Raw genomic sequence first — 57671 nt, forward strand, 5'->3', positions numbered from 1 at the left:
TCGGCGTTGCCGCCGACCGCGACCGCGCCCTCGGCGTCGGGGGTGTGGGTGTCGTCGCCCTCGATGAATTCGCCGTAGAGGTTGGCGACCCCGAGACCGCGGCACTCCTGGTCGGCGCCGACGGCCTGGGCGGCCGGCGCGATGAGGCCGGCCAGTGCGAGGGAGCCACCGACGGCGAGCGCGGCGGCGGAAGTGGATATGCGCATGTGCAGGTCTCCGCTTACGTGCGGGAGGAGGTGGGAGAGAGGTCCGAAAAAAGGTATGGACCAGAGGCGCACTCTCTCCACCCGAACCACAATTGGTCAAGACCAATGCGCATCTTGAGGGATTCACCCCCTTTGTCCGCGTGTCCCGTCCCGGCGTGTCGCCGGCCCCGGACTCCGCCGCCCACGGCCGCGCGCAGCCGTGCCCCGCCCCAAGATCGCCTGTAAGGCCGCCTACGATTGACCCCGTGCCTAACCCCTTCTCCCTGCTCGCCGAGCGCTGGCAGCCATCCGCCGAGATGGTCCGCCGCGCCACGTTCGCCGCGCTGGTGATGAGCGTGGTGATCGTCGTCACCGGCGGCGCCGTCCGGCTCACCGCCTCCGGCCTCGGCTGTACGACCTGGCCCCGATGCACCGACGAGAGCCTGACGCCCACCGCCGAGATGGGCTTCCACGGCGTCGTCGAGTTCACCAACCGGATGCTCACCTACGTGCTGAGCGCCGCCGTCGGCTGGGCCATCCTGGCCGCCCGCTGCCACCGGCCCTGGCGGCACAGCATGACCCGGCTCGGCTGGGCGCAGTTCTGGCTGGTGATGAGCAACGCCGTGCTCGGCGGCATCACCGTGCTGACCGGCCTCAACCCGTACACCGTGGCGCTGCACATGATCGCCGCGATGGCCCTGGTCTGGGTCGCGCTGCTGATGTGGGAGCGGTCCAAGGAGGGCGACGGCCCGCCCCGCCTCTCGGTGGCCCGGCCGATCCACCAGCTCTCGTACGTCCTGGTCACCGTGATCGGCCTGCTCGTCGCGGCCGGCACCCTGGTGACCGGCGCCGGCCACCACCCCGGCACGCCCAAGGACAACAAGATCGTCCCGCGCATCCCGATCGACTACGACCGCCTCGCCCAGTTCCACGCCGACTTCGCGTTCGTCTCGGTCGGCCTGGCCATCGCGGTGATCTTCGTCTTCGCCGCCGTCAAGGCCCCGCAGCCCGCCCGCGCCCGGGCCAAGGAACTGCTCGCCGTCCTGCTGCTGCAGGGCGTGCTCGGCTTCGTCCAGTACTTCACCGACGCGCCCGAGCTCATGGTCGGCCTGCACATGCTGCTCGCCGCCCTCACCTGGATCGCCGCGCTGCGCGTCCCGCTCGCCCTGCGCACCCGCGCGGACGCGGCGGCCGCCGATCAGCTGCCCGCCCGGGCCCCGCAGACCGCCTCGGTCTGACCCCCGGCAGCACCGACGGCCCGGCTCCTCCGCACGGAGGAGCCGGGCCGTCGCCGTGTCCGGGCCGGGTTCAGCCGCCGAGCTGGATGCCGGCCATCCGCTTCCACTCGTACGCGCCGGTCTTCACCTTGAGGCCCAGCTCGCCCTCGAAGTCCTCGTGCAGGGTCAGCCCGGCCAGCTCCGCGGCCCGGCGGCCGACGGCGTAGCTGGGGGCCACCTGGTCGCCCCAGGCGCCGTCCGCGCCCACCACGACGATCCGGGTGGCCACGGAGCCGACGTACTCGACGACCGCGTCGGCGCTGCCGCCGTGCTGCCGGGCGAAGCTGGTCAGGTGCTTGGCGATGCGCTTGGCACGGCGCTCGGTACGGGCGTCCGGCGCGGTGGCGGTCTCAACGCTGCTCATGCCCGCATGCTACCCACCGGTAGCGCCGCTGGCGACGGGAGCACCCTGTGCACCGGGCCACATACTGGAGGAGTGACCTTCTCCGGCTGGCCGGCCGAGGCGCTCGACTTCTACGAGCACCTGGAAGCCGACAACTCCAAGACCTTCTGGCAGGCCCACAAGGACGTCTACGACGGCGTCGTCCGGGCCCCGATGGAGCTGCTGCTCGCCGAACTGGAGCCGGAGTTCGGGCCGGGGAAGATCTTCCGGCCCAACCGCGACGTCCGGTTCAGCGCCGACAAGTCCCCGTACAAGACCCACATCGGCGCCCATCTGGAGAGCGGCGGCTACATCCAGCTCTCCGCCGACGGGCTGGCCTGCGGCAACGGCTTCTACCAGCTCGCCCCGGACCAGCTGGAGCGCTACCGCGCCGCCGTCGCGGAGGACGTCACCGGCGCGGAGCTGGAGCGGGTGATCGCCCGGGTGGAGCAGCAGGGCCCGCTGGTGGTGGGCCGGGACTCCCTCAAGTCGGCCCCGCGCGGCTACCCCAAGGACCACCCCAGGATCGGGCTGCTGCGCCACAAGGGCCTGGTGGCCTGGCAGGAGTGGGAGCCCGCGAAGTGGCTGGGCACCCGCGCCGCCCACACCCGGATCACCGGCTTCCTGCACGCCTCCCAGCCGCTGCGGGACTGGCTGGACGACCACGTCGGCCCGTCCGGACTCCCCGGACGCTGACACCCCCGGAACGCGGGAGAGCCCCGGTCCACCGGACCGGGGCTCTCCCGACGAATCCCTGCTTCGCGAACGGATCCCTACTTGACGAACGGGTCGATCGCGCAGACCACCATCAGCAGCGACAGGTAGGTGATCGACCAGTGGAACAGCCGCATCTCCTTGAGCTTGGCGCCCACGATGCCGGCCTTGGCCCGCCCGTACAGCGCGTGCGCCTCGCGCAGCCAGGCCGCGCCCAGCAGCACCGCGGCGACCGGGTACAGCCAGCTCATGTGTCCCAGCGGCCAGAGCGCCAGCGAGACCGCCACCATCACCCAGGAGTAGATGACGACCTGCTTGCCGACCGCCACGTTGCCCTTGATCACCGGCAGCATCGGCACGCCGGCCCGCGCGTAGTCGTCGCGGACCTTCATCGACAGCACCCAGGTGTGCGGCGGCGTCCAGAAGAACACCACCAGGAACAGCATCACCGCGGCCCAGGACATCGAGTTGGTCACCGAGGACCAGCCGACCAGCACCGGCATGCAGCCTGCGATGCCGCCCCAGACGATGTTCTGCGAGGTGCGCCGCTTGAGACCCAGCGTGTAGACGAACACGTAGAACAGCAGCGCGCCCAGCGCCAGCCCGGCCGACAGCCAGTTGACCCCGAAGCCCAGCAGCAGGGTCGAGACGACCGCGAGCACGACGCCGAACACCAGCGCCTCGCGCGGCGACACCATCCCGGTGACGATCGGCCGCCGCTCGGTGCGCGACATGATCGCGTCGATGTCCCGGTCGATGTACATGTTGAGGGCGTTGGCGCCGCCGGCCGAGAGGTAGCCGCCGATGACGACCTTCAGCACCAGCAGCATGTTCGGCACGCCCTGTTGAGCCAGGAACATCACCGGCACGGTGCTCATCAGCAGCAGCTCGATGATCCGCGGCTTGGTCAGTGCGACGAACGCGCCGACACGGGCCCCGAACGGCCGGTGCGCAGGAGTCGCCCCGGTGACCCCGGCGGGACGGGTTTCGACGGCGGTCACTAACACCCCAACTGAAGATGAATCCTCGCAGGCGTCCACAGGAACGAAGGGTCCCGAATCGTCCGCTCTGCGCGTACCACGACACCATAGACGTTCCATATATCGCATCCGGCTCCGGGGTCCCCCGGCGAGGCGGAACGCACACCCCCGGGTGAACCGCCCGGGCGACGCCCCCGGAGGCCTCCGGGGAGGTCCGCTAGCCCGTCCTGACCACCGGAGCGGCGCGGAGCCGCGATTCGGGAGAGTCTGGGACAAATCCCTCCCGGCCTTCCCGGTGGGAATCTGCAGGGGGAATTGCCGGTTGTCCCAGCACGGAGGGTGAGCCCCGACCCGGACGGTAGGCTCGCACGCAGAAGCGGGATCTACCCTCCGTGACCGGCACCACCCAGCGTCGGGACCACAGCGCCGTGGCCGACCCGGTCCCCATTCACGGGGTCACTCTTCACAATGGAAGGAGCCCTGAGACAGGGTGAGCACTGCGCCGACGAACGCATTCGAGTGGACCGATCTGGACGAGCGCACGGTTGACACCGCGCGGGTCCTGGCCATGGACGCTGTCCAGAAGGTCGGCAACGGACATCCCGGGACGGCCATGTCGCTGGCCCCGGCCGCGTACCTGATCTTCCAGCGATTCCTGCGCCACGACCCGACGGACCCGTCCTGGGTCGGGCGCGACCGCTTCGTCCTCTCCCCCGGGCACACCAGCCTGACGCTCTACACCCAGCTGTACCTCTCGGGCTACGGCCTGGAGCTGGACGACCTCAAGGCCTTCCGGGTGGCCGGCAGCCGCACCCCGGGCCACCCCGAGCACGGCCACACCGCCGGCGTGGAGACCACCACCGGCCCGCTCGGCCAGGGCATCGCCAACGCGGTCGGCATGGCGATGGCCGCCCGCTACGAGCGCGGCCTGTTCGACCCGGAGACGGCGGCCGGGGAGTCCCCCTTCGACCACACCGTCTGGGCCATCGTCTCCGACGGCGACCTGGAGGAGGGCATCTCCGCCGAGGCCTCCTCGCTGGCCGGCCACCAGAAGCTGGGCAACCTGGTCGCGCTGTACGACGACAACCACATCTCGATCGAGGGCGACACCGAGACGGCCTTCTCCGAGGACGTCCTCAAGCGCTACGAGGCGTACGGCTGGCACGTGCAGCGCGTCACCCCGAAGGCCAACGGCGACATCGACGTCGAGGCCCTCGCCGGTGCGCTGGCCGCCGCCAAGGCCGAGACCGCCCGCCCGTCGATGATCGCGATGCGCACGATCATCGCCTGGCCGGCCCCGGACGCCCAGAACACCGCCAAGGCGCACGGCTCCGCGCTCGGCGCCGCCGAGATCGCCGCCACCAAGAAGGTCCTGGGCTTCGACCCGGAGAAGACCTTCGAGGTCAGCGACCAGGTCATCGAGCACGCCCGGCTGGTCATCAAGCGCGGCAAGGCCGCCCGCGACCAGTGGCAGCAGGGCTTCGACGCCTGGCGCGCCGCCGACGCGAACCGGGCCGCCGAGTTCGACCGCATCCAGGCCGGCGAGCTGCCCGAGGGCTGGAAGAAGGCCGTCCCGTCCTTCCCGGCCGGCAAGGACGTCGCCACCCGCAAGGCCTCCGGCGAGACCCTCAAGGCGCTCGGCGCGGTGATCCCGGAGCTGTGGGGCGGCTCGGCCGACCTCGCGGAGTCCAACCTCACCACCATCGACGAGGACAGCTCCTTCCTCCCCGAGGGCAACCCGCTGAAGTCGGCGAGCCCGTACGGCCGGACGATCCACTTCGGCATCCGCGAGCACGCCATGGGCTCGACCATGAACGGCATCGCCCTGCACGGCAGGACCCGCGTGTACGGCGGCACCTTCCTGGTCTTCGCCGACTACATGCGCCCGGCCGTCCGCCTGGCCGCGCTGATGAAGCTGCCGGTCACCTACGTCTGGACGCACGACTCGATCGGCCTCGGCGAGGACGGCCCGACCCACCAGCCGGTCGAGCACATGGCCTCGCTGCGCGCCATCCCGGGCCTGGCCATGGTCCGCCCGGCCGACGCCAACGAGACGGCCGTCGCCTGGCGCACCGTCATCGAGCGCCAGACCAGCCACCCCGGCCCGGTCGGCCTCGCGCTGACCCGCCAGAACGTCCCGACCTTCGACCGCGAGGTCTTCGCCTCCGCCGAGGGCACCGCCAAGGGCGCCTACGTGCTGGCCGAGGCCTCCACCGGCGACCCGCAGGTGATCCTGCTGGGCACCGGCTCCGAGGTCCAGCTGGCCGTCCAGGCCCGCGAGGTGCTGGAGGCCGAGGGCATCGCCACTCGCGTGGTCTCGGTCCCGTCCTTCGAGTGGTTCCAGGAGCAGGACCAGGCCTACCGCGACAGCGTGCTGCCGCCGTCGGTCAAGGCCCGCGTCTCGGTCGAGGCCGGCATCGCCCAGGGCTGGCGCGAGCTGGTCGGCGACCACGGCCGGATCGTCTCGCTGGAGCACTTCGGCGCCTCCGCCGACTACAAGGTGCTCTTCGAGGAGTTCGGCATCACCGCCGAGCGCGTGGTGGCCGAGGCCCACAACGCCCTGCGCTCCCTCGAGGCCGTCAACCGCTAGCGGCACCCGGGCCGGGGCCGCCGACCGCACATCGGCGCCCCGGCCCTTCGACCACCCCACGAAGCAGAAGAACAAAGGGACTGAAGCACCATGACTGACGCACTGAAGCGCCTCAGCGACGAAGGCGTTGCGATCTGGCTGGACGACCTCAGCCGCAAGCGGCTGAACTCCGGCAACCTGGCCGAACTGGTGCAGAACAAGCACGTGGTGGGCGTGACCACCAACCCGACCATCTTCCAGAAGGCCATCGCCGGCTCCGGGGACGACTCCTACGACGGCCAGCTGCGCGACCTCGCCGTCCGCAAGGTCACCACCGACGAGGCGATCCGCATGATCACCACCTCGGACGTGCGCGACGCGGCCGACGTGCTGCGCCCCGTCTACGACGCCTCCAACGGCCGCGACGGCCGGGTCTCCATCGAGGTCGACCCGCGCCTGGCGCACGAGACCGCCACCACCGTGGCCGAGGCCAAGCAGCTGTGGTGGCTGGTCGACCGCCCGAACGTCTTCATCAAGATCCCCGCCACCAAGGCCGGCCTGCCCGCGATCGCCGAGGTCATCGGCAGGGGCATCAGCGTCAACGTCACGCTGATCTTCTCGCTGGAGCGCTACAAGGCCGTCATCGACGCCTACCTGACCGGCCTGGAGGCCGCCAAGGCCAAGGGCCTGGACCTCTCCCAGATCGAGTCGGTCGCCTCCTTCTTCGTCTCCCGCGTGGACACCGAGATCGACAAGCGCCTGGACAAGATCGGGGGCGAGGCCAGGAACCTGCGCTCCAAGGCCGCGCTGGCCAACGCCCGCCTCGCCTACCAGGCGTACGAGGAGGTCTTCGGCAGCGTCGACGGCAAGACCGCCGGCAGCGCCCGCTGGAGCGCCCTGGAGGCCGCCGGCGCCAAGCCGCAGCGCCCGCTGTGGGCCTCGACCGGCGTCAAGGACCCGGCCCTGCCGGACACCCTGTACGTCACCGAGCTGGTCGCCCCCGGCACCGTCAACACGATGCCCGAGGCCACCCTGGAGGCCACCGGCGACCACGGCGTGGTCACCGGCAACACCATCGTCCCCAACTACGCCGACGCCAAGGCCGTGCTGGACGCGATCGCCGCGGCCGGCGTGGACTACGACGACGTCGTCCAGCTGCTGGAGGACGAGGGCGTCGAGAAGTTCGAGCAGTCCTGGAACGAGCTGCTCGACACCGTCACCGCCTCGCTCGCTTCCTTCGCCGACGAGAAGTGACCCCTGCTCACAGCCAGCGCACGAAAGCGGAGCCCATCAAGTGAGCACTGATTTCCCCGAGTTGACACCGGAATCGGACGCGGACGATCTCCCGCCCACCCCCGTCAACCCGCTTCGTGACCCCTCCGACCGACGGCTCCCGCGCATCGCGGGGCCGTCCGGTCTGGTCATCTTCGGGGTCACCGGCGACCTGTCCCGCAAGAAGCTGATGCCGGCCATCTACGACCTGGCCAACCGCGGTCTGCTTCCGCCGGGCTTCTCCCTCGTCGGCTTCGCCCGCCGCGAGTGGGACGACGAGGACTTCGCCAAGGAGGTCCACGACGCCGTCCGGGACCACGCCCGCACCCCGTTCCGGGAGGAGGTCTGGCAGCAGCTCGCCAAGGGCATGCGCTTCGTCCACGGGACCTTCGACGACGACGACGCCTTCGACAAGCTGCGCGAGACCATCGAGGAGCTGGACAAGGCCCAGGGCACCGGCGGCAACTTCGCCTTCTACCTGTCCGTCCCGCCGAAGTTCTTCCCCACCGTCGTCCAGCAGCTCAAGAAGCACGGCCTGGCCGACCCGCCCTCCTCGCCCGCCAACGGGCAGGAGGGGACCGGCAGGACCTCCTGGCGCCGCGCGGTCATCGAGAAGCCCTTCGGCCACGACCTGGAGAGCGCGCAGGAGCTCAACAAGGTCGTCCACGAGGTCTTCCCCCGGGACGAGGTCTTCCGGATCGACCACTACCTGGGCAAGGAGACGGTCCAGAACATCCTGGCGCTGCGCTTCGCCAACCAGATGTTCGAGCCGATCTGGAACCGGTCGTACGTCGACCACGTGCAGATCACCATGGCCGAGGACATCGGCATCGGCGGCCGGGCCGGCTACTACGACGGCATCGGCTCCGCCCGTGACGTGATCCAGAACCACCTGCTCCAGCTGATGGCGCTCACCGCCATCGAGGAGCCGGCGTCCTTCCACCCCAAGGCGCTGGTGGCCGAGAAGCTCAAGGTGCTCAGCGCCGTGAAGCTCCCGGCCGACCTCGGCCGGCACACCGTGCGCGGCCAGTACGCGTCCGGCTGGCAGGGCGGCGAGGAGGTCGTCGGCTACCTGGACGAGGACGGGATCGACCCGGACTCCAAGACCGACACCTACGCGGCCATCAAGCTGGAGATCAACAACCGCCGCTGGGCGGGCGTCCCGTTCTACCTGCGGACCGGCAAGCGCCTGGGCCGCCGGGTCACCGAGATCGCGGTCGTCTTCCAGCGCGCCCCGTACCTGCCGTTCGACTCCTACGCGACCGAGGAGCTGGGGCAGAACGCCCTGGTCATCCGGGTCCAGCCGGACGAGGGCGTCACCGTGCGGTTCGGCTCCAAGGTGCCGGGCACCTCCTTCGAGGTCCGGGACGTGACGATGGACTTCGCCTACGGCGAGTCCTTCACCGAGTCCAGCCCGGAGGCGTACGAGCGGCTCATCCTCGACGTGCTGCTCGGCGACGCCAACCTGTTCCCGCGCCACCAGGAGGTCGAGCTCTCCTGGCAGATCCTCGACCCGATCGAGAAGTACTGGGACACCCACGGCAAGCCCGCCCAGTACGCGGCGGGGACCTGGGGCCCGGTCGAGGCGGACGAGATGCTCGCACGAGACGGCAGGAGCTGGCGCCGGCCATGAAGATCGACCTCACCAACACGACGTCCAGCAAGATCAACGCCGCGCTGATGGAGGCGCGCCGGGCCCGCGGTTCCGGCGCCGCCGGCATGGTGCTCACCCTGGTGATAGTGACCGACGAGGGCAGCGCCTACGACGCCCTCAAGGCCGCCAACGACGCCTCCCGCGAGCACCCGATGCGCACCCTCGCGGTGATCAAGCGCGCCGGGCGCTCGCCCCGGGCCCGCGCCGAGACCCGGCTGGACGCCGAGATCCTGGTCGGCTCGGACGCCGGCTCCGGCGAGACGGTCGTCCTGCGGATGCACGGCGAACTCGCCGCGCACGCCCAGTCGGTGGTCCTGCCGCTGCTGCTGCCGGACGCCCCGACCGTCGTCTGGTGGCCGGACAACGCGCCGCTGCACCCGGCGCAGGACCCGCTGGGCTCGATCGCCCAGCGCCGGATCACCGACGCCGTCACCGCCGAGTCCCCGGTCGGCCAGCTCGCCCAGCGCGCGCAGAGCTACACCCCGGGCGACACCGACCTGGCCTGGACCCGGGTCACCGGCTGGCGCTCGATGCTGGCCGCCGCGCTGGACCAGCGGCCGTCCACGATCGTCTCCGCGGTGGTCGAGGGCGAGTCCTACAACCCCAGCGTCGAGCTGCTCGGCCTCTGGCTGACCAACCGGCTGCACGTGCCGGTCGAGCGGGTCGTCACCAACGGCCCCGGCATCACCGCGGTGCACCTGCGCACCAAGGACGGGGACATCACCCTGGACCGCCCGGACGGCCTGCTGGGCACGCTCTCCATGCCCGGCTCGCCGGACCGCCAGGTGGCGCTCAAGCGGCGCGAGACCTCGGAGCTGATCGCCGAGGAGCTGCGCCGCCTGGATCCGGACGACATCTACGCGACGGCCGTGCGCACGCCCGTCGACCAGCTGCACGAGCCGGCCAACGCCGAGACCGCGGCGGCGGAACGGGTCGCCCGGGAGGTCGCCGAGGACGCCGTCGAGGAGGCCGCCGAGGCCGCCGTGGCCAACCCGGACCGGGTGACCGCCGGGACGGCGGACCGGAAGCCCGCCCGGAAGGCCGCCGGCAAGCGCGCCACCAAGGAAGGCGCATGACCAACGCGACCCCCCAGCTCGTCGTCCACCGGGACAAGGAGCTGATGGCCCAGGCGGCCGCGGCCCGGCTGATCACCCGGATCGTGGACGCCCAGGCCGCCCGCGGCAGCGCCTCGGTGGTGCTCACCGGCGGCCGCAACGGCAACGCCCTGCTGGCCGCGATCGCCGCCTCCCCGGCGCGCGACGCGGTCGACTGGGGCCGGCTGGACCTCTGGTGGGGCGACGAGCGCTTCCTGCCCGCCGCCGACCCGGAGCGCAACGCCGTCCAGGCGCGCGCCGAACTGCTGGACGCCGTCCCGCTCGACCCGGCGCGGGTGCACGAGATGCCCGCCTCGGACGGGGTGGACGGCTCGGACGTGGAGGCCGCCGCCGCCCGCTACGCCGAGGAGTTGGCGAAGGCGGCCGGCCCGGGCGACCGGCTCGGCGTCCCGGCCTTCGACGTGCTGCTGCTCGGCGTCGGCCCGGACACCCACGTCGCCTCGCTCTTCCCCGAGCACCCGGGCGTGCGGGAGACCGAGCTGACCGTGGTCGGCGTGCGCGGGGCCCCCAAGCCCCCGCCGACCCGGGTCTCGCTCACCCTCCCGGCGATCCGCACCGCCCGCGAGGTCTGGCTGCTGGCCGCCGGGGAGGACAAGGCGGGCGCGGTCGCGCTGGCGCTGTCCGGCCCGGGCGAGCTCCAGGCGCCCGCCTCCGGCGCGTACGGCCGCGGCCGCACCCTGTGGCTGCTGGACCGCGCCGCCGCGGAGCGGATCCCGCCGCAGCTCTACCCGCCGGCCTCCGCGTAGCCGGCCCGGCGACGCCGAAGGGCGCCACCGTCACTCGACGGTGGCGCCCTTCGTGCTGTTTGCCGTTGCGTTCGGACCGTTGCGCCGGACTCAGATCTCGCCGCGGAGCTTCGCCAGCGCCTCGGCCAGGATCGCCTCGCCGTCGGCGTCGGTGCGCCGCTCACGGACGTAGGCGAGGTGGGTCTTGTAGGGCTCGTTGCGCGAGGGCGCCGGCGGGTTGTGCTGGTCCTGCCCCGCGGGGAAGCCGCAGCGCGGGCAGTCCCAGGTGTCCGGGATCGCCGCTTCGGCGGCGAAGCTGGGGCGGGTCTCGTGCTTGTTCGCGCACCAGAAGGAGATCCGGTTGCGCGGGGCGGACTCGCCGCGTTCCGCCTCGCCCATCGGGCCGGCCCCGACCCTGCTGCCACGGATGGCATTGCCACTTGCCACGGTCTGACTCCCTGCGTACTGGTGCGCCGACCCGCCGCGGTGCGCGTCGGTGGCGAAAGTCGTCCTAGTGTAAGCAGGAGTTAAGCATCCGCCACCATCGCCTCCGCACCCGACCGTCCCAGGATAGGCGCTCGGGCGACGGGGCGTCAGGGATACGTCAGACCGAGGTCTTCATCAGCAGGCCGAGGACGATGATGGACGCGAACCATCCCACGCCGACCACGATGGTGATGCGGTCCAGGTTGCGCTCGGCCACCGCCGAACCGCCGCCGGTGGACATCGCGCCACCGCCGAACATGTCCGACAGGCCGCCGCCCTTCCCCTTGTGCAGCAGCACCAGCAGGATCATCAGAAGACTGAAGATGATCAGGGCAATCGAGAACCCGAGAACCACGACGGGACCAACTCTCTCGTATCTTCGGCGAAGGGGCCGGGCCGCGTACGGCGGTCCGGCCCCAAAGCCTACGTTGCTGCGGCGGCGTTAGCCTACTGCCTGCTCACGGTAGCGCACGATCTTGACGAACTCGTCGGCGTCCAGCGAGGCACCGCCGACCAGGCCGCCGTCGATGTCGGGCTTGGCCATCAGACCGGCCGCGCTCGACGACTTCACCGAACCGCCGTACAGCACCCGGACCTTGCCGGCCAGCTCGGCGTCGTACAGCTCGGCGATCCGCTTGCGGATGGCGGCGCAGACCTCCTGCGCGTCCTCCGGGGTGGCCACCTCGCCGGTGCCGATCGCCCAGACCGGCTCGTAGGCGACCACGATCGACTCGGCCTGGTGGGCCGGGACGTCGGCCAGGCCGCCGTCCAGCTGGGCCAGGGTGTACTCGACGTGGGTGCCGGCCTTGCGGATCTCCAGCGGCTCGCCGACGCACAGGATCGGGGTGACCCCGGCCCGGTAGGCGGCCTTCACCTTGGCGTTGACGATCTCCTCGTTCTCGCCGTGGTACTGGCGGCGCTCGGAGTGGCCGATCACCGCGTAGGTGCACTGGAGCTTGGCCAGCATCGGGCCGGAGACCTCGCCGGTGTAGGCCCCGCCGTCGTGCTGCGAGATGTCCTGCGAGCCGTACTTGATCTTCAGCTTGTCGCCGAAGACCAGGGTCTGCACCGAGCGCAGGTCGGTGAACGGCACCAGGACGGCGACCTCGACGGCCTCGTAGTCCTTGTCGGCCAGCGCGAAGGCCAGCTTCTGGGTGTGCTGGATGGCCTCAAGGTGGTTGAGGTTCATCTTCCAGTTGCCCGCCATCAGCGGGAGACGGTCGGTCATGTGTGTCAGTCCTCCAGTGCGGCGAGACCGGGGAGGGTCTTGCCCTCCAGGTACTCGAGGCTGGCGCCGCCGCCGGTCGAAATGTGTCCAAAGGCGTTCTCGTCGAAGCCCAGGATGCGGACGGCCGCGGCGGAGTCGCCGCCGCCGACCACGGTGAACGCGTCGCTGTCGAGCAGGGCCTGCGCGACGGCCTTGGTGCCGTTCGCGTAGTCCGGGTGCTCGAAGACGCCCATCGGGCCGTTCCAGAACACCGTGCCCGCGTCGGCCAGCTTGGCCGCGTACAGCTCGCGGGTCTTCGGGCCGATGTCCAGGCCCTCCTGGTCGGCCGGGATGGCGTCGGCGTCGACGGTCGTCGGGTTCGCCGGGGCCTTGGTCTTGAGGTCCGGGAACTCGGCGGAGACCAGGACGTCCGTCGGCAGCACGAACTCGACGCCCCGCTGCTCGGCCCGGGCCAGGTACTCCAGGCAGACCGGGATCTGGTCCGCCTGCAGCAGCGAGATGCCGACCTCGTGGCCCTTGGCCTTGAGGAAGGTGTACGCCATGCCGCCGCCGATCAGGATCCGGTCGGCCTTCTCCAGCAGGTTGTCGATCACGCCGAGCTTGTCGGAGACCTTGGCGCCCCCGAGCACGACGACGTACGGGCGGGCGACGTCCTCGGTGAGCTTCTTCAGCACGCCGACCTCGGTGGCGATCAGGTCGCCGGCGGCGTGCGGCAGCAGCGCCGGCAGGTCGAACACCGAGGCGTGCTTGCGGTGCACGGCGCCGAAGCCGTCGCCCACGTACAGGTCGGCCAGCGCGGCCAGCTGCTCGGCGAAGGCCTTGCGCTCGGCGTCGTCCTTGCTGGTCTCGCCCGCGTTGAAGCGCAGGTTCTCCAGCAGCGCGACCTCGCCGTTCGCCAGCGCGGCGGCGGTGGCGGTGGCGCTGTCGCCGACGGTGTCGGTGGCGAAGGCGACGTCCTTGCCGAGGATCTCGCCGAGGCGCTCGGCCACCGGGGCGAGCGAGAACCGCGACTCCGGCTCGCCCTTGGGGCGGCCGAGGTGCGAGGCGACGACGACCTTCGCACCGGCCGCGGCCAGCTTGGCGATGGTCGGCGCGACGGCGCGGATGCGGCCGTCGTCGGTGATCGTGGCGCCGTCCAGCGGCACGTTCAGGTCGGCGCGCACGAAGACGCGCTTGCCTTCGACACCGGCTTCGATGAGCTCTTCGATGGTCTTCACGGGGATTCGGTTTCTCCTGGGGAGATGGTTGATGCGCAGAGGCGGCACGGCGCAGGGGCCGCCTGAGAAGTCCTTGAGCGCGGAACGAGGGCCCGGTCGGCACCGTACGCCGTCCGGGCCCTCGCCCCTACATCACGTCAGCTCCCGCAACGTCAGAGCTGCCCGCCGACGAGGGCGACCAGGTCGACGACGCGGTTCGAGTAGCCCCACTCGTTGTCGTACCAGCCGAGCACCTTGACCTGGTTGCCCTGGACCATGGTGAGCTGGCTGTCGAAGATGCACGAGGCCGGGTCGTTCACGATGTCCGAGGAGACGATCGGGTCCTCGGTGTAGGCCAGGATGCCCTTGAGCGGGCCCTCCTGCGCGGCCTTCTGGAAGGCGGCGTTGACCTCGTCCTTGGTGACCTCGCGCTCCAGGGTGACGACCAGGTCGGTGATGGAGCCGGTCGGGACCGGGACGCGCAGCGAGGTGCCGTCCAGCTTGCCCTTCAGCTCCGGCAGGACCAGGGCGGTCGCCTTGGCGGCGCCGGTCGAGGTCGGGATGATGTTCTGCGAGGCCGCACGAGCACGGCGCAGGTCCTTGTGCGGGAAGTCCAGGGTCACCTGGTCGTTGGTGAACGCGTGGACGGTGGTCATCAGACCCTTGACGATGCCGAAGCTCTCGTTCAGCACCTTCGCCATCGGCGCCACACAGTTGGTGGTGCAGGAGGCGTTGGAGATGATGTGGTGGTTGGCGGCGTCGTACTTCTCGTCGTTGACACCCAGGACGATGGTGACGTCCTCGTCGGTGGCGGGCGCCGAGATGATGACCTTCTTCGCGCCGGCGGCGAGGTGCTTCTTCGCGGCCTCGGCCTTGGTGAAGATGCCGGTGGACTCGACGACGATGTCGGCGCCCAGGGCGGCCCACGGAAGGTTCGCGGGGTCACGCTCGGCGGTCACCTTGAAGGTGTGGCCGTCGACGGTGATGCTGTCCTCGGTGTGCGAGACCTCGGCCTGGAGGGTACCCAGGGTGGTGTCGTACTTGAGCAGGTGAGCCAGGGTCTTCGTGTCGGTGAGGTCGTTGACACCGACGATCTCGATGTCCGCGCCCTGGGCCTTGACCGCGCGGAAGAAGTTGCGGCCGATGCGGCCGAAGCCGTTGATGCCTACCCGGATCGTCACGAACCGATCTCCTCGTTAGGTACGCCGGGCGCGAGGCCCGGCGGGATGAGATTTGGGAAGTCCCCGACCGCCTATGACCCTACCCCTCCGGGGCCTGGGACGGCACATCGCGCCGCCTGGTGAGACCGGGCGTGGCGTGCCCCAAACCCCATTTCAGGCCGTCCGGCCCAGGCCTGCCGGGCAGTTGGCCCCAGGTCAGTGGTCTCTACCAATTCGGGAGTGTCGCGGCTGTCCGGAAACGACCGCGGCCGGCGCCCGGAAGTCCGGGCACCGGCCTGTCGTGATCACGGAGCGTGAGCGTGGGCGTCAGCTCATCGCCATCTCGGTCAGTTCATCGCCATCTCGTCGGTGAGGCTGGCCTCGGTGCTCGGCAGGCCGAGCTCGGAGGCCCGCTTGTCGGCCATCGCCAGCAGGCGGCGGATCCGCCCGGCCACCGCGTCCTTGGTCAGCGGCGGGTCGGCGAGCGCGCCCAGTTCCTCCAGCGAGGCCTGCTTGTGCTGCATCCGCAGCTGGCCGGCCGCGGCCAGGTGCTCGGGCACCTCGTCGCCGAGGATCTCCAGCGCGCGGGCCACCCGGGCGCCGGCCGCCACCGCGGCGCGGGCCGAGCGGCGCAGGTTGGCGTCGTCGAAGTTGGCCAGCCGGTTGGCGGTGGCGCGCACCTCGCGCCGCATCCGGCGCTCCTCCCAGGCGAGCACCGACTCGTGCGCGCCGAGCCGGGTCAGCAGGGCGCCGATCGCGTCGCCGTCGCGGATCACCACCCGGTCGACGCCGCGCACCTCGCGGGCCTTGGCCGGGATGCCGAGCCGGCGGGCGGCGCCGACCAGGGCGAGGGCGGCCTCCGAGCCGGGGCAGGTGATCTCCAGCGAGGAGGAGCGGCCCGGCTCGGTGAGCGAGCCGTGCGCCAGGAAGGCCCCGCGCCAGGCCGCCTCGGCATCGCAGGTGGCCCCGGAGACGACCGCCGGGGGCAGGCCCCGGATCGGACGGCCGCGGCCGTCCACGAGCCCGGTCTGGCGCGCCAGCAGCTCGCCGTCCTTGACCACCCGGACCACGAAGCGGCTGCCCCGGCGCAGTCCGCCGGGGGCCATCACCACCAGGTCCGAGGAGTGCCCGAAGATCTCCAGCAGGTCCTTGCGCAGCCGCCGTGCCGCCGCTCCGGTGTCCAGCTCCGCCTCGATCACGATGCGGCCGCTCACGATGTGCAGCCCGCCCGCGAACCGCAGGATCGCCGACACCTCCGCCTTGCGACAGCAGGCCCGGGTGACCGGGAGCCGGCTGATCTCGTCCTTCACCGCTGGAGTCATCGCCATGGCCCGATCCTTCCATGTGTCCGGAAAATCCGGTCGTACGCTGCCGCCAACAGCTCGGGGTCGTGTCGCGGCGTCCCGTCGGCGCGGGCCACCGAGCCGAGCACCAGAGCCGCTCCCATCCGTTCGGCGGCCTTCTCCAGTCCGTCCAGGTCGGCCTGGCCGAAGGCCCCGCCGGTGACGGCGCGCTCGTCCACCAGGATCGCATCCACGGCGAGGTCCGGAGCGTGGTCGGCGATGACCTCCAGGTGGCGCTGCGGCGTGAAGCCCTCGGTCTCCCCCGGCTGGGGGGCCAGGTTCAGGGTGAGCAGGCGGCGGGCGCGGGTCTCGGTGAGCGCCGCGGCCAGCTCGGGCACCAGCAGGTGCGGCAGCACGCTGGTGAACCAGGAGCCGGGGCCGAGCACCACCCAGTCCGCCTCCCGGACGGCGGTGACCGCCTCCGGGACGGCGGGCGGCTCGTCCGGCAGCAGCCGGATCGACTGCACGGTGCCCGGGGTCACCGCGACGTCGGCCTGGCCGCGCACGGCCGTGACCTCGCCGGGGCGCGCCGGGTCGTGGCCGCGGACGGTCGCCTCGATGTCCAGCGGCACCGCCGACATCGGCAGCACCCGGCCCTGCACGTTGAGCAGCCGGCCGACCCAGTCCAGGGCCGCCACCGGGTCGCCCAGCTTCTCCCAGAGCGCGACGATCAGCAGGTTGCCCACCGCGTGGCCGCCGAGCTCGCCGTTGCCGGTGAAGCGCTGCTGGATCACCTCGGACCAGGTGCGGCCCCAGTCGTCGTCCCCGCACAGCGCGGCCAGCGCCTTGCGCAGGTCGCCCGGGGGCAGCACGCCCAGCTCCTCGCGCAGCCGGCCGCTGGAGCCGCCGTCGTCGGCGACGGTGACCACGGCGGTGAGGTCGCTGGTGAGCCGGCGCAGCGCCGACAGCGAGGCCGACAGGCCCTGCCCGCCGCCGAGCGCGGTGATCCTCGGGGCCGGATTGGCGCGGGCGGGACTGCTGCGCGGACGGCCCGGCGCCGTGGGCCGGGCCGGGCTGCCCGCCCGGTCACCGGTCCTGCTCTGCGGCTGTCGCCCGGGCACGTATCCCGCCACACTCACCTCGCGTTCCTCGGCCCGCCGACCGCTCCGCCGGCGGGCCCGGCAGGGAGGCGGCGGTTACTCCCGTCCCATGTCACGGTGGACGAGCACCGTCTCGACTCCGTCGGCGATGAGACGCTTGGTCAGACGCTCGGACATGGCGACGCTGCGGTGCTTGCCACCGGTGCAGCCTACGGCAAGCGTCATGTAGCGCTTCCCCTCGCGGCGGTATCCCTCGGTGATGATGCGCAGGAGCTGGGCGTAACCGTCCAGGAACTCGTTGGCTCCGGGCTGCTGGAAGACGTAGTCGGCGACGTCCGCGTCGGTGCCGGTGCGGGCCCGCAGTTCGGGCACCCAGTGCGGGTTGGGCAGGAAGCGGCAGTCCACCACGAGGTCGGCGTCGACCGGCAGGCCGTACTTGAATCCGAAGGACATCACGGTGGCGCGCAGCTCGGGCTCGTCGTGGTCGGCGAACTGGGCGTCCAGCTTGGCGCGCAGCTGGTGCACGTTGAGGTTGGAGGTGTCGATCACCAGGTCGGCCTCGCCGCGCAGGTCGCGCAGCAGGTCGCGCTCCTGGGCGATGCCGTCCACGATCCGGCCGTCGGCCTGCAGCGGGTGCGGGCGGCGGACGCTCTCGAAGCGGCGCACCAGCGCCTCGTCGGAGGAGTCCAGGAAGACGACCCGGAGCCGGACCCCGCGCTTCTCCAGCTCGTCCAGCGAGGTGAGCAGGTCGTCGAAGAACTGCCGGCCGCGGACGTCCACGACCACGCCGATCCTGGCGACGTTGCCCTGGGAGCGCGCGCCCAGGTCGACCATGGTCGGGATCAGGGCCGGCGGCAGGTTGTCCACCACGAACCAGCCGAGGTCCTCCAGGCACTTGGCCGCGGTGGAGCGGCCGGCTCCGGACATCCCGGAGATGATCACCAGCTCCGGCGCGTTCTCGGCCACGTCTGACACGGTCACTTCGGTTCCCCGCTCTCGGTCTTTCTGCTGGGGAGAACGCGTACGGCTCGGCCGCCCTTCCCCGGCCCGGGCAGGCGGGCGGGGCCGGGGCACACCGGCTGACGGGCGGCGTCGGCCGTCATGGCGTCTCCTGGGATGGTGCGGTCTGGGGTGCTGCTGCCACCGGCTCGGCGGCCTGCTCGGCCCCGTCCTCGATGATCTCGCCGGTCGCGGTGTTGACCGCGGGTGCGACGGGTGTACGGGACGACAACGCCTCCGCAACAGTCTGCGCGGTGCGGCGTCCGATGCCGGGTACCTCGCAGAGCTCGTCCACGGTGGCGGCCCGGAGCTTCTTCAGCGAGCCGAAGTGCTTGAGCAGCGCCCGGCGGCGAGTCTCGCCGAGGCCCGGGACGGAGTCCAGTTCCCCGGCGGTGAGTCGCTTGGAACGCTTGTTGCGCTGATAGCTGATCGCGAAGCGGTGCGCCTCGTCGCGGACCCGCTGGAGCAGGTAGAGGCCCTCGCTGGAGCGGGGCAGCACCACCGGGTCGTCCTCGCCGGGCAGCCAGACCTCCTCCAGGCGCTTGGCCAGGCCGCACAGCGCGACGTCGTCGATGCCGAGCTCGTCCAGGGCGCGCTTGGCGGCGGCGACCTGCGGCTGCCCGCCGTCGACGACCAGCAGCTGCGGCGGGTAGGCGAAGCGCTTGGGGCGGCCGTCCTCGTCCCGGGTGCCGCCGGTGCCGGTGTCCGGGTCGGTGCCGCCGCCCGGGTCGGTGCCGGTGTCGTCCTCCTCCGGGACGGCCCACTCGCCGGTCCGCTCGCGCTCCTGGAGGTAGCGGCGGAAGCGCCGGCCGATCACCTCGTGCATCGAGCGGACGTCGTCCTGCCCCTCGAAGCCCTTGATCTGGAAGCGCCGGTACTCGCTCTTGCGGGCCAGGCCGTCCTCGAAGACGACCATGGAGGCGACCACGTCCTCGCCCTGGAGGTGGGAGATGTCGTAGCACTCGATGCGCAGCGGGACGGAGTCCAGCTCCAGCGCGTCGGCGATCTCCTGGAGGGCGCGGCTGCGGGTGGTGAGGTCGGAGGCGCGCTTGGTCTTGTGCAGTGCCAGCGCCTGCTGGGCGTTGCGCTGCACGGTGGCCATCAGGTCCTTCTTGTCGCCGCGCTGGGGGACGCGCAGGTCGACCTGGCTGCCGCGCAGGCCGCTCAGCCACTCGCGGACCGGCTCCGCCGGGGCGGGCAGGGCGGGGACGAGCACCTCGCGGGGGACGGACTCGCCGCCGCCGTAGAGCTGCTGGAGGGCGTGCTCGACCAGGCCGGCGGTGTCGACGTCCTCGACCTTGTCGGTGACCCAGCCGCGCTGGCCGCGCACCCGGCCGCCGCGGACGTGGAAGATCTGCACGGCGGCTTCGAGCTCGTCCTCGGCGAGGGCCAGCAGGTCGGCGTCGGTGGCGTCGGCGAGCACGATGGCGTTCTTCTCCATCGCGCGCTTGAGGGCGCCGATGTCGTCCCGCAGCCGGGCCGCCTTCTCGTACTCCAGCTCCTCGGCGGCCTCCTGCATCTGTTCTTCCAGCCGGCGCAGGTAGTTGCCGGTGCGCCCGGCCATGAAGTCGCAGAAGTCCTCGGCCAGCGCGCGGTGTTCGTCCGCCGAGACCTTGCCGACGCAGGGCGCGGCGCACTTGCCGATGTAGCCGAGCAGGCAGGGCCGGCCGACCTGGCGGGCGCGCTTGAAGACGCCGTTGGAGCAGGTGCGGACGGGGAAGACGCGCAGCAGCAGGTCGACCGTCTCGCGGATCGCCCAGGCGTGCCCGTACGGGCCGAAGTAGCGCACGCCCTTCTTGTGCGCCCCGCGCATCACCTGGACCCGCGGGTACTCCTCGTCGAGGGTGACGGCGAGTTCCGGATAGCTCTTGTCGTCGCGGTACTTGACGTTGAACCGCGGGTCGAACTCCTTGATCCAGGAGTACTCCAGCTGGAGCGCCTCGACCTCGGTGCCGACCACGGTCCACTCCACCGAGGCGGCGGTGGTGACCATCGTCGCGGTGCGCGGGTGCAGACCGGCCAGGTCCTGGAAGTAGGACGACAGGCGCGGCCGCAGGCTCTTGGCCTTCCCGACGTAGATGACCCGGCCGTGGGCGTCGCGGAACCGGTAGACGCCGGGGGAGGTCGGGATCGCACCGGGCGCGGGGCGGTAGGTGCTCGGGTCAGCCATGGGTCCACCGTACCGAGTGGGGCCGGGGCCGCGGGGCGGAGATCGTCGGGGAGGACCGTGGTGGTCGGAAGGCGGTCAACTGGGTCAGCTCGGGGTCACCTTGAGGTTGCCGCCCTCGACCGTGACGGTGTAGGCGGGCAGCGGGGAGGGGGCCGGTCCGTCCAGCACGGAGCCGTCGGCGATGGCGAAGCGGCTGCCGTGGCAGGGGCACTGGATCTGGTTGTTCTTCACCTGGTCCACGAGGCAGCCGGCGTGGGTGCACCGGGCGTTGAACGCCTTGTACTGGCCGGCGGTGGGCTGGGTCACCACGATCTTCTGCTCGCGGTAGACCTTGCCGCCGCCCTCCGGCACGGCCGAGGCCGGGCCGAGGTCGACCGGGCCCTTGGGGGCATTGTTGCCGGAGGAGGCGGAGGAGCTGCACCCGGTGACCGCCACGGTGCCGCCGGCCGCCAGGACGGCCGCGGCCCCGCAGATCAGGGTGCGGCGGGAGGCGGTGGGGCTGGTCTCGGGGGCCTCGGACATCGGTGTGCTCCTACGGTTGCTGCTGCGGCGAGGGACCACGGAATTCTATGCCGCGCCACCCCGCCGCTCCCGGGCCGCCCGGGGTGCGGCGGCGGGGAGCGGCGGGGTGGCCGGACGGGACTACTTCTTCGCGGCGGCCGCGCGCTTGCGCGGCGCCCTCTTCGCCGGGGCGGCGACCGGGGCGTCCGTGAAGTCGGCCGGCAGGATGTCCCGCAGGAACTTGCCGGTGTGGCTCTCCGGGACGGCGGCGATCTGCTCCGGGGTGCCCTCGGCGACCACCGTGCCGCCGCCGGAGCCGCCCTCGGGGCCCATGTCGACGACCCAGTCGGCGGTCTTGATCACATCGAGGTTGTGCTCGATGACGATCACCGTGTTGCCCTTGTCCACCAGCCCGCTGAGCACCTTGATCAGCTTGCTGATGTCCTCGAAGTGCAGGCCGGTGGTGGGCTCGTCCAGCACGTAGACCGTCCGCCCGGTGGAGCGCTTCTGGAGCTCCGAGGCGAGCTTGACGCGCTGCGCCTCACCGCCGGAGAGGGTGGGCGCGGACTGGCCGAGCCGGACGTAGCCGAGGCCGACGTCGTTGAGCGTGCGCAGGTGCCGGGCGATCGCCGGGACGGCCTCGAAGAAGTCCAGGGCCTCCTCGATCGGCATGTCCAGCACCTCGGCGATGGACCTGCCCTTGTAGTGGACCTCCAGCGTCTCCCGGTTGTACCGGGCGCCGTGGCAGACCTCGCACGGCACGTAGACGTCCGGCAGGAAGTTCATCTCGATCTTGATGGTGCCGTCGCCCGAGCAGTTCTCGCAGCGGCCGCCCTTGACGTTGAAGGAGAACCGGCCGGGCAGGTAGCCGCGGACCTTGGCCTCCTGCGTCTCCGCGAAGAGCCGGCGGACGTGGTCGAACACGCCGGTGTAGGTGGCCGGGTTGGAGCGCGGGGTGCGGCCGATCGGCGACTGGTCGACGTGCACCACCTTGTCCACCTGGTCGGTGCCGGTGATCCGGGTGTGCCGGCCGGGCACGCTGCGGGCGCCGTTCAGCTCCCGCGCGAGGTGGGTGTACAGGATGTCGTTGACCAGCGTCGACTTGCCGGAGCCGGAGACGCCGGTGATCGCGGTGAAGGTGCCCAGCGGGAAGCCGACCGTGACGTCCTTGAGGTTGTGCTCGCGGGCGCCGTGGACGGTCAGCTGGCGCTTCTTGTCCCGCTCGCGGCGGGAGGCCGGGATCGGGATGGACCGCTTGCCGGAGAGGTACTGGCCGGTCAGCGACTCCTTGTTGGTGAGCAGCTGCTTCAGCGAGCCGGAGTGCACCACCTTGCCGCCGTGCTCGCCGGCGCCCGGGCCGATGTCGACCACCCAGTCCGCGGTCTTGATGGTGTCCTCGTCGTGCTCGACGACGATCAGGGTGTTGCCGATGTCGCGCAGCCGCACCAGCGTCTCGATCAGCCGGTGGTTGTCCCGCTGGTGCAGGCCGATGGACGGCTCGTCCAGCACGTACAGCACGCCGACCAGGCCGGAGCCGATCTGGGTGGCCAGCCGGATGCGCTGGGCCTCGCCGCCGGACAGGGTGCCGGCCGCGCGGTCGAGCGAGAGGTAGTCCAGGCCGACGTCGACCAGGAAGCGCAGCCGCTCGTTGACCTCCTTGAGGACCCGCTCGGCGATCTGCTTGTCCCGGGCGTTCAGCTTCATCGCGCCCAGGAACTCGGAGCAGTCGCTGATCGACATCGAGGAGACATCGGCGATCGACCTGCCCTCGACGGTGACCGCGAGCACCACCGGCTTGAGCCGGGTTCCCTGGCAGGTCGGGCAGGGCACCTCGCGCATGTAGCCCTCGAAGCGCTCGCGGCTGCTGTCGCTCTCCGCCTCGGTGTGCCGGCGCTGGATGAACGGGATCGCGCCCTCGAAGCCGGTGCTGTACGAGCGCTCCCGGCCGAAGCGGTTGCGGTAGCGGACCTCCACCTGGTGCTTGTGCCCGTACAGCAGCGCCTTCCTGGCCCGGGCGGGCAGCCCGGCCCAGGGGATGTCGGTGCGGAAGCCGAGCTCCCCGGCGAGCGCGTCGATCAGGCGCTGGAAGTACTCCTTGGCGTGCCCGGCCGACCACGGGTGGATCGCGCCCTCGTCCAGCGAGCGCTCGACGTCGGGCACGACCAGCTCCGGGTCGACCTCCATCCGGTTGCCCAGGCCCGAGCAGTCCGGGCAGGCGCCGAACGGCGAGTTGAAGGAGAACGAGCGCGGCTCCAGCTCCTCGAACGACACGTCGTCGTACGGGCAGTAGAGGTGCTCGGAGTACATCCGCTCGCGCTCCGGGTCGTCCTCGGGGAGGTCGACGAAGTCGAGCACGACCATGCCGCCGGACAGGCGCAGGGCCGTCTCCACCGAGTCGGTGAGCCGCCGCTTGGCGCTGTCCTTGACGGTCAGGCGGTCGATCACCACCTCGATGGTGTGCTTCTCCTGCTTCTTGAGCTTCGGCGGCTCGGCGAGCTGGATCGTCCCGCCGTCGACGCGGGCGCGGGAGTAGCCCTTGGACTGGAGGTCGGCGAAGAGGTCGACGAACTCGCCCTTGCGCTCGCGCACCACCGGGCTCAGCACCTGGAAGCGGGTGCCCTCGGCGAGCTCCAGCACCTTGTCCACGATCGCCTGCGGCGACTGCTTGGCGATCGGCCGGCCGCAGTGCGGACAGTGCGGCTTGCCGATCCGGGCGAACAGCAGGCGCAGGTAGTCGTAGACCTCGGTGATGGTGCCGACGGTCGAACGGGGGTTGCGGTTGGTGGACTTCTGGTCGATCGAGACGGCCGGGGAGAGGCCCTCGATGAAGTCCACGTCGGGCTTGTCCATCTGCCCGAGGAACTGGCGGGCGTAGGAGGACAGCGACTCGACGTAGCGGCGCTGGCCCTCGGCGAAGATCGTGTCGAAGGCGAGCGAGGACTTGCCGGAGCCGGAGAGGCCCGTGAAGACGATGAGGGAGTCGCGGGGCAGGTCGAGCGAGACGTTCTTGAGGTTGTGCTCGCGAGCACCGCGGACGATGAGGCGGTCGGCCACTGCTTCTGGCGCCTTTCTCCGGGGCGAGAGGGCTTGCGGTGAGTATCTGTACTTCTTCCAGGATGCGGCAGCCAGCCTATAGCTCAGACGTTCGAATATCGACTCTGTCCAGCGGAGACCACCCGAACGAGTGAGGGCCACCCCGGGGCCGTCCGTACCCGCACGGCGCGCATAGCCGAAAACCCCCTGCTCAGAGCCCGGATCCGGCGGTAGCGTCACCTGGTCAACGAGCGAAGCCCCCGCGGGCAACGCACCCTCTCGTCACAGAAGGCGGATTCGATGACCGACCCGCAGCCGACCGACCCGCACACCGCCGCCGCGGCCGCCGCCCGGCACCTGGCCGGGGTCGAGGAGAGCACCCGGCACCTGCTGCACACCGCGGCCGAGCTGAAGCCCGAGGCCCTCGCCGAGCCCTCCGCGCTGCCCGGCTGGACCCGCGGCCACGTGCTGGCCCACCTCGCCCGCAACGCCGACTCCCTGGTCAACCTGCTGACCGGCGCCCGCACCGGCACCGACGTCCCCCAGTACGCCAGCAACGAGGCCCGCGACCAGGAGATCGAGCGCGACGCGCCGCGCCCGCTGGAGGTCCAGCTCGCCGACCTGCGGGAGTCCCACGAGCGCTTCCTGGCCGCCGCCGCGCTGATGGACCCCGAGGCCTGGGCCGTCGGGGTCAGGCACCGCTCCGGCTACGTCTTCCCGGCCTTCGACATCCCCGGCAAGCGCGTGGTGGAGCTGGAGTTCCACCACGTCGACCTGGACGGCGGCTACACCCCGGCGCACTGGCCGCAGGAGTTCGCGGTCACCCGGTTCCGCGGGCTCGCCGAGGGGCTGGCCGGGGAGGCCGGCCTGCCCGCCGTGGAGCTGGTCGCCGACGACACCGAGGACCGCGCCGTGATCGGCACCGGCACCCCGGCCCTGACCGTCGAGGGCCCGGTCCGCGCGCTGACCGCGTGGCTCTCCGGCCGTTCCGCCGGCGACGGCCTGCGCCACACCCCCGGCACCACCCTCCCCCGGCTTCCCCCGATGGGCTGACGGCGCGAGGATGATCCCAGGATCCACTGGAGAGGGAGCGAACGGATGACGTACCACGGAGCGGTCAAGGTCGGCGGAGCGCCGGACGTGCGGGAGCTGGCCCACCTGATCATCACCAAGGTCGCCGTCGGCCCGTACGACAACAACGCCTACCTGCTGCGCTGCCGGGCCACCGACGAACAGCTCCTGATCGACGCGGCCGCCGACGCGCCGGTGCTGCTGGAGACCGTCGGGGACGACCTCGAAACGGTGGTCACCACCCACCGGCACCACGACCACTGGGGCGCGCTGGCCGAGGTGGTCGCCACCACCGGAGCCCGGACGGCCGCCGGCGAGCACGACGCCGAGGGCATCGACGTCCCCACCGAGCTGCTGCTCGCGGACGGTGCCGGGCTGCGGGTCGGCGAGGTCGAGCTCACCGTCCGCCACCTGGTCGGCCACACCCCCGGCGCGATCGTGCTGGTCTACGACGACCCCCAGGGCCACCCGCACGTCTTCACCGGCGACTGCCTCTTCCCCGGCGGCGTGGGCAACACCTGGGGCGACCCGGAGGCCTTCCGGACGCTCTACCGCGACGTCACCGAGAAGATCTTCGACGTCCTCCCCGACGAGTCCTGGGTCTACCCCGGCCACGGCAACGACACCACCCTGGGGGCCGAGCGCCCGCACCTCGACGAGTGGCGCGAGCGCGGCTGGTAGCCCCGCCCCGCCCCCGCCGAACGGCCGAGGCCCCCGCGACCGGAAGCGGTCGCGGGGGCCTCGGCGGTGCACCGGCCCGGTGCCTCGGGCGTCAGGCGCGTCGGGGCTCGGGCGTCGGGCGTCAGGCGTCGAGCTTCTCGCGCTCGGCCTGCTCGGCCTTCTTCGAGGCCCGCAGGCTGGTGAAGGTGGTGATCGCCAGGACCACCACGATGAAGCCCAGCGAGAACGGGATGCCGATCTCCGGGGCCCAGTCCGCGCCCGCCTCGTGGGCGGCGTGCAGCACCAGCTTCACACCGATGAAGCCGAGGATCACCGACAGGCCGTACGACAGGTGGACCAGCTTCTTCAGCAGGCCGCCGATCAGGAAGTACAGCTGGCGCAGACCCATCAGGGCGAAGGCGTTGGCGGTGAAGACCACGTACGGGTCCTGGGTCAGGCCGAAGATGGCCGGGATCGAGTCCAGTGCGAACAGCACGTCGGTGGTGCCGATCGCCAGCATGACGATCAGCATCGGGGTGATCAGCCGGCGGCCGTTCTCCCGGACGAACAGCTTGGTGCCGCGGTAGTCCTCGGTGGCCGGGAAGCGGCGGGTGATCGACTTGAGGACGCGGTTCTCCTCGAACTCCTCCTCGCCCTCCTCCTCGGCGCGGGCCTCCTTGATCAGCTTCCAGGCCGTCCAGATCAGGAAGCCGCCGAAGATGAAGAACACCCAGGAGAACTCGGAGACCAGGGCGGCGCCGCCGGCGATGAACACCGCCCGGAGCACCAGCGCGATGATCACACCGAACATCAGCACGCGCTGCTGGTAGATCCTGGGCACCGCGAACTTGCCCATGATCAGGATGAACACGAAGAGGTTGTCGACACTGAGCGACTTCTCGGTGATGTAGCCGGCGAAGAACTCACCCGCCGGCTGCGCACCGGAGTGCCACCAGAGGAAGCCACCGAAGAGGACCGCCAGGACGACCCAGACGGCCGTCCAGATCCCGGCCTCCTTGATCGAGACCTCGTGCGGCTTGCGCCCTCCGATGAAGAAGTCCGCCACGATCAGTGCGATCAGCACCAGGATCGTGGAGACCCACATGGTTATGGAAACGTCCACTACTGCTCCTCCGGCAGGTAGGCGAGACAGTCATCGTCACTGCCGGAGGTCTCTTCCGCCCATCGGGCCAGCGCCCCGGGGTGCCGCGACGGGCACCCGTGATGACGGGGTCGGCTGTCGAGGAATACTCCCCTCCGCTGCCAACGAGAGTAACAGCTGCTCCAAGGAAAGGTAAAGAAGGTAAAGAACGTCAAGGCGGGCCACCGGCCCCGGGGAGCCCTGGGAGCCGGGGCGGCGGGTGCCGCGGGAGCGGGGAGCGGCGGGTCCTGCGGGGAGCGGCGGGAGCCGCCCGGGCTACAGGTACGGCTCGATCGCCGGCAGCAGGTCCTGGAAGGTGCGCCCCTTGGCCGGCGCGCCGATCGCCTGCATCTCCCAGCCGCCGTCGCCGTCCCGGACCACCTTGGCCATGATCTGCCCGGTGTGCGGCCCGCCGCCCGCCAGCTCGTAGCGGGCCAGCTCCAGCCCGGTGGTCTCGTCCACCAGCCGGCAGTGCGCCCGCTGCACCTCGGCGAAGGTCTGCCCGGTGTACGAGCTGACCGTGAACACCACCTGGGTGATGTGCACGGGCACGTGCGCCAGGTCGACCAGGATCGCCTCGTCGTCCTCGGCCCCGGAGCCGCCCTCCAGGTTGTCCCCGGTGTGCCGCACGGAGCCGTCGTTGCTCTCCAGGTGCGAGAAGAACACCACGTCGGACGGGGTCCGCTCGGCGTACAGCAGCGCCGAGGCGTCCAGGTCGATCTTCCGGGTGCGGCTGCCGAACAGCCCGCGCTTGGGGGCGGCCCGCCAGCCGAGGCCCATCCGGACCACGGTCAGGGCGGCGCCCTGCCCCTTCTGGAGGCTGACCCGCTGCCCCTTGGCCAGGTTCACCGACACGACGTTGTCCTCTCTGCCGGCCGCGCGGTCACACCCGCGCGGCTCCACGATGGAACACCCCGTCGCCGTCCCCCGGCTGAGGCCCCCTCTGCGTACGGCCCGCAACCCCGTCCCGAGGGCACGATGCCGCAGGCCAGCCTAGGCCCTGCGGCACCCCGCCCTCCCCCGGGTTTCCCCGTTTGTGGCAAGCCTGAGACACCCGCGGACTTGACCGGTGTCATTCCGGCCAAGCCCGGTCACCGGCGCGGGCGCGCTCGCGCGGGCCGCCTACGCCACACCCGCCTCGCGCATCTGCCGCAGTTCCTTCTTCAGCTCCTTGACCTCGTCGCGCAGCCGGGCCGCGACCTCGAACTGGAGATCGGCGGCGGCCGTGTGCATCCGGTCGGTCATCTCCTGGATGAGGTCCGCCAGTTCGGCGGCGGGCAGGGACTTGGCCGGCTTGCGATCCGCGCCCAGCGACGGCACCGGGGCCTTGCCCTTGCCCTGGTTGCGGTAGCCCGTGGAGAGCAGCTCGTCGGTGTCCACGTCCTCGCGGGCGAGGGTGTCCAGGATGTCGCCGATCTTCTTGCGCAGCGGCTGCGGGTCGATCCCGTGCTCCTTGTTGTAGGCCTGCTGCACGGCCCGGCGGCGATTGGTCTCGTCGATGGCCTTCTCCATCGAGGGAGTGATCCTGTCCGCGTACATGTGGACCTGGCCGGAGACGTTGCGGGCGGCACGGCCGATCGTCTGGATCAGCGAGGTGCCGGAGCGCAGGAAGCCCTCCTTGTCCGCGTCCAGGATCGCCACCAGCGACACCTCGGGCAGGTCCAGGCCCTCGCGCAGCAGGTTGATGCCGACCAGCACGTCGTACCGGCCCGCCCGCAGCTCCCGCAGCAGCTCCACCCGGCGCAGCGTGTCCACGTCGCTGTGCAGGTACCGGACCCGGATGTCCAGGCCGAGCATGTAGTCGGTGAGGTCCTCGGCCATCTTCTTGGTCAGCGTGGTGACCAGGACGCGCTCGTCCCGCTCCACCCGCTGACGGACCTCGTGCACCAGGTCGTCGATCTGGCCCTCGGTCGGCTTGACGATCACCTCGGGGTCGATCAGGCCGGTCGGGCGGATGATCTGCTCGACCTGGCCGTCGCCGCGCGACAGCTCGTACGGGCCGGGCGTCGCCGACAGGTAGACGGTCTGGCCGATCCGCTCCAGGAACTCCTCCCACTTCAGCGGGCGGTTGTCCATCGCGGAGGGCAGCCGGAAGCCGTGCTCGACCAGGGTGCGCTTGCGCGAGGCGTCGCCCTCGTACATCGCGCCGATCTGCGGGACGGTGACGTGCGACTCGTCGATGACCAGGAGGAAGTCGTCCGGGAAGTAGTCGAGCAGGGTGTTCGGCGGGGAGCCGGGCTCACGGCCGTCGAAGTGCATCGAGTAGTTCTCGACGCCCGAGCAGGTGCCGATCTGGCGCAGCATCTCGATGTCGTAGGTGGTGCGCATCCGCAGCCGCTGGGCCTCCAGCAGCTTGCCCTGCTTCTCCAGCCGGGCGAGCGTCCCCTCCAGCTCCTTCTCGATGCCGGTGATCGCGCGCTCCATGCGCTCGGGGCCGGCCACGTAGTGCGAGGCGGGGAAGACGTGGACGGATTCGTCCTGGCTGATGATCTCGCCGGTGAGCGGGTGCAGGGTGTACAGCGCCTCGATCTCGTCGCCGAACATCTCGATCCGGACGGCGAGCTCCTCGTAGACCGGGAAGATCTCGATGGTGTCGCCGCGGACCCGGAAGGTGCCGCGGGTGAAGGCCACGTCGTTGCGGGCGTACTGGATGTCGACGAAGCGGCGCAGCAGGTCGTCCCGGTCGATCTCCTGGCCGACCTTGAGCCGCACCATCCGGTCGACGTACTCCTGCGGGGTGCCGAGGCCGTAGATGCAGGAGACCGAGGCGACCACGATGACGTCCCGGCGGGTGAGCAGCGAGTTGGTCGCCGAGTGGCGCAGCCGCTCGACCTCCTCGTTGATCGAGGAGTCCTTCTCGATGTAGGTGTCCGTCTGCGGGACGTACGCCTCGGGCTGGTAGTAGTCGTAGTACGAGACGAAGTACTCGACGGCGTTGTTCGGCAGCAGCTCGCGGAACTCGTTGGCCAGCTGCGCGGCCAGCGTCTTGTTCGGCGCCATCACCAGGGTGGGCCGCTGCAGCTTCTCGATCATCCAGGCCGTGGTGGCCGACTTGCCGGTGCCGGTGGCACCGAGCAGCACGACGTCCTTCTCCCCTCCCCTGATCCGCCGTTCCAGCTCGGCGATCGCCGCCGGCTGGTCGCCGTTCGGCTGGAAGGGACTGACGACCTCGAAGGGCGCCACGGACCGCTCAATACTCGTGATGGGACGCACCACTCAACGGTACGACCCACCACTGACAAGCGGGTCCTACTTGGCGCTGTCCCGGGCGAGGGCGACCAGGCGGGAGATGGCGCGCAGGTACTTCTTGCGGTAGCCGCCGCGCAGCATCTCCGCCGGGAAGACCTGGTCGAAGGGCAGGCCGGAGGCGGTGATCGGCAGCTCGCGGTCGTACATGCGGTCGGCGAGGACGACCAGGCGCAGCGCGGTGGACTGGTCGTCGACCTGCTTGACGCCGCGCAGGCAGACCGCGGTGACGTCGTCCAGCAGCGCGCCGTAGCGGCTGGGGTGGACGGCGGAGAGGTGGGCGAGCAGGGCGTCGAAGTCGTCCAGCGAGGCGCCGGGGGTGCGGTCCGCGACGTCTTCGACGGCCTCGTCGGAGTACGGCGGCGGGGCGTCCGGCAGGCCGCGGTGGCGGTAGTCCTGGCCGTCGATCCGCATCGGGCGGAAGTGCGCGGACAGGCCCTGGATCTCGCGCAGGAAGTCGGCGGCGGCGAAGCGGCCCTCGCCGAGCTTCTCCGGCAGGGTGTTCGAGGTGGCGCACAGCTTCACGCCGTTCTCGACCAGCCGGCCGAGCAGGGTGGAGACCAGTACGGTGTCGCCCGGGTCGTCCAGCTCGAACTCGTCGATGCAGAGCAGCGTGTGCCCGGAGAGGGTCCGCACGGCCTGCTGGAAGCCGAGCGCGCCGACCAGGTTGGTCAGCTCGACGAAGGTGCCGAAGGCCTTGGGGCCGGGGGCGGTGTGCCAGAGCGAGGCGAGCAGGTGGGTCTTGCCGACGCCGTAGCCGCCGTCGAGGTAGACCCCGGCGGGGCCGGTGGGCGCGGGGGCGGAGCGGCGGAACCAGCTGCGCTTGGGCGGCGAACCGTTTCCTCCGCCGAGGGTGGCCGCGAACTGCTCCAGGACCTGGACGGCCTCGTACTGGCTCGGCTGGGTCGGGTCCGGGATGTACGTCCCGAAGCTCACGTCGGCGAACCGGGGCGGCGGGACCATCTCGGCGACCAGCCTCTCGGCGGGCACGACGGGGCGGCGGGAGGTGAGCGCGATCGGGGAGCCGGACACGGGTGCGGCGGCTATCGGCTCGTTCGCGGTTGCGGAGTGGGAGGCTGCGGGCACATCAGTAGAGGGTACGCCTGCCCCGTACGCCGTCCGAACGACCCGCGGCCCCGGACGGAGCACGGCCCGCGGTGGAAGACTGGGATCATGCAACAGTTGATCAGCCCGCTGGGCGGCCGGCCCGCGGATCCGGCCGCACTGGAATCGCTCGCCGCCGTCTACGCATACCCCGAACAGGTGAATCAGGGGCGCCCCTGGCTGCGCGCCAACATGGTGTCCGGCCTGGACGGCGGGGCCAGGCTGGACGGGCTCTCGGAGGGCCTCTCCGGCGACGCGGACAAGCGGATCTTCGGGGTGCTGCGGGCCCTGTCGGACGTGGTAGTGGTGGGTGCGGAGACGGTCCGCGCCGAGGGCTACCGGCCGGCCCGGGCGCGCCGGGAGTTCGCGGCGGCCCGGGCGGCGGCGGGCCAGGCTCCCGCCCCGGTGATCGCCGTGGTGACCCGCTCGCTGCGGCTGGACCTGACCGCGCCGCTGTTCACCGAACCGCTGGTCAGGACGGTGGTGATCACCACCGCGGACGCCGACGCGGAGCGCCGTCGGGCGGTGGCCGAGGTGGCCGACCTGGTGCTCGCGGGCACGGGTTCGGTGGACCTGCGGGCGGGCGTTGCGGCCCTGGCCGAGCGGGGCTGGACCCGGCTGCTGACCGAGGGCGGCCCGCGCCTGCTGGGGCAGTTCGCGGCGGCCGGTCTGCTGGACGAGCTGTGCCTGTCGCTGGCCCCGCTGCTCACCGGCGGCGACGCGCCGCGCATCCTCCACGATGCCGGAATGCCGGACGTGCAGCGGATGGAGCTGGTCTCATTGATCGAGCAGAAAGGATTCCTCTTCACTCGCTACCTGCGTCACCTGGGTTCGGATGACCCCGTGACCCCCTGATCGTGATCCCGTTATGCGATGCCGGGGCCCGGGGGCCGGCCACTGGAAGGGACTCACGTGTTCAAGACGGTACTGATGATCGAAAAGGCTCTCTCCGACGCGGACGTGGAACTCGTCACCACGCTCCACGGCGAGGAGGAGGTGTCCTTCGTCGTCCTGATGCAGCCGCGCGGCAGGCAGGACGAACTGCTGCGGGCGCTCGACGACGTCGCCCTCGGCCACCTCGACAAGGTGGTCCACGAGCACGACGAGTCCGGGAACGCGCCGACGGTGGCCACCGAGTCGCTGGAGCACAGCCTGCGCCACCTGCGCACGGCCGGGGCCGGTGCGGTGGGCGAGCTGGTCGAGGAGCGGCCGCTGGAGCGGCTGCGCGCGGTCGTCGAGGAGCAGCGGGCGGACGAGGTGGTGGTGCTCACCTCCCCGCACTTCGTGGAGGAGTTCTTCCACCGCGACTGGGCCTCCCAGGCCCGGCACAAGGTGGGGGTCCCGGTGCTCAGGCTGTTCGCCAGCGACTCCTGAGCGACTCCTGGCCCGGCGCGGCGGTGGTGCAGAATCGTCCTTGCGGTCCGCCCGCGAGGACGATTCCGTCCTCCCGTCCAAGTCCGCCCGCCCTGTCTGCCCCCGCCCCTACGGAGCCACGCCTTGAACGACGCCGCGCACGACCTGCACGCCCCGCACTTCATCGGCATCGGCGGCGCCGGGATGTCCGGCCTGGCGAAGATCCTCGCCGTGCGCGGGGCCAGCGTCTCCGGCAGCGACTCCAAGGAGTCCGAGACCGTCCTCGCGCTGCGCGCCCTCGGTGCCACCGTGCACGTCGGCCACGCCGCCGAGCACGTGCCGGACGGCACCAGCAGCGTGGTCGTCTCCAGCGCGATCCGCGCCGACAACCCGGAGCTGGCCGTCGCCCACGAGCGCGGCATCCCGGTGGTGCACCGCTCCGACGCGCTGGCCGCGCTGATGGGCGGCCGGCGGGCGCTGGCGGTGGCCGGCACCCACGGCAAGACCACCACCACCAGCATGCTCGCCGTCGCCCTCGGCGAGCTGGGCCTGGACCCGTCCTACGCGATCGGCGGCGACCTCGACGCGCCCGGCTCCAACGCCCACCACGGCACCGGCGAGATCTTCGTCGCCGAGGCGGACGAGAGCGACCGCAGCTTCCACAAGTACGCGCCGGAGGTGGCGATCGTGCTCAACGTGGAGCTGGACCACCACGCCAACTACGCGTCGATCGAGGAGATCTACGAGTCCTTCGAGACCTTCGTCGGCCGGATCGTCCCCGGCGGCACCCTGGTGGTCTCGGCCGACCACGACGGCGCCCGCGAGCTCACCTCCCGGGTGGCCGGACGCGAGGGCCTGAACGTGGTGACGGTCGGCTCCGCCGAGGACGCCGACCTGCGGGTGCTGTCGGTGGTCGCCCGCGGCATGACCAGCGAGGTGACCGTGCTGCTGGACGGCGCCGAGCTGGCCTTCACCGTCTCGGTGCCCGGCCGGCACTACGCCCACAACGCGGTGGCCGCGCTGGCCGCCGGCGTCGCGCTGGGCGTCCCGGCCGCCGACCTCGCCAAGGCGCTCGGCGCCTACACCGGCGTGCGCCGCCGCCTCCAGCTCAAGGGCGAGGCCGCCGGGGTCCAGGTGATCGACTCCTACGCCCACCACCCCACCGAGATGGCCGCCGACCTGGAGGCGATCCGCGAGGGCCTGACCGGCGGTGGCCGGGTGCTGGTGGTCTTCCAGCCGCACCTGTTCAGCCGCACCCAGCAGCTCTCCGAGGAGATGGGCCGGGCCCTGGCGCTGGCCGACGCCTCGGTGGTGCTGGACATCTACCCGGCCCGCGAGGACCCGATCCCCGGCGTGACCAGCGAGCTGATCGTCGACGCAGCCCGCCGGGCCGGCGCCGAGGTCGCCGCCGAGCACTCCTTCGCCGCCGCTCCCGCCGTGCTGGCCGGCCTCGCCCGCCCGGGCGACCTGCTGCTCACCATGGGCGCCGGGGACGTCACCAACCTCGGGCCGGAAATCCTTCAGCACCTCGCGAACGTTGCTTCCAACGTCTGACACACGCACGCACGTACGCCGCGACCGGGAGCCGTGATGAGCTACGAGATCGAGAAGACCGAGGCCGAGTGGCGCGCCGAGCTCAGCCCCGAGGAGTACCACGTGCTCCGCGAGGCGGGCACCGAGCGCCCGTTCACCGGTGAGTACACCGACACCAGGACGGTCGGCGTCTACGGCTGCCGGGCCTGCGGGGCCGAACTGTTCAGCTCCGAGACCAAGTTCGACAGCCACTGCGGCTGGCCGTCCTACTACGCGCCGCTGGCCGGGGACCGGGTCCAGTACATCGAGGACACCTCGCTCGGCATGCGCCGGGTCGAGGTGCGCTGCGCCCGCTGCGGCGGGCACCTCGGGCACGTCTTCGAGGGCGAGGGCTACGGCACGCCGACGGACCAGCGGTACTGCATCAACAGCGTCTCGCTGACGCTGAAGCCGGCCGAGTAGGGCCGAGTAGGCGCGGCCAGGCGCGGCGGCCCGGACACCGTACGGTGTCCGGGCCGCCGTGTTGTCCGGGCCTGTCCGGGCCTACCCCGCGACCGGTGCGAAGCGGACCGGGAGGTGCATCAGCGCCCGGTGGAACGGGCCCGGGCGCCAGAGCAGGTCCTCGGCGGGGGTGGAGAGTTCGAGGTCGCTGAGGCGGCTGCCCAGCTGCTCGATGGCGGTGATCGCGATCAGCAGGGCCGGGTCCCGGGCCGGGCAGGCGTGCGGGCCGGCCGCCCAGGCCAGGTGGGCGCTCTCCCCGCTGCGCAGCCCGCCGTCGTCGGTGGGCGGCGCGGCCTGGGAGTTGGCGGCCGCGTACGAGACCAGGACCAGCGTGCCCGCCTTGATCTCGCGGCCGTGGAAGGTGATGTCGTACCGCGGGTAGTGGGCCGAGAGGTTGGCCATCGGCGGCTCGTGCCAGAGCACCTCGTCGATCGCCTGGTGGGCGGTCATCGCCCCGCCGAACAGCGAGCCGGCGTAACGGGCGTCGGTGAGCAGGCGCAGCAGGGCGTTGCCGATCAGGTTGGTGGTCGGCTCGTGCCCGGCGATCAGGGTCAGGGTGATCTGCCGGATCACCTCGTCGTCGTCCAGCCCGACCGGGTGGGTGACGAACATCGAGGTGAGGTCGTGCCGGGGGCGCGCGCGGCGCTCGGCGACCATCGCGGTGACCACCGCCAGGAGCTTCCCGTACGAGGCGCCCGCCCGCGCGGTGGACTCGATCAGCCCGGTGATCGCGTCCACCACCTCCTCGCGCTGCTCCTGCGGCACGCCGAACCAGGTGGTGAGCGCGAAGGCGGGCAGCCGGCGGGCGTACTCGGCGATCAGGTCGGCGTGCCCGACGGCGGCGAAGCGGTCGATCAGCCGGTGCGCGGTCCCGGCGACCTGGCGCTGGAGCCGGTGCGGTTCGAACAGCGCGAGGGCGTCGGTGATCACCGCCCGGTAGCGCGCGTGGGTCTCGCCGTCGCTGAACAGCGCGGTCGGGCGGTAGCCGAGGACGGGCAGCAGCGGGGAGTCCGGCGGGACGGTGCGCTGCCAGGCCCGGGAGTCCTTGGAGAAGGTGTCGGTGTCGCGCAGCAGGTCCAGTGCGGCCTGGTAGTCGGTGACCAGCAGGGCCTCGACGCCGGGCGCGACCTCGACCGGGGCGACCGCGCCGTGCCGCCGCAGCCGCTCGTAGACCAGCTGGGGGTCGGCGGCGAAGACCGGGCCGTGGATCGGGGTCGGGCGGGACTCGACGGTCACGGCTGCTCCGGGGTGGCGGGGTCCGAGGTGGCGGGGGCGGCGGGCAGGGCGTCCAGGACGTGCTCGGCCAGCGCGATCAGCGCGTCCAGGCTGCTGTCGCGCTCGCGGGCGTCGCAGAGCAGCAACGGGGTCGCGGCGTGCAGGTCCAGGTGGGTGCGCAGCACCTCGACCGCGTGCTCCGGGGCGTCCGGGAAGCGGTTGACGGCGACGGCGTACGGCAGGCCCTGCTCCTCGACCATGTCCATGATCTCGAAGGAGTCGGCCAGCCGGCGGGTGTCGGCGAGCACCAGGGCGCCCACGGCGCCGCGGGCGATGTCCTGCCAGAGCGGGAAGAAGCGGCGCTGACCGGGGGTGCCGAACATGTAGAGCACGACGTTGCCGGGCAGGGTGAGCCGGCCGAAGTCGACGGCGACGGTGGTGGTGGCCTTCTCGGGCAGGCCGGCCAGGTCGTCCACCGGGCGGCCGGTCTCGGTCATCGCCTCCTCGGTGTGCAGGGTGGCGATCTCCGAGAGGGTGCGGATGAGGGTGGTCTTGCCGACCCCGAACGGGCCGGCCACCACCAGCTTCATCAGCGTCTGGTCCCGGTCGGGCAGGTAGCCCACCCGGCTCTGGTCTTCCGGGTCCGGCCGGGCGGCCGGGTCACCGGAGCGCACGGAGTCCAACGAGGAGCCTCTCGACGATGGAGCGGTCGGTCTGCTGGGCGCGCGGGATCGGTGCGCGGGCGTGCAGGCAGCCCGACTCGACCAGATCGGCCGCGAGGAAGACGGTGGCACTGACCGGCAGGCGCAGGTGCGCGGCGGCCTCCACCACGGTCAGCGCGCCGGGGCGCAGCAGTTCCCAGAGCCGGCGGTGTTCGGGTTCGAGCGCGGCCGGCGGGTCGGCGCGGTCGGCGAACAGCACGGTCAGCCGCTCGAAGCCCTTGGTGCCGGGGCGGCTGCGGCCGCCGGTGGCCAGGTAGGCGGGCACCATCCGCCTGCGGGGGGCGGCGGTCATGACCGGCCGTCGTCGTCCTGCCGCCGGGTCGGGCTCGCGAGCGCGCGACCGAGGGCGGCGACCTGCAGCTGCATCTGGTAGGCCACGTTGCCGAGTTGGGCGTCCGGCGAGGTGAACACGGCGAGCGAGGTGTTCTCCCCGGCGGGCACCACGATGGCGTAGCCGAGGTCGGACTCCACCACGGTCTGGGCCAGCTTGGGGCGCTCGGCGTCGGTGAACGCGGCGGTGAAGGCCCGGGCGGCGGCGTGCACGGTGGCGGTCATCGCGGCGACCCGCTCGGCCGAGGCGCGCTCCAGGCCGTCCGAGGCGCCCTCGACCAGGCCGTCCCCGGTGGCGATGACCGCGTGCAGCACCCCCGGCAGCTCCAGCAACGGGGTCAGCACCCACGAGATCTCGTCGGTGGTGGTCGGGCTGGGCGTGCTGCTCACTGCTCGGCTCCTTCTAAGGTCTGACCGGTGCTCTGGTCACCGGGGTCGTGGCCGGCGGTGGTGTCGCCGGGGTCGTGGCCGGGGGTGGTGTCGCCGGGGGCGGCGGGGGTGCCGGTGGCGCCGGCGCCGGTCTCCTCGCGGGCGGCCCGGGCCACGGCGGCCCGGCCGGAGTCGGTGCCCTGCTGCAGCGCCTGCCAGTGGGCGGCGGCCTGCTCGGGGGTGCGGTCGGACGCCGGGGCGCGGTCGGACGCCGCGGTGCGGTCGGATACCGGGGCGCGAACGGGGACGGGCCTCGCGCCGGGCGGCTGCTCGGCGGCCAGCGGACGGCGGCGCCGCCGGGTGGGCAGGCCGGTGCCGTCGTCGGCCACGGGTGCGTCCGCCGCGGGCGCACCGGCCGTCGCGCCGTCCTTCGGGGTGGCGCCGAGCGGCGCATCGCCGGCCGGCTCGGCACCCCCTGCCGTCGCGCCGTCCGTCCGGCCGTCCGCCCGGCCGTCCGCGACCGGATCGGACGCCACCGGATCGGGCACCACCCGGATGGCCGGGGCCGGGTGCGGGCCCGGCTGGTTGTGGCGGTCGGCGAGCTGCGGGCCGTCCTGCTCGTCCGCGTCGCGCATCGGCGGGACGGCCGCGACGGTGGGCGCCGGGGCCGGGCCTGCGCCGGCCCGCAGCGGCAGCGGGGTGAGCACCGACAGCGGCTGCTCGTCGTCCACGACGGTCACCAGCGCGGCCGGGATGCGCAGGATGGTCCGCATGCCGCCGTACGGCGAGGGCTCGACGTGACAGGAGAAGCCGTACTGGCGGGCCAGCTTGCCGATCACCGCGAAGCCGGTCTTGGGCGGGTTGCCGAGCTCGGTGAGCAGCATGTCGGGCGGGCCGGCCAGCAGCCGGCGGGCGCGGCGCAGCTGGTCCTCGTCCATGCCGATGCCGCTGTCGTCGATGATCACCAGCGCGCCGCGGCCGCCCTGCTGGACGGTGACCGGGACGTCGGTCTCCGGGTGGGAGTAGGCGGTGGCGTTGGCGAGCAGCTCGGCGATGGTGACGGCGATCGGCTCGGCGGCCCGGGCGACCACGGCGAGGCGCTGCTCGCGCAGGTGGTTGGCGACCTTGATCCGGGCGTAGCCGGGCACCCGGGAGAGCGCGCCGACGACCACCTCGGCGAGCGGCGAGTCGGTGCGGGCCAGGCCCGGCCAGGCCTCGCAGAGCACCGCGATGGTCTGGATCCGGCGCAGCGCGACCTCGTTGCGGAAGTCGACCTCCAGCAGCCGGGGGTCGTCGTGCTCGTGCTGGAGCTGCTGGACCAGGCTCTGGATCTGGTACAGCAGGGTCTGGATCCGGGAGGTGGCGCCGCGCATGGCGGCGCGGGCGGCGGCGTCCACCCGCTCGCGCTCGTCGGCGAGGGCGGCGTGCGCGGCGTCCAGGACGGCCTGCAGCGCCCGGACCGCCTCGGGGCCGACGGCCTGCGGGTCCAGTGGGCCGACCAGTGGGGCGTTGCCGTGGGTGAGCCGTACGGCGGTGGCGGCGATCCGCTCCTGGGCGAGGTGGCCGATCTCGGCGAGCAGCGCGGTCGCCCGCGCCTCGGCGGCGGCGAGCGCGCTCTCGGCCCGCTCGGCCCGGTCGATCGCGGCGGCGCCCTGCTGCAGGGCGTCCCGGACGGTGTCCTGCGCGTGCCGGGCCGCTTCCTGTGCCTCGCGGACGCTGTCCTCGGCGGCGCGGGTGCGCTCCTGCGCCCGCTGGGCCTCCTCGGCGGAGCGCCGGGCGGCCTCCTGCGCCTCGCGCTGCTGCTGCTCGGCGCGGGCGAGCCTGCCCTCGGCGGCCCGGGTGCGCTCCTCGCTCCGGCCGAGCGCGGTCTCGGCGGCCGTCGCCCGGGCGACGGCCCCGGCCCGGCCGCGGGCGAGCACGGCCGCGGCCACGGCGGCGACCAGCGCCAGGACGATCAGCGCGATCTGCGTCATCGAAGTCCTCGGGGGTGCTTTGCGGGTGGGACCGGGTGGTGCGGCCGGACCTGCCGGGAGGGGCGCGTTCCGGGAGCGCGGGCGGGGTCAGTTCCCGACGGCGCGCGGGCGCGGGGAGCGGGCGGCGTCCTCGGCCAGTTCCCGGGCCACCAGGGCGACCTGGCCCATGGCCTCCAGGGCGCCGGGGGCCGCGGAGCCGTCCAGGTGCCGGTACTCGGCCGCGAGGGTGAGCACCAGCCGCTCGGGCAGGCCGAGTTCGGGGTGGCGCTGTTCGGCGATCACCCGCCGGGCGGCGTCCAGCGCGGGTATGCCGGCGGCGTGCAGGGCGTGGGCGCGCTCGCGGACGTAGGAGAGGTAGCCGATGTGCTCCCGGACGCCGTCGCGGTCGAGCACCGGGCCGTGGCCGGGCACGAAGATCTCCGCGCCGGTGGCGAGGGCCTGCTCGCAGGCGCCGATGACGTTCTCCAGCGGTCCGGCCCAGTGCGAGGGGTGGTCGCCGGGCTGCTCGGGCGTCGAGGAGAAGATCACGTCGCCGGTGAAGACCGCGCGCTGGTGCGGGAGGTGGACCATGAGGTCCCCACCCGTGTGGGCGGCGGGCAGGCTGGTGATTTGCACCGGGTAGCGGCCGACGGTCAGCTCCAGCTCACCGGTGAAGACGGTGTCGGGGCGCACCGGCGCGGTGCCGGACCAGTCGAACTGCCCGAAGTGCTCCCTCAGGTAGCCGCCGAGCGGCGACTGCGGGTCGCTGTTGACGACCAGCGCGTGCTGCTGCTGCGGGGTGGGCTCCCAGTGGATGTGCTCCAGCGCCTCGCGGGTGGCGATCACCTCGGCGTCCGGCAGCACCCCGGCGCCCCACAGGTGGTCCCCGTTGGCGTGGGTGACGACCACCCGGTCGATCCCGACCCCGTCCGGCAGCAGCCGCCGGCTCGCGGCGAGGAACTCCCCGGCCATCGAGGGGTCGTACGGCGTGTCGATCCAGAGCGCGGTGGCCTCCGAGGCCAGCAGCCCGCAGTTGGCCAGGCCCCAGCCCCGCTTCGGCGGGAGCCACACGTACAGGTCCTCGGCAATCGCGCTCACGTTCGCACGGCTGATCGTCATGTGCGCGATTATGCCCATGTCGTGACAGGAGTGGAGCAAAACCATTACAGTTCAAGCCACTTCGCGCCCGAAGCAACCCGAGCTGTCCCGATTCGTCCCGCGTGGTCTGGACCACATCTGGCCGAAGTGGCCCGGCCCGGGCCGGGGTTCGGTCCGTTCCCGGCCGGGGTTCGGTCCGGAGTTTGGCCCGGAGTTCGGTCCGGGAGGAGCGTCAGATCTCCTGCTCCGCCGACCGCTCCAGCTGCTTGATTCCCTTGCGCTCCCCCGCACAGCGTTCGTAGCCGAGCCAGGCGTTGATCGCCAGCATCGGCCCGTTGGTCGTGTCGTTGCTGGTGTACGCGTGCCGGTAGCCGGCCGCCGCGGCGAGCCGCAGCGACTCCAGCTTGGCCAGCTTGCTCAGCCCCCGGCCGCGGAACTCCCGGCGGCAGGCGGTGAACGCGGACCAGTAGCGGTCCGCGCCGTCCGTCTGCACCATGCTGAAGGCCGCCGGCCGGCCGTCCACCACGGCGACGACGCTCAGCGCCGCGTCCCGGTCCGGCCTGGCCCAGTCGTTGCGCAGCCAGTCCTCGTACGTGAGGGCGTCCATCGGCACCTCGCTGCCGGGCTCGTCCAGGATGGCGTCCGCCTCGACCAGGAACACCGGGTACGGGTCGTCCGCCCAGTCGGCGGCCGGGCGCACCTCGACACCGGCCGGCCGTACGGGAGCGGGCGGCAGCGGCAGCGCGAGGTCCCGTCCGGCGAACTGCATGGTGCGCCCGATCCGGTAGCCCCGGGCGGTGGCGAAGGCCTGCGAGGCGGGCTCGTCGTCCAGCCAGGTGTGCAGCTCCGTCACGCCGTGCCCGGTCAGGTGCCGCTCGGCCGCGGCCAGCAGGGCGGTGGCCGCGCCGCGCCGCCGGTACTCAGGCAGCACGCTGCCGTTGGCGTAGCCGACGCCCGTGGCCGTCGTCCCCAGCACCACCCCGCAGCGCACCGCGCCGACCACCCGGCCGTCCAGTTCGGCGACGAAGGTGCGGAAGTGCTCCTCGGGGCTGGGCTGGGCGTTCAACCAGACCAGCGTCTCGGCGGAGAGCACCAGGTGTTCGCGCCCGGCCCGGTGGGCCGCGGCCACGGCCACGGCGTCCTCGGGGCGGAAGTCACGGATCGTCACGGAGGAGGAATTCGAGGAAGTCATGGATTCCCACGCTAGCCCCGCGGGCCCGCCCGGCGCCTCCGGTTTTCCCGCCGGAAGGGCACCCCACCTGCGCGGACGGCCCGGGCTCGGGACCAAAGTCCCTCACGACCGGCACGACATGCTCAAATAATGCTCTGAGAAGACCGGGCGAGGCTTGGCAGCCGCCCCGCCCGGGGACATTCTCAGCAGCACGGCCGCGCGGTTCCGGCGACGACGCCCGCACCGCTCGACGGCCCTCCCACCCGGCCCTCCGAAGGGGGCGAACCGATGACTTCCCCTGCCCTGGAACTGCCTGCCTCCGCCACCGCGCGCCGAGGAGCCGCGCCCCGGGAGACCGCGCCCCGTCTGGGCGTCGGCCTCGGCTGGCGCAGCGAGATCGACACCGTGGTCGAGAGCCGGCCCGGCCTGGACTGGGTCGAGGTGGTCGCCGAGAACATCTGCGCCGACCACCTGCCCGAGTCCCTGACCGTGCTGCGCGGACGCGGCGTCACCGTCGTCCCGCACGGCGTCGGCCTCGGCCTCGGCGGCGCCGACCTGCCCGACCCCGGCCGCCTCGACCGGCTCGCCGAGGCCGCGCTGGCCCTCGACTCCCCGCTGGTCAGCGAGCACCTGGCGTTCGTCCGAGCCGGCGGTCTGGAGGCCGGCCACCTGCTGCCCGTCCCCCGCACCCGGGACTCGCTGCGGGTGATCGCCGAGAACGTCCGGATCGCCCAGGACCACCTGCCGGTGCCGCTCGCCCTGGAGAACATCGCCGCCCAGCTCGCCTGGCCGGACGACGAGTTCACCGAGGGCCAGTTCCTCGCCGAGCTCGTCGAGCGCACCGGCGTCCGGCTGCTGATCGACGTCGCCAACCTGCACACCAACCGGGTCAACCTCGGCATCGACCCGGCCGCCGAGCTCGACCGCCTGCCGCTGGAGGCGCTCGCCTACGTCCACGTCGCGGGCGGCACCCTGGTCGACGGCGTCTGGCACGACACCCACGCCCACCCCGTCACCGAACCGGTGCTGGAGGTGCTGGCCGAACTCTGCGCGCGGGTCGCCCCGCCCGGGGTGCTGCTGGAACGGGACGCCAACTTCCCGCCGCCCAGCGAGCTGGCCGGTGAACTGGACGCCATCCGCCGGGTGCTGGAGGGGAGCACCCGGCGATGAGCGACCTGACGAGAACGGCGCGGGAGAACACCGACCCGCGCCCCACCACCGACCGCGACCCCGCCGCGCAGGGCCCCGCCGAGCCGGGTTCCGCCGAGCCGGGTTCCGCCGAGCCGGACCTCGCCGCCGCCCGGCGGCGCCTGGCCCGGCGCCAGGAGGAGCTGCTGGCCGCCCTGGTGGCCGGCGGGCCCGTCCCGCCCGGCTTCGACGAGCGGCAGGTCCGCGCCCAGTCCACCGGCCTGGCCGCCAAGCGGCGGGACACCACCGCCAAGGTGGCCCCGGACCTGCCCCGGGCGCTCGGGGCGCAGTACGGGCCGCTCTTCCTCGGCTACGCCCGCTCCCACCCGCAGACCGGCGGCTACCGGGCCGACGCCCGGGCCTTCGCGCAGTGGGTGCTCACCGACGGCGGCCCGCTCGCCGACGACCACCGCCGGGCCCTGGAGCAGTGGCTCCACCCGGCACCCGTACGGCCGCCGGGCCCGCTCGCGCGCCTGCGCCGGGCCCTGCGCCCGGACCCGCGCCGCTAGCCGGCGGCCGGGCCGCCGGCGAACCCGGCGGCACCTGATCCTGACGCACTGTCACCACCTCGGGGGAACAGCCCATGTGGCACAACAGCTACTTCGTCGTCCCGGCCGTCCTGCTGGCGGCCGCCGCCCTGTACGCCGCCCGGACCCGGCAGCACATCGGCCGGGTCCGCTACGCCAAGGGCCTGCCCGGCCGCGGTCTGCCGCTGCTCGACACCGCGTTCCTGTCCGGCGGGCCGGGGCGGGTGTTCGACACCGCCGTGGTCCGGATGCACATGAGCGAGCAGGTCGTGATCAGCCGCTCCGGTCTGGTCACGCTCACCGGCTCCAAGCCGTACGACGCCGTCGACAAGGCGGTCCAGGACGCGGTCGGTCCGACCGGCAGCCGTCAACTCGGCTCGCTGCGCCACACCGTGATGCGCTCCGCCGCCGTCCAGGAGATCGGTGACCGGCTCGCCGACCGCGGCCTGCTGCGCCGCCCCGAGCGGCTGCGGCGGGCCCGCACCGCCCGTCGGCTGCTCTGGCTCGCGCTGCTGCTCGTGGTGGCCTCCGCGGTGGCCTCCCTGCTGCTCGACGACGGCACCGCCGGCCACGACCGCCCGAACCTCTGGGTCCCGGGCCTCCTGCTGTTCGGGGGCCTCACCGCGCTGCTCGCCACCGCGCCGGTCAAGGGCCGGATCACCCCGGCCGGGCAGCGCCAGCTCTCCCTGATGCAGGGCACTCCGTGGAAGCCCAACGCCGGGATGCCGCCCCGGCTGGCCGGCGGCGCGCTGCTGGGCGCGCTCGCGCTCGGCGGCCTGGCCGCCGCCGGGCTGGACAACCCGGAGCTGGAGGCCGCGATGCTGACCGCGTCGGCCGAGGAGGAGGCCGTACGGCAGGCGGTCGCCGCGAACGCCTCCTCGTCGTCCTCGTCCTCCTCGTCGTCGGCGTCGTCGGCGTCCTCATGCTCCTCCGGTTCCTCCGGCTCCGACGGCGGCTCCGCCTCCTGGTGCGGGTCCTCCGACTCCGGTTCCTCCGGCTCCGGTTGCGGCTCGTCCAGCTGCGGGTCCTCCTCGTCGAGCTGCGGATCCTCTTCGTCGAGCTGCGGGTCCTCGTCCTCCTCCAGCTGCGGGTCGAGCTGTGGCGGCGGCTGCGGCGGCTCCTGAGACCCGCCGGGCGCGCCGCCGGACGTCACAGTTCGGTATCGCGGACCGGGAAGACGTTCCGCCCGCCGTCGACGCAGGCATACAACAAGCCCATGTGGTTGCTGTTCCTCATACCGGCCTGTGTCGCGGCGGTCCTGTCCTGCCTCCGACTGGTCCGGATGACCGCCACCGCCGACGCCCTGGCCGACCAGGCCGGCCTGCGGCCCCCCGAAGCCGTCGGCATCGGCCTGTACGAGACCGCCTACCTGGCCGGCGGCCCGGACCGGGTGGTCGAACTCGCCCTCGTCCTGATGACCGGCCGCGGGCGGCTGCACCTGGCGCACACCGGCTGGACCACCGTGGTCGACCCCAGGGGCCGCAGCCGCCTGGAGCGGGCGGTCATCGCCACCGTCGGCCCCGAGGTCCAGTGCCGGACCGACGAGCTGCGCCGGGCCATGGCCGAGCACCCCACCGTGCTGGAGATCGGCGCCCGGCTCACCCTGGCGGGCCTGGCCACCCCGGCCCTGGTGCAGCGCAACACCGTGGTGGTGGTCCGGCAGGTCCGGCACGCGCTGCTGCTGACGCTGGTGCTGCTGGCCGCCTCGCTGGCCCTCGGCGGCTTCACCGGGGGTGACACCCTCGCCCCGCTCGCCTGGTTCTCCCTGCCGGTGGCGCTCACCTCGGGCACCCTGCTGATGGCCCGGGTGGACGTCTACCCGTACACCCGCTGGGCCTCCCCGGTCGGCCAGGAGGTACTGCGCGAGGTCCGTCCGACCCGCCAGCGCGGCCTGGCCGACGACGAGGAGCGCGAACTGCTCACCGCCGTCGCCATGAACGGCCCGGCCGTCCTGCCCGACGCCCGGCTCCGCGCCGCCCTGCGCCCGCACCGGACCTGAAAACCGGCTGCGCCGACCGCTGCGACCAGGGCAGACTCCCATCCATGGACGCACCCGACCCCGCCGAGCGGCGCCCCGCCGACCGCGCCCCGGACTCACCCGCCCTCGGCCGGAAGGGCCTCGCGACGCTGGAGCGCGCCCGCTCCGAGGGCCGCCCGGTCCGGCTGCGCCGCTCCATCCCCGGCGCGGACCGGCTGGAGGGCTTCGTCCTCGGCACCGGCCCGGTCTGGACCCTGCTCGCCACCTGCACCGACCACCGCCTCGACGGCTGGAGCGCCGTCCGCACCGCCGACCTGCACAAGGTCCGCGACCGGGGCGGCCCCGAGAGCCTGACCGTACGGGTGCTGCGCCGCCGCGGCCTGTGGCCGGTCCGCCCGCCCGGCGCCGACCTGCCGCTGGACGACCTGCCCGGCCTGCTCACCGCCGCCTGCGCCGAGTACGGTCTGATCGCCCTGCACACCGAGCGCCGCGACCCCGGCGCCTGCTGGGTCGGTACGGTCACCGCACTGCGGCCCGCCTCGCTGCGGCTGCACGAGGTCGATCCCGAGGCGCGCTGGCACCCGGAGCCGACGAAGTTCCGTTTCGAGGACGTCACCCGGGTCGACCTCGGCGACCACTACACCTCCGTGCTGCGCGAGTTCGCCGGGCCGCGCCCGTAGCGACGCCGGAGGCCGGCTCCCCGTCGGGGAACCGGCCTCCGGGAGGAACCGCGGGAACCGTCAGACCAGGCCGTTCAGCAGCTCGCTGACCGGCTTGCGCCGACCGGTGAAGAACGGCACCTCCTCGCGGACGTGCAGCCGGGCCCGGGAGGGGCGCAGATCGCGCATCAGGTCGACGATCCGGTGCAGCTCGTCGGCCTCGAAGGCGAGCAGCCACTCGTAGTCGCCGAGCGCGAACGAGGCCACCGTGTTGGCCCGCACGTCCGGGTAGCCGCGCGCCATCTGGCCGTGCTCGGCGAGCATCGCGCGCCGCTCGGCGTCCGGCAGCAGGTACCACTCGTAGGAGCGGACGAACGGGTACACGCAGACGTAGTCGCGCGGGCGCTCGTCGGCCAGGAAGGCCGGGATGTGCGACTTGTTGAACTCGGCCGGGCGGTGCAGCGCCATGTTCGACCAGACCGGCTCCAGCAGCCGGCCGAGGCCGGTGCGGCGGAAGCGGTTGTACGCCTCCTGGAGGTCGTCCGAGTCGGCGGCGTGCCACCAGACCAGGATGTCGGCGTCCGCGCGCAGACCGGAGACGTCGTACGTGCCGCGCACGGTCACGTCCTTGGCGGCCAGCTGGGCGAACAGCTCGTCCACCTCGGCGGCCAGCGCGGTGCGGTCCTCGGGCAGGGCGCCCTTGAGCTTGAACACCGACCACATCGTGTAGCGGATGACCTGGTTCAGGTCGCGCGCCTTCTTCTTCTCGGGCTGCTGCTCCCGCTCAACGCTCTCAGTCATGCGCCCATTGTCCTCTCCGTGGAGCCTTCCCCGGTCGCCGGGGTCAACAGTCTGTCGACGGCGGCCGCAGCGGCGGCCGCCGAACCGATGCACGCCGGAATGCCCACCCCGTCGTACGCGGCGCCGCACAGCGCCAGCGCGCCCACCCGCGCCACCTGGGCCCGCACCCGGGCCACCCGGTCCAGGTGCCCCACCGGGTACTGCGGCAGACCGGCCGTGAAGCGGGAGACGAAGGTGTCGTACGGCCGGGCGGTCAGCCCGATCGCCTCCTCCAGGTCCGCCAGCGAGCGGGCCACCAGCTCCTCGTCCGGCAGCCCCAGCGCCTCCTCCTCGCGGTACCGGCCCAGCGAGGTGCGCAGCAGGAACGCGTCCGGCGCGGAACGCTCCAGCCAGCCCCACTTGTTGGAGGAGAAGGTCGAGGCCTTGATCCGCCGCCCGTCCACCGGCGGCACCAGGAAGCCGCTGCCGCCGGGCGGCTCGGCCAGTTCGGCGCGGCGGAAGGCCAGGGTCACCAGGGCCATGCCCGCGTACTCGACGGCGTCCAGGTCGGTGGCGGCCGCCGGGGCGTCCTCGCGCAGCAGCCGGGCCGCGACGGGGGCCGGGACGGCCAGCACCACGGCGTCCGCGTGCAGCACCTCGCCGCCGGCCACCACCCGCCAGCCGTCGGGGGTGCGGCGCAGCTCGTCCACCGGGGCGTCGGTGCGCAGGTCCACCCCCGCCTTGACGCAGGCCGCGGCGACCGCGCCGGGCAGGGTGCCGAGGCCGCCGCGCAGGCCCTGGAACACCGGGGTGCCGACCACCTTCGGCCGGGAGGCCAGCTCGTGCACCCCCTCGACCAGCGAGCCGCCGCCGCGCGCGATCGGCAGCAGCTGCGGGACGGCGGCGCGCAGCGAGATCTCCTCGGCGCGGCCGGCGTAGACGCCGCCGAGCAGCGGCTCGACCAGCCGGTCCACGACCTCCTGGCCCAGCCGGTCGGCGACGTAGCGGCCGATCGCGACGTCCTCGCCGATCTCGCCGGGCCGCTCGTTCCGGGCCCGCTCCAGCCCCTCGTCGGTCAGCACGCCGGAGGCGGCCAGCGCCTCCAGGTCACCGGGGACGCCCATCACCTGCCCGCCGGGCAGCGGCCGCAGCGCGCCGCGGGTCCAGATCGCGGCCTTCGCGGTGGTCGGCGGCTCCAGCTCCTCGCCGAGCCCGACCGCCCGTGCCAGGTCCACCGCCTCCGGCCGCCGGGCCAGCACCGACTCGGCCCCGAGGTCCACCCGGACCCCGCCGACCTCTCCGCCCCACAGCTTCCCGCCGACCCGCCCGGACGCCTCCAGCAGCGTGACCCGCGCCCGCGCGGGCCCCCCGGCGGCACCGCTCAGGAAAGCGGCCGCGGCCAGCCCCGCGATCCCACCACCGACGACGACGACCTGTGCATCCGACATGCTCCGCAGTCTCGCAGGTCTTTACGCCGGACCCTCAATCCCCTGCACGCCCGAGGTCGATCGCGATCGGGAACGGCACCGGGCGTTCCAGCCTGCCGCGGAAGATTCCGGCCGGTGCGTAGGAAGCGGTCACCCGGTCCAGCTCGTAGACGTGCACGACCGGCAGGCCGTCGTCCTCCTCGACGATCCAGTAGTGCGGGATTCCGGCCTCGGCGTGCCCCAAGATAGCGAGATCGGGGACGCGGCGGACCGCCACTTAGTCTGTGTGCCATGGAACCGATCATGGTGAGTGCGTGTCTGGCCGGGATCCCCTGCCGGTACGACGGGCGGGCGAAGACCTCCGACGACGCCGTGCGGCTGGTCGAGCGGGGGCGGGCCGTGGTGGTGTGCCCGGAGGGGGCGGGCGGGCTGCCGACGCCGCGGCCGCCGGCGGAGATCGTGGGCGGGGACGGCGCGGACGTGCTGGACGGGCGGGCCCGGGTGGTGGACGCGACCGGGGCGGACTGCACCGCGGAGTTCCTGGCCGGCGCCCGGGCGGCGCTCGCCGCCGCCGAGGAGGCGGGGGCCCGGCGGGCGGTGCTGATGGCGCGCAGCCCGTCCTGCGGCTGCGGGCAGGTGTACGACGGGTCGTTCACCGGGGAGCTGCGCCCCGGCGACGGGGTGACGGCGGCGCTGCTGCGCCGGGCCGGGATCGAGGTCACGGCCGGGTAGCGGGCCCCGGAGCGGCAGGGGCCCGCCACCGGGAGGTCAGCGCGCGCTGGCCTCGTGGACGAAGGCGACGAGGCGGCTGAGCGCGTCCGGGTCCATGGACGGCAGCACGCCGTGGCCGAGGTTGAAGATGTGGCCGCTGGTGCCGAGCGCCTCGGCGGCCCGCAGCACCTCGGCGGCCTTGGTCTCCACCACCGCGGTGGGCGCGTACAGCACCGCCGGGTCGAGGTTGCCCTGCAGGCCCTTGCCCGGGCCGACCCGCTCGGCGGCGACGTTCAGCGGCACCCGCCAGTCGACGCCGACGATGTCCGCGCCGGCCTGGCCCATCAGGCCGAGCAGTTCGCCGGTGCCGACGCCGAAGTGGATCCGCGGCACGCCGTACTCGGCGACGGCGTCGAAGACCTTGGTGCTGGACGGCATCACCGAGCGGCGGTAGTCGTCCGGCGCGAGCGCGCCGACCCAGGAGTCGAACAGCTGGACGGCCGAGGCGCCGGCCTCGATCTGGACCTTGAGGAAGGCCGAGGTGATGTCCGCGAGCCGGTCCACCAGGGCGGCCCACAGCTCGGGCTGCCCGTACATCATGGCCTTGGTGTTCTCGTGGTTCTTGGACGGCCCGCCCTCGATCAGGTAGCTGGCCAGCGTGTACGGCGCCCCGGCGAAGCCGATCAGCGGGGTCTCGCCGAGCTCGTCCACCAGCAGGCCGACGGCCTCGGTGATGTAGGGGACGTCGTCCGGCTCCAGCGGGCGCAGCCGCTTCAGGTCCTCGACGGTGCGGATCGGGTCGGCGATGACGGGGCCGATGCCGGGCTTGATGTCGACGTCGATGCCGACGGCCTTGAGCGGCACCACGATGTCGCTGAAGAAGATCGCCGCGTCCACCTTGTGCCGGCGCACCGGCTGGAGGGTGATCTCCTTGACCAGCTCGGGCCGCATGCAGGACTCCAGCATGGGGATGCCCTCGCGGACCTTCAGGTACTCGGGCAGCGAGCGGCCGGCCTGGCGCATGAACCACACCGGCGTGTGCGGCACGGGCTCGTGCCGGCAGGCGCGCAGGAACGCGGAGTCGTGCGCGGCGCCGCGACGCCGGGGGGTGGTCTGGCCGCCGTCGGTGGGCGCCGTGGTGTCTGCCGTTGTCTCGCTCACGCGTCAAATCTTCGCACGCGTGCCGGGCCCGGTTTCCCGGCCGGTCTCGTCGGTTCCTCCAAGATCTGTCCGGGTTTGCCGTTCCGGCACGCCGCTGGGAGAGAAGTTGCGGCGATAACCCCGTTCTTCGACCTAGTCTTCGGGGCATGGCAGCGGTCGGAGGGCACCCCGCACAGGGTGGCGGAGCAGGTGGCGGAGCGGGGCACGAGGGGGTGCCGAGCGAGTTCCGGGCGGCCGTGGCGGCCCTGGACGGGGCCCGGCTGCGGCCCGAGGTGCAGCTCTCCCCCGCGCCGGCGCCGCGCCGGCTCGCCCCGTACTCGTTCGCGGTGACCGCCTCGGTCGAGGTCGACGGCGAGGAGCTGGCGGACGGCCGGCTGGTGCTGCTGTACGACCCGGCCGGGCAGGAGGCCTGGAACGGGGAGTTCCGGGTGGTCACGATGACCCGGGCCGAGCTGGAGCCGGAGATGGCGGGCGACCCGATGGTCTCCGAGGTGGGCTGGTCCTGGCTGCTGGACACCCTGCAGGCGCACGGCGCCGGGTACGCGGAGCCGTCCGGCACGGTGAGCCTGGCCTCCTCCCAGTACTTCGGCGGCCTGGCGGACCGCCCGTCCTCGACGGAGATCGAGATCCGGGCCTCCTGGACCCCGGCCGACGGCCGTTTCGAGCGGCACCTGGCGGCCTGGGCGGACCTGCTGTGCGTCAGCGCCGGCCTGCCGCCGACCGCCCCGGCCCCGCAGGGGCCCGCCGAGGTTCCTTCACTCGGTGGAGTGGTCCCGATGCCGGCCCGGCGACGCCCCCGGTCGCACTGACGGGTGGTGTGCGGGCCCGACGGCGCCCGGGGGCCGTACGCCACCCCCAGGGCTGACGGAGTGTGACTTCGGACCCGCTCTTCGTCAATTCACCGGTCGACACCGACCGATCGACACCGAATCTGATCGATTTTGTGCGAATACCGGGCATGTCGCATCAATCATTTGCGCGATTTGTCCGTATTGTTACTCACTAGATCGTGATCTTTCGCTAAAGCCGGGCACGGTTGCTGCCGAAGCAGACTGTGACCCTTTCCGAACGCGGAACACTCCGACCGCCCCCATCGGGGTTCCGTCCGCCACTCCCCGCAGGAGGCCTGGTGTCGGTCCTTCTTGAGCACCCCGCAAACGTGGTCGCCTACCGGCCGACCAAGCCCACCGCCATGGTGGTCATCGCCGATCCCCGTGTCCGAAACACCGTCACCCGCCACCTGTGGGCACTCGGCGTCCGCGACGTGATCGAGGTGTCCTCCATCGCCGAGGCCCGCCCCCGGGTCTCCACTCCCCGCGACATCTGCGTCGCCGACGTGCACCTCCCGGACGGCTCCGGGCTGACCATCCTCGCCGAGACCCGCGCCGCGGGCTGGCCCAACGGCCTGGCACTGTCCGCCGCCGACGACATCGGCGCGGTCCGCAGCGCACTGGCCGGCGGTGTCAAGGGATACGTGGTGACCGGTACCCGGACGAACGTCGCGATGCCGGGCCGCCCCGGGATGCCGCTCGGCGCCGCCGGGCTGGCCGGCCGGATGCGCCGCCCCGGGATGCCGGGCATGCCGGGCGCGGCCGGTGCGCCGGGCGCCCCCGGAGCACCCGGTGCGCCGGGCGCGCAGCAGGCCGCCTACCGCGAGCTCTCCGGTCGCGAGGTGGAGGTGCTGCGACTGGTCGCCGAGGGACAGTCCAACAAGGCGATCGGCGTGGCGATGGGCCTGTCGGCGCTCACCGTCAAGAGCCACCTCGCCCGGATCGCCCGCAAGCTGGGCACCGGCGACCGCGCCGGCATGGTCGCGGTCGCGCTGCGCACCGGCATCATCCACTGAGCCGGGCGCTCCGGACCGCTGCGGCGGCCGAGGAGGAACGTTCCTCCTCGGCCGCCGCCGTGCGGCCCCCGGCCTCCCGGCGCGCAGTCCGCCCGGGGACGGGCGGGCTGGCCGGCCTTCGCACCGTCCCCCCGTGTCACCCCCACGGCGCCGCCACGAAGCCCCGTACGGCACCCGCGCGGTCCTGTGCCGCCCGCCCCGCGATCCCTCGGCGATCAACAGTCTGACCAGTCCGACAACACTCCCGGCCGTGAGGACCGTCGTACCCTTGGGGGGTGACCGACGCCGTAGCAGCCATCCCAGAAGAAGCAGCCCCGGTCCCGCTCCTCGAACCGAAGGACGGGATCCCACCCGTGGTGGCGGACGACCGGGCGCTGGCCGCCGTCGTCGCCGCCTTCGCGGGGGGCACCGGACCGGTGGCCGTCGATGCCGAACGGGCCTCCGGCTACCGCTACGGGCAGCGCGCCTACCTCATCCAGCTGCGCCGCGAGGGTTCCGGCTCCGCCCTGATCGACCCGATCGCCTGCCCGGACCTCAGTGAGCTCGGCCGGGCCGTCGAGGACGCCGAATGGGTGGTCCACGCGGCCAGCCAGGACCTGCCCTGCCTCGCCGAGGTCGGCATGAGACCCCGGCGCCTCTTCGACACCGAGCTGGCCGGGCGGATCGCCGGCTTCGCCCGGGTCGGCCTCGGGCCGATGACCGAGAACGTGCTCGGGCTGAGCCTCGCCAAGGAGCACTCCGCGGTCGACTGGTCCACCCGCCCGCTGCCCGAGCCGTGGCTGCGCTACGCCGCTCTGGACGTCGAGGTGCTGGTCGAGCTGCGCGACGCACTCGAACGGGAGCTGGACGCCCAGGGCAAGCTCGGCTGGGCGATGGAGGAGTTCGCCTCGATCGCCGCCGCGCCCCGCCCGGCCCCGCGCACCGACCCGTGGCGCCGCACCTCCCAGCTGCACAAGGTCCGCCGCCGCCGTCAGCTGGCCGTGGTGCGCGAGATGTGGCTCGCCCGCGACCGGATGGCGCAGGACCGCGACGTCTCCCCCGGCCGGGTGCTCGCGGACGCGGCGATCGTCAACGCCGCACTTGCCATGCCGCTGAACATCGCCTCCCTGCAGGCCGTCCAGGGCTTCGGCCCCCGGGTGCACCGGCGCCAGCTGGAGCAGTGGCTGGCGGCCGTGCAGCGCGGCCGGGAGGTCCCGGAGAACCTGCTGCCGCCGGCCACCGCGCCGCACGAGGGGCCGCCGCCGCCGCGGGCCTGGGCCGAGAAGGACCCGGTGGCCGCCGCCCGGCTCTCCGGCGCGCGCAGCGCGATCGGCGAGCTGGCCGAGCGCCACCACCTGCCGGCCGAGAACCTGATCACCCCGGACCTGGTCCGGCGGGTCTCCTGGCAACCGCCGGCCGACCCGGGCCCGGAGGGCGTGGCCGCCGCACTGCGCGGGCTCGGCGCCCGGCAGTGGCAGGTGGACCTGGTGGCGCCGGCGGTGGCCGCCGCCTTCGCCGCGGCGGTCGTCGCCCAGGACTGATCACGGCGCGGGGCCGGTCGGGGCCGATGTCCCGTGGCCCATGGCCGCGCGGGGCCGGTCGGGCCGGGGTCCGACCGGCGTTCGGGCCGGTCGCGGTCCGGGCCGATCCGGCAACACGGGAAGGGGATGTCGTCCGTACGGGCGACATCCCCTTCGCCGTACCCGGGAACGGCGCTCCTGGTCGGACGGCCGGGGAACGTGTCGGGAGACACATGGTCAGATCCCTCCGAGGGGCCTGGGCAGGTTGGTTACCGGCGGGTAGCATGGCCGTGATGCGGCGCCGCTCGGGTCTTCGACGGCGGCAGCCCGCCCACCTAAATGTTGGTCCCTGGGAGGAGAGCCCCCGTGCCTCGTACCGCGAGGGACGTCGTCTTCGTCGATGGCGTCCGCACCCCGTTCGGCAAGGCCGGCCCGAAGGGCATCTACCACGAGACGCGCGCCGACGACCTGGTCGTCAAGTGCATCCGGGAGCTCGTGCGCCGTAACCCGAACCTGCCCGTCGAGCGCATCGACGAGGTCGCCGTCGCGGCCACCACGCAGATCGGCGACCAGGGTCTGACCATCGGGCGCACCGCCGCCCTGCTGTCCGGCCTGCCGAAGTCCGTGCCCGGCTACTCGATCGACCGCATGTGCGCCGGCGCGCTGACCGCCGTGACCGCCACCGCGGGCGGCATCGCCTTCGGCGCGTACGACGTGGTCGTGGCCGGCGGCGTCGAGCACATGGGCCGCCACCCCATGGGCGAGGGCGTCGACCCGAACCCGCGCTTCGTCTCCGAGAAGCTGGTCGACGAGTCCGCCCTGTTCATGGGCATGACCGCGGAGAACCTGCACGACCGGTTCCCGCACCTGACCAAGGAGCGCTGCGACGCCTACGCCGTGCGCTCGCAGGAGAAGGCCGCCAAGGCGTACGCCAACGGCGACATCCAGCCCGACCTGGTGCCGATCACGATCCGCAACACCAACCCCGAGGTCGGCGAGACCGGCTGGGGCCTGGCCACCGTGGACGAGCCGATGCGCCCGGGCACCACGATGGAGAACCTGGCGGGCCTCAAGACCCCGTTCCGCCCGCACGGCAACATCACCGCGGGCAACTCGGCCGGTCTGAACGACGGTGCCACCGCCTCGCTGCTGGCCGCCGAGGACGTCGCCGAGGAGCTCGGCCTCCCGGTGAAGATGCGCCTGGTCTCGTTCGCCTTCGCGGGCGTCGAGCCCGAGGTCATGGGCGTCGGCCCGGTGCCGGCCACCGAGAAGGCGCTGGCCAAGGCCGGTCTGACCATCGACGACATCCAGGCCTTCGAGGTCAACGAGGCCTTCGCCGTCCAGGTCCTGGCCTTCCTGGACCACTTCGGCATCGCGGACGACGACGAGCGGGTCAACCCGTACGGCGGCGCGATCGCCTTCGGCCACCCGCTGGCCTCCTCCGGCGTGCGCCTGATGAACCAGCTGGCCCGCCGCTTCGAGCAGCGCCCGGAGGTCCGCTACGGCCTCACCACGATGTGCATCGGCTTCGGCATGGGCGGCACGATCATCTGGGAGAACCCGCATTGGAGCGGAGCGGAAACGTCGTCTCAGGTCGAGGGTGGTAAGTGACCATGGCCAACACCACTGAGCTGCTGACCCGCGGCGCCGAGCTCTTCCCGGGCGAGGTCGTCACGACCGCGCACGTCCGCCACCTCGACCTGCCGCTGCAGGCCGGCCGGCTGGCCCTGATCACCCTGGACAACGGCTTCGACCACACCAAGCCGACCACCTTCGGCCCGGGCTCGCTGCTCAAGCTGAACGAGGCGCTGGACCAGGTCGAGGCCGAGGCCGCCGAGGGCGCGATCGTCGGTGCCGCGATCACCGGCAAGCCGTTCATCTTCGCGGTCGGCGCCGACCTCAAGGGCGTCGAGCTGCTCACGGAGCACGCGGACGCGCTGGCCATCGGCAAGGGCGGCCACGACGTCTTCAAGCGGATCGCCTCGCTGCCCGTCCCCACCTTCGCCTTCTACAACGGCGCGGCGATGGGCGGCGGCGTCGAGGTCGGCCTGCACTGCGACTACCGCACGGTGTCGGCGGGCGTCCCGGCCTTCTCGCTGCCCGAGGTCTTCCTCGGCCTCGTCCCCGGCTGGGGCGGCTGCACCATCCTGCCGAACCTGGTGGGTGCCGGTAACGCCGTCAAGGTCATCATCGAGAACTCGATGAACCAGAACAAGCAGCTCAAGGGCAAGGACGTGTTCGAGCTGGGGATCGCCGACGCGATCTTCGAGCCGGCCGACTTCCTGGAGCAGTCGCTGCTCTGGGCCGCCAAGGTCCTCAAGGGCGACGTCGTCGTCGAGCGCGAGGCGATCGACCGCGGCAAGGCCTGGGACGACGCCGTCCTCTGGGGCCGCATGGTCGCCGACGCCAAGGTGCACGGCGCCGCTCCGGCCGCCTACCGGGCGCTGGACATCATCGCCGCCGCCAAGGACTTCGACCTCGCCGACAAGGCCAGCCTGCAGGCCGGCTTCGACGCCGAGGACACGGCCCTGGCCGACCTCATCATGAGCGGCGAGCTGCGCAGCGGCATCTACGCCTTCAACCTGGTGCAGCGCCGGGCCAAGCGCCCGGTCGGCGCGCCGGACAAGTCGCTGGCCCGCCCGGTCACCAAGGTCGGCGTCGTCGGCGCCGGTCTGATGGCCTCGCAGCTGGCGCTGCTGTTCGCCCGCCGTCTGGAGGTGCCGGTGGTCCTCACCGACATCGACCAGGCGCGCGTCGACAAGGGCGTCGGCTACGTCCACGCCGAGATCGACAAGCTGCTCGGCAAGGGCCGGATCAGCCAGGACAAGGCCAACCGCCTCAAGGGCCTGGTCTCCGGCTCGCTGGACAAGGCCGCCGCCTTCGGCGACGCGGACTTCGTCATCGAGGCCGTGTTCGAGGAGATGGGCGTCAAGCAGGCCGTCTTCGCGGACCTGGAGAACGTGGTCTCGCCGACCTGCGTGCTGGCGACCAACACCTCCTCGTTGTCGGTCACCGAGATGGCCTCGAAGCTGAAGCACCCCGAGCGGGTCGTCGGCTTCCACTTCTTCAACCCGGTCGCGATCCTGCCGCTGCTGGAGATCGTCCGCGGCGACAGCACCGACGACGCCGCGCTGGCCACCGCCTTCGCCGTGTCGAAGAAGCTGAAGAAGACCTCGGTGCTCTGCAAGGACGCCCCGGCGTTCGTGGTGAACCGGATCCTGACCCGCTTCATGGGCGAGATCCAGGGCATCATCGACGAGGGCACCCCGATCGCCGACGTCGAGAAGGCCGTCGAGCCGCTCGGCCTGCCGATGTCCCCGATCGTGCTGCTGGAGCTGGTCGGCCCGGCCATCGCCCTGCACGTCTCGGAGACCCTGCACGGCGCCTTCCCGGAGCGGTTCACCGTCTCCGAGAACCTCGCCAAGGTGGTCAAGGCCGGCAAGCGCGGCTTCTACACCTGGACGGACGGGCAGCAGGTCCTCGACCCCGAGGTGCTGGAGCTGCTGTCCTTCGGCGACTCGGTGCTCACCGAGGAGCAGGTCCGCGCCCGCGCCCTGGAGGCCGTGGCGCAGGAGATCGGTCTGATGCTGGAGGAGGGTGTCGTCGCCGAGGCGCAGGACATCGACCTCTGCATGATCACCGGTGCCGGCTGGCCCTTCCACCTGGGCGGGATCACCCCGTACCTGGACCGTGAGGGCGTCTCGGAGCGGGTGAACGGCAAGACCTTCCTCGCCCCCGGCGTGGCCTCGGTGCCCGCCTAGGCACGGCCCGTACCCGGAACACGGAGGAGCCCCGGTGACCAGCTGGTCACCGGGGCTCCTCGGTGTGTACGGGGTTGCCGCCCGAGCACGGCTGTGTGCAGGTTGCCGCCCGAGCACGGGCCGTGTACGGGGTTGCCGCCGGAACGTGGGTTGTGCACGGCGCCGTCGTCGGAACGGTGTGTACGGCGTTGCCGCGCGGAACGGGTGTGGACGGCGCTGCCGCCCCGCCGGCCCGGACGCGGGCGTCTCAGTGCTTGAGGCGGTAGACCACGGTGTCGGCGAAGACGCCGACCATCTCGTAGTGGGTGTCCAGCAGGTTCTCCATCCGGGGGATCATGACCGGCTGGTACGGGGCGATGCCGGAGTCGTCGACCACGACCTCGGGCAGGCCGTTGGCGAGGTCCTTGTCGAAGGTCTGCCAGGCGTTGGCGACGCTGAACTGCTCGCCGACGTTCTGGTTGCCGTCCTTGCCGCCGCTGTAGTTGGTGAGGAAGCCCGCGGTCAGGTAGCGGGTGGCGGGCTTGCGGTCGGCCAGCCAGTACAGCTCGGGGTGCATGCCCCAGACCAGCACGGTGTCCTTGGGGGTGGTCTGGGCGGCGACGGCGGTGGCGACCTCGGTGGTGCGGTTGAGCCGCTCCC

At 72.6% G+C, this 57671-nt stretch carries 51 protein-coding genes and 2 pseudogenes (2 of these 53 cut by a window edge); 23 read left to right on the forward strand and 30 right to left on the reverse strand.

All coding sequences use genetic code 11. From position 1 onward, the window contains the following. Positions 1-206 carry the beginning of a choice-of-anchor A family protein gene (locus tag ACGFSC_RS25730; RefSeq protein WP_359905280.1) on the reverse strand. 1105 nt of this gene lie to the left of the window's left edge, so 206 of the gene's 1311 nt are visible here — the first part of the coding sequence; it begins with the start codon at positions 204-206; its stop codon lies beyond the left edge, outside the window. Positions 207-451: 245 nt separating this feature from the next. On the opposite strand from ACGFSC_RS25730, the gene ACGFSC_RS25735 reads away from it, so the two are divergent. Beyond that, positions 452-1423, forward strand: coding sequence for a heme A synthase (locus tag ACGFSC_RS25735; protein ID WP_380353692.1), 972 nt, complete (start codon positions 452-454; stop codon positions 1421-1423). A 70-nt stretch (positions 1424-1493) separates the two neighbouring features. Here the strand turns inward: ACGFSC_RS25735 and ACGFSC_RS25740 are convergent, their stop codons facing one another. Continuing rightward, positions 1494-1826 (reverse strand): hypothetical protein, encoded by a 333-nt coding sequence (locus tag ACGFSC_RS25740; RefSeq protein ID WP_359912949.1) that lies wholly within the window; start codon positions 1824-1826, stop codon positions 1494-1496. A 72-nt stretch (positions 1827-1898) separates the two neighbouring features. On the opposite strand from ACGFSC_RS25740, the gene ACGFSC_RS25745 reads away from it, so the two are divergent. Next, positions 1899-2540: a DUF2461 domain-containing protein gene (locus tag ACGFSC_RS25745; RefSeq protein WP_359912946.1), complete on the forward strand. Its 642-nt coding sequence runs from the start codon at positions 1899-1901 to the stop codon at positions 2538-2540. 77 nt (positions 2541-2617) lie between these two features. Here the strand turns inward: ACGFSC_RS25745 and ACGFSC_RS25750 are convergent, their stop codons facing one another. Then, a complete protein-coding gene (locus ACGFSC_RS25750; RefSeq protein ID WP_359912943.1) occupies positions 2618-3565 on the reverse strand; it encodes a heme o synthase in 948 nt (315 codons plus the stop codon). 463 nt (positions 3566-4028) lie between these two features. On the opposite strand from ACGFSC_RS25750, the gene tkt reads away from it, so the two are divergent. From tkt to pgl, 5 genes are all read left to right on the forward strand, one after another. Beyond that, positions 4029-6128: a transketolase gene (tkt, locus tag ACGFSC_RS25755; RefSeq protein WP_359912940.1), complete on the forward strand. Its 2100-nt coding sequence runs from the start codon at positions 4029-4031 to the stop codon at positions 6126-6128. 90 nt (positions 6129-6218) lie between these two features. Then, on the forward strand, positions 6219-7361 hold the full coding sequence (gene tal / locus ACGFSC_RS25760) for a transaldolase (protein WP_359912937.1): 1143 nt from the start codon (positions 6219-6221) through the stop codon (positions 7359-7361). A 61-nt stretch (positions 7362-7422) separates the two neighbouring features. After that, a complete protein-coding gene (gene zwf / locus ACGFSC_RS25765; RefSeq protein WP_359912954.1) occupies positions 7423-9012 on the forward strand; it encodes a glucose-6-phosphate dehydrogenase in 1590 nt (529 codons plus the stop codon). Next, the gene (gene opcA, locus ACGFSC_RS25770) at positions 9009-10109 is read left to right on the forward strand and encodes a glucose-6-phosphate dehydrogenase assembly protein OpcA (protein ID WP_359912934.1); all 1101 of its coding nucleotides are present in this window, start codon (positions 9009-9011) and stop codon (positions 10107-10109) included. The genes zwf and opcA overlap by 4 nt, the downstream gene beginning before the upstream one ends. After that, on the forward strand, positions 10106-10894 hold the full coding sequence (pgl, locus tag ACGFSC_RS25775) for a 6-phosphogluconolactonase (protein ID WP_359912931.1): 789 nt from the start codon (positions 10106-10108) through the stop codon (positions 10892-10894). Before opcA ends, pgl begins: the two co-directional genes overlap by 4 nt. Before the next feature lie 90 nt (positions 10895-10984). On the opposite strand, the gene ACGFSC_RS25780 is transcribed toward pgl, so the two are convergent. The 11 genes from ACGFSC_RS25780 to uvrA all read right to left on the reverse strand — a co-directional run bounded on the left by ACGFSC_RS25780 (position 10985) and on the right by uvrA (position 24050). Next, positions 10985-11272 (reverse strand): RNA polymerase-binding protein RbpA, encoded by a 288-nt coding sequence (locus ACGFSC_RS25780; RefSeq protein ID WP_030238413.1) that lies wholly within the window; start codon positions 11270-11272, stop codon positions 10985-10987. A 205-nt stretch (positions 11273-11477) separates the two neighbouring features. Next, positions 11478-11714, reverse strand: coding sequence for a preprotein translocase subunit SecG (gene secG, locus ACGFSC_RS25785; protein ID WP_359817184.1), 237 nt, complete (start codon positions 11712-11714; stop codon positions 11478-11480). Between the two features lie 87 nt (positions 11715-11801). Continuing rightward, on the reverse strand, positions 11802-12587 hold the full coding sequence (tpiA, locus tag ACGFSC_RS25790; RefSeq protein WP_359912928.1) for a triose-phosphate isomerase: 786 nt from the start codon (positions 12585-12587) through the stop codon (positions 11802-11804). Between the two features lie 5 nt (positions 12588-12592). After that, positions 12593-13804, reverse strand: coding sequence for a phosphoglycerate kinase (locus ACGFSC_RS25795; RefSeq protein WP_359912925.1), 1212 nt, complete (start codon positions 13802-13804; stop codon positions 12593-12595). Between the two features lie 152 nt (positions 13805-13956). Next, entirely contained in the window at positions 13957-14964 is a 1008-nt protein-coding gene (gap, locus tag ACGFSC_RS25800) for a type I glyceraldehyde-3-phosphate dehydrogenase (RefSeq protein WP_359912922.1), read from the reverse strand. 326 nt (positions 14965-15290) lie between these two features. Beyond that, complete coding sequence (gene whiA / locus ACGFSC_RS25805) at positions 15291-16271, reverse strand: DNA-binding protein WhiA (protein WP_049649611.1); 981 nt, start codon at positions 16269-16271, stop codon at positions 15291-15293. Continuing rightward, positions 16262-17359, reverse strand: coding sequence for a uridine diphosphate-N-acetylglucosamine-binding protein YvcK (gene yvcK, locus ACGFSC_RS25810; RefSeq protein WP_380357305.1), 1098 nt, complete (start codon positions 17357-17359; stop codon positions 16262-16264). Before yvcK ends, whiA begins: the two co-directional genes overlap by 10 nt. 63 nt (positions 17360-17422) lie before the next feature. Then, positions 17423-18307 carry an RNase adapter RapZ gene (gene rapZ / locus ACGFSC_RS25815; protein WP_359912919.1) on the reverse strand — a complete coding sequence of 295 codons (885 nt, stop codon included), beginning with the start codon at positions 18305-18307 and terminating at the stop codon, positions 17423-17425. Between the two features lie 118 nt (positions 18308-18425). Further along, positions 18426-20495 (reverse strand): excinuclease ABC subunit UvrC, encoded by a 2070-nt coding sequence (gene uvrC, locus ACGFSC_RS25820; RefSeq protein WP_359912916.1) that lies wholly within the window; start codon positions 20493-20495, stop codon positions 18426-18428. Between the two features lie 84 nt (positions 20496-20579). Then, the gene (locus ACGFSC_RS25825; RefSeq protein ID WP_359912914.1) at positions 20580-21017 is read right to left on the reverse strand and encodes a Rieske (2Fe-2S) protein; all 438 of its coding nucleotides are present in this window, start codon (positions 21015-21017) and stop codon (positions 20580-20582) included. Positions 21018-21137: 120 nt separating this feature from the next. Beyond that, positions 21138-24050, reverse strand: coding sequence for an excinuclease ABC subunit UvrA (gene uvrA / locus ACGFSC_RS25830; protein WP_359912911.1), 2913 nt, complete (start codon positions 24048-24050; stop codon positions 21138-21140). A 279-nt stretch (positions 24051-24329) separates the two neighbouring features. Here uvrA and ACGFSC_RS25835 point away from each other — a divergent pair, with 279 nt between their 5' ends. After that, positions 24330-25082, forward strand: a complete 753-nt coding sequence (locus ACGFSC_RS25835; protein ID WP_359912908.1) for a maleylpyruvate isomerase family mycothiol-dependent enzyme — start codon at positions 24330-24332, stop codon at positions 25080-25082. 45 nt (positions 25083-25127) lie between these two features. Next, entirely contained in the window at positions 25128-25781 is a 654-nt protein-coding gene (locus tag ACGFSC_RS25840; RefSeq protein ID WP_359912905.1) for an MBL fold metallo-hydrolase, read from the forward strand. A 121-nt stretch (positions 25782-25902) separates the two neighbouring features. On the opposite strand, the gene ACGFSC_RS25845 is transcribed toward ACGFSC_RS25840, so the two are convergent. The 4 genes from ACGFSC_RS25845 to zapE form a co-directional block, all read right to left on the reverse strand. Beyond that, positions 25903-26883: a TerC family protein gene (locus ACGFSC_RS25845; RefSeq protein WP_359915326.1), complete on the reverse strand. Its 981-nt coding sequence runs from the start codon at positions 26881-26883 to the stop codon at positions 25903-25905. 294 nt (positions 26884-27177) lie between these two features. Next, a complete protein-coding gene (locus ACGFSC_RS25850; RefSeq protein WP_359915324.1) occupies positions 27178-27756 on the reverse strand; it encodes a TerD family protein in 579 nt (192 codons plus the stop codon). 267 nt (positions 27757-28023) lie between these two features. Then, positions 28024-30114, reverse strand: a complete 2091-nt coding sequence (gene uvrB / locus ACGFSC_RS25855; RefSeq protein ID WP_359915322.1) for an excinuclease ABC subunit UvrB — start codon at positions 30112-30114, stop codon at positions 28024-28026. Between the two features lie 36 nt (positions 30115-30150). Next, positions 30151-31194 carry a cell division protein ZapE gene (gene zapE / locus ACGFSC_RS25860; RefSeq protein ID WP_359915328.1) on the reverse strand — a complete coding sequence of 348 codons (1044 nt, stop codon included), beginning with the start codon at positions 31192-31194 and terminating at the stop codon, positions 30151-30153. A 126-nt stretch (positions 31195-31320) separates the two neighbouring features. Between zapE and ACGFSC_RS25865 the strand changes: the two genes are divergently transcribed. The 4 genes from ACGFSC_RS25865 (at position 31321) to msrB (ending at position 34599) form a co-directional block, all read left to right on the forward strand. Then, positions 31321-32106, forward strand: coding sequence for a pyrimidine reductase family protein (locus tag ACGFSC_RS25865; protein WP_359915320.1), 786 nt, complete (start codon positions 31321-31323; stop codon positions 32104-32106). A gap of 57 nt (positions 32107-32163) precedes the next feature. Beyond that, a complete protein-coding gene (locus tag ACGFSC_RS25870) occupies positions 32164-32625 on the forward strand; it encodes an indole-3-glycerol phosphate synthase (RefSeq protein WP_359915318.1) in 462 nt (153 codons plus the stop codon). Positions 32626-32748: 123 nt separating this feature from the next. After that, positions 32749-34158, forward strand: a complete 1410-nt coding sequence (murC, locus tag ACGFSC_RS25875) for a UDP-N-acetylmuramate--L-alanine ligase (RefSeq protein ID WP_359915316.1) — start codon at positions 32749-32751, stop codon at positions 34156-34158. Between the two features lie 36 nt (positions 34159-34194). Beyond that, positions 34195-34599 carry a peptide-methionine (R)-S-oxide reductase MsrB gene (msrB, locus tag ACGFSC_RS25880; RefSeq protein WP_359915314.1) on the forward strand — a complete coding sequence of 135 codons (405 nt, stop codon included), beginning with the start codon at positions 34195-34197 and terminating at the stop codon, positions 34597-34599. Between the two features lie 81 nt (positions 34600-34680). Here the strand turns inward: msrB and ACGFSC_RS25885 are convergent, their stop codons facing one another. The 7 genes from ACGFSC_RS25885 to ACGFSC_RS25915 form a co-directional block, all read right to left on the reverse strand. After that, positions 34681-35874, reverse strand: coding sequence for a cytochrome P450 (locus ACGFSC_RS25885; RefSeq protein ID WP_359914394.1), 1194 nt, complete (start codon positions 35872-35874; stop codon positions 34681-34683). Next, positions 35871-36443, reverse strand: a complete 573-nt coding sequence (locus tag ACGFSC_RS25890) for an ATP/GTP-binding protein (protein ID WP_359914400.1) — start codon at positions 36441-36443, stop codon at positions 35871-35873. Before ACGFSC_RS25890 ends, ACGFSC_RS25885 begins: the two co-directional genes overlap by 4 nt. Before the next feature lie 70 nt (positions 36444-36513). Then, entirely contained in the window at positions 36514-36867 is a 354-nt protein-coding gene (locus tag ACGFSC_RS25895; protein ID WP_359914392.1) for a DUF742 domain-containing protein, read from the reverse strand. Then, positions 36864-37295: a roadblock/LC7 domain-containing protein gene (locus ACGFSC_RS25900; RefSeq protein WP_359914389.1), complete on the reverse strand. Its 432-nt coding sequence runs from the start codon at positions 37293-37295 to the stop codon at positions 36864-36866. Before ACGFSC_RS25900 ends, ACGFSC_RS25895 begins: the two co-directional genes overlap by 4 nt. Then, positions 37292-39247, reverse strand: a complete 1956-nt coding sequence (locus ACGFSC_RS25905) for an ATP-binding protein (RefSeq protein ID WP_359914386.1) — start codon at positions 39245-39247, stop codon at positions 37292-37294. The genes ACGFSC_RS25900 and ACGFSC_RS25905 overlap by 4 nt, the downstream gene beginning before the upstream one ends. An 87-nt stretch (positions 39248-39334) precedes the next feature. Then, positions 39335-40345 carry an MBL fold metallo-hydrolase gene (locus tag ACGFSC_RS25910; RefSeq protein WP_359914383.1) on the reverse strand — a complete coding sequence of 337 codons (1011 nt, stop codon included), beginning with the start codon at positions 40343-40345 and terminating at the stop codon, positions 39335-39337. Positions 40346-40556: 211 nt separating this feature from the next. Next, positions 40557-41516: a GNAT family N-acetyltransferase gene (locus ACGFSC_RS25915; RefSeq protein WP_359914380.1), complete on the reverse strand. Its 960-nt coding sequence runs from the start codon at positions 41514-41516 to the stop codon at positions 40557-40559. A 267-nt stretch (positions 41517-41783) separates the two neighbouring features. Here ACGFSC_RS25915 and ACGFSC_RS25920 point away from each other — a divergent pair. From ACGFSC_RS25920 to ACGFSC_RS25935, 4 genes and pseudogenes are all read left to right on the forward strand, one after another. Further along, positions 41784-43192: pseudogene (locus ACGFSC_RS25920) on the forward strand (DUF692 domain-containing protein). A 74-nt stretch (positions 43193-43266) separates the two neighbouring features. Next, on the forward strand, positions 43267-44334 hold the full coding sequence (locus ACGFSC_RS25925; protein ID WP_359914371.1) for a TIGR04222 domain-containing membrane protein: 1068 nt from the start codon (positions 43267-43269) through the stop codon (positions 44332-44334). Positions 44335-44426: 92 nt separating this feature from the next. Then, a complete protein-coding gene (locus ACGFSC_RS25930) occupies positions 44427-45209 on the forward strand; it encodes a TIGR04222 domain-containing membrane protein (protein ID WP_359914368.1) in 783 nt (260 codons plus the stop codon). A gap of 44 nt (positions 45210-45253) precedes the next feature. Continuing rightward, positions 45254-45868 (forward strand): hypothetical protein, encoded by a 615-nt coding sequence (locus tag ACGFSC_RS25935; RefSeq protein WP_359914365.1) that lies wholly within the window; start codon positions 45254-45256, stop codon positions 45866-45868. 60 nt (positions 45869-45928) lie between these two features. Here the strand turns inward: ACGFSC_RS25935 and hemQ are convergent, their stop codons facing one another. The 3 genes and pseudogenes from hemQ to ACGFSC_RS25950 form a co-directional block, all read right to left on the reverse strand. Further along, positions 45929-46648: a hydrogen peroxide-dependent heme synthase gene (gene hemQ, locus ACGFSC_RS25940; RefSeq protein ID WP_359914362.1), complete on the reverse strand. Its 720-nt coding sequence runs from the start codon at positions 46646-46648 to the stop codon at positions 45929-45931. Continuing rightward, on the reverse strand, positions 46645-48075 hold the full coding sequence (hemG, locus tag ACGFSC_RS25945; RefSeq protein WP_359914359.1) for a protoporphyrinogen oxidase: 1431 nt from the start codon (positions 48073-48075) through the stop codon (positions 46645-46647). Before hemG ends, hemQ begins: the two co-directional genes overlap by 4 nt. Positions 48076-48109: 34 nt before the next feature. Further along, positions 48110-48292, reverse strand: a pseudogene (locus ACGFSC_RS25950) (Uma2 family endonuclease); the annotation flags it as partial. Positions 48293-48345: 53 nt separating this feature from the next. Between ACGFSC_RS25950 and ACGFSC_RS25955 the strand changes: the two are divergent. Further along, positions 48346-48786 carry a DUF523 domain-containing protein gene (locus ACGFSC_RS25955; protein ID WP_359914356.1) on the forward strand — a complete coding sequence of 147 codons (441 nt, stop codon included), beginning with the start codon at positions 48346-48348 and terminating at the stop codon, positions 48784-48786. A gap of 36 nt (positions 48787-48822) precedes the next feature. Here the strand turns inward: ACGFSC_RS25955 and hemE are convergent, their stop codons facing one another. Next, positions 48823-49836, reverse strand: coding sequence for a uroporphyrinogen decarboxylase (gene hemE / locus ACGFSC_RS25960; RefSeq protein WP_359914397.1), 1014 nt, complete (start codon positions 49834-49836; stop codon positions 48823-48825). A 236-nt stretch (positions 49837-50072) separates the two neighbouring features. On the opposite strand from hemE, the gene ACGFSC_RS25965 reads away from it, so the two are divergent. The 5 genes from ACGFSC_RS25965 (at position 50073) to ACGFSC_RS25985 (ending at position 57032) form a co-directional block, all read left to right on the forward strand. Next, positions 50073-50735: a DUF3000 domain-containing protein gene (locus ACGFSC_RS25965; protein WP_359914354.1), complete on the forward strand. Its 663-nt coding sequence runs from the start codon at positions 50073-50075 to the stop codon at positions 50733-50735. A 320-nt stretch (positions 50736-51055) separates the two neighbouring features. Next, positions 51056-51772: a response regulator transcription factor gene (locus tag ACGFSC_RS25970; RefSeq protein WP_049651279.1), complete on the forward strand. Its 717-nt coding sequence runs from the start codon at positions 51056-51058 to the stop codon at positions 51770-51772. 275 nt (positions 51773-52047) lie between these two features. Beyond that, the gene (locus ACGFSC_RS25975) at positions 52048-53292 is read left to right on the forward strand and encodes an HRDC domain-containing protein (protein ID WP_359910903.1); all 1245 of its coding nucleotides are present in this window, start codon (positions 52048-52050) and stop codon (positions 53290-53292) included. Positions 53293-53637: 345 nt separating this feature from the next. Next, a complete protein-coding gene (locus ACGFSC_RS25980; RefSeq protein WP_359910906.1) occupies positions 53638-54882 on the forward strand; it encodes an acetyl-CoA C-acyltransferase in 1245 nt (414 codons plus the stop codon). A 2-nt stretch (positions 54883-54884) separates the two neighbouring features. Further along, positions 54885-57032: a 3-hydroxyacyl-CoA dehydrogenase NAD-binding domain-containing protein gene (locus ACGFSC_RS25985; RefSeq protein WP_359910909.1), complete on the forward strand. Its 2148-nt coding sequence runs from the start codon at positions 54885-54887 to the stop codon at positions 57030-57032. 247 nt (positions 57033-57279) lie between these two features. Here the strand turns inward: ACGFSC_RS25985 and ACGFSC_RS25990 are convergent, their stop codons facing one another. Further along, positions 57280-57671, reverse strand: the 3' portion of a protein-coding gene (locus tag ACGFSC_RS25990) for a glycosyltransferase family 39 protein (RefSeq protein WP_359910912.1). It continues 1135 nt past the right edge of the window; the window shows 392 of its 1527 coding nt (coding positions 1136-1527); its start codon lies beyond the right edge, outside the window — the gene reads right to left on this strand; it ends in the stop codon at positions 57280-57282.

Source organism: Kitasatospora sp. NPDC048715, from assembly GCF_043198905.1.
Taxonomy (GTDB): domain Bacteria; phylum Actinomycetota; class Actinomycetes; order Streptomycetales; family Streptomycetaceae; genus Kitasatospora; species Kitasatospora lactacystinica.

Excerpts from the sequence above, each read along its gene's own strand:
- ACGFSC_RS25925 (WP_359914371.1), top strand. The coding sequence starts at position 43,267 with ATGTGGCACAACAGCTACTTCGTCGTCCCGGCCGTCCTGCTGGCGGCC.
- uvrC (WP_359912916.1), bottom strand. The coding sequence starts at position 20,495 with ATGGCTGACCCGAGCACCTACCGCCCCGCGCCCGGTGCGATCCCGACC.
- hemQ (WP_359914362.1), bottom strand. The coding sequence starts at position 46,648 with ATGACTGAGAGCGTTGAGCGGGAGCAGCAGCCCGAGAAGAAGAAGGCG.
- ACGFSC_RS25780 (WP_030238413.1), bottom strand. The coding sequence starts at position 11,272 with ATGGGCGAGGCGGAACGCGGCGAGTCCGCCCCGCGCAACCGGATCTCC.
- tpiA (WP_359912928.1), bottom strand. The coding sequence starts at position 12,587 with ATGACCGACCGTCTCCCGCTGATGGCGGGCAACTGGAAGATGAACCTC.
- ACGFSC_RS25930 (WP_359914368.1), top strand. The coding sequence starts at position 44,427 with ATGTGGTTGCTGTTCCTCATACCGGCCTGTGTCGCGGCGGTCCTGTCC.
- ACGFSC_RS25915 (WP_359914380.1), bottom strand. The coding sequence starts at position 41,516 with ATGACTTCCTCGAATTCCTCCTCCGTGACGATCCGTGACTTCCGCCCC.
- ACGFSC_RS25865 (WP_359915320.1), top strand. The coding sequence starts at position 31,321 with ATGCAACAGTTGATCAGCCCGCTGGGCGGCCGGCCCGCGGATCCGGCC.
- opcA (WP_359912934.1), top strand. The coding sequence starts at position 9,009 with ATGAAGATCGACCTCACCAACACGACGTCCAGCAAGATCAACGCCGCG.
- ACGFSC_RS25835 (WP_359912908.1), top strand. The coding sequence starts at position 24,330 with ATGACCGACCCGCAGCCGACCGACCCGCACACCGCCGCCGCGGCCGCC.
- ACGFSC_RS25955 (WP_359914356.1), top strand. The coding sequence starts at position 48,346 with ATGGAACCGATCATGGTGAGTGCGTGTCTGGCCGGGATCCCCTGCCGG.
- hemG (WP_359914359.1), bottom strand. The coding sequence starts at position 48,075 with ATGTCGGATGCACAGGTCGTCGTCGTCGGTGGTGGGATCGCGGGGCTG.
- ACGFSC_RS25825 (WP_359912914.1), bottom strand. The coding sequence starts at position 21,017 with ATGTCCGAGGCCCCCGAGACCAGCCCCACCGCCTCCCGCCGCACCCTG.
- ACGFSC_RS25935 (WP_359914365.1), top strand. The coding sequence starts at position 45,254 with ATGGACGCACCCGACCCCGCCGAGCGGCGCCCCGCCGACCGCGCCCCG.
- ACGFSC_RS25965 (WP_359914354.1), top strand. The coding sequence starts at position 50,073 with ATGGCAGCGGTCGGAGGGCACCCCGCACAGGGTGGCGGAGCAGGTGGC.
- whiA (WP_049649611.1), bottom strand. The coding sequence starts at position 16,271 with ATGGCGATGACTCCAGCGGTGAAGGACGAGATCAGCCGGCTCCCGGTC.
- ACGFSC_RS25740 (WP_359912949.1), bottom strand. The coding sequence starts at position 1,826 with ATGAGCAGCGTTGAGACCGCCACCGCGCCGGACGCCCGTACCGAGCGC.
- pgl (WP_359912931.1), top strand. The coding sequence starts at position 10,106 with ATGACCAACGCGACCCCCCAGCTCGTCGTCCACCGGGACAAGGAGCTG.
- msrB (WP_359915314.1), top strand. The coding sequence starts at position 34,195 with ATGAGCTACGAGATCGAGAAGACCGAGGCCGAGTGGCGCGCCGAGCTC.
- tal (WP_359912937.1), top strand. The coding sequence starts at position 6,219 with ATGACTGACGCACTGAAGCGCCTCAGCGACGAAGGCGTTGCGATCTGG.
- ACGFSC_RS25840 (WP_359912905.1), top strand. The coding sequence starts at position 25,128 with ATGACGTACCACGGAGCGGTCAAGGTCGGCGGAGCGCCGGACGTGCGG.
- ACGFSC_RS25905 (WP_359914386.1), bottom strand. The coding sequence starts at position 39,247 with ATGACGCAGATCGCGCTGATCGTCCTGGCGCTGGTCGCCGCCGTGGCC.
- ACGFSC_RS25895 (WP_359914392.1), bottom strand. The coding sequence starts at position 36,867 with ATGACCGCCGCCCCCCGCAGGCGGATGGTGCCCGCCTACCTGGCCACC.
- ACGFSC_RS25890 (WP_359914400.1), bottom strand. The coding sequence starts at position 36,443 with ATGAAGCTGGTGGTGGCCGGCCCGTTCGGGGTCGGCAAGACCACCCTC.
- ACGFSC_RS25985 (WP_359910909.1), top strand. The coding sequence starts at position 54,885 with ATGGCCAACACCACTGAGCTGCTGACCCGCGGCGCCGAGCTCTTCCCG.
- ACGFSC_RS25910 (WP_359914383.1), bottom strand. The coding sequence starts at position 40,345 with ATGACGATCAGCCGTGCGAACGTGAGCGCGATTGCCGAGGACCTGTAC.